54 protein-coding genes and 1 tRNA gene (2 of these 55 running past the window's edge) are annotated in these 56,321 nt (G+C 61.0%); 24 read left to right on the forward strand and 31 right to left on the reverse strand.

Annotation, left to right across the window (positions count from 1 at the left end):
* From pbpG to BMZ70_RS13265, 3 genes are all read right to left on the reverse strand, one after another.
* On the reverse strand, positions 1-832 hold the 5' portion of the coding sequence (gene pbpG, locus BMZ70_RS13255; RefSeq protein WP_092274823.1) for a D-alanyl-D-alanine endopeptidase. 230 nt of this gene lie to the left of the window's left edge; 832 of the gene's 1,062 nt are visible here — the first part of the coding sequence; the start codon lies at positions 830-832; its stop codon lies off the left edge, out of view.
* Between the two features lie 129 nt (positions 833-961).
* Positions 962-1,657: a nitroreductase gene (locus BMZ70_RS13260; protein ID WP_092274826.1), complete on the reverse strand. Its 696-nt coding sequence runs from the start codon at positions 1,655-1,657 to the stop codon at positions 962-964.
* 19 nt (positions 1,658-1,676) lie between these two features.
* A complete protein-coding gene (locus BMZ70_RS13265; RefSeq protein ID WP_092274829.1) occupies positions 1,677-2,585 on the reverse strand; it encodes a DMT family transporter in 909 nt (302 codons plus the stop codon).
* A gap of 339 nt (positions 2,586-2,924) precedes the next feature.
* Here BMZ70_RS13265 and phaP point away from each other — a divergent pair, with 339 nt between their 5' ends.
* A complete protein-coding gene (gene phaP, locus BMZ70_RS13270) occupies positions 2,925-3,485 on the forward strand; it encodes a TIGR01841 family phasin (RefSeq protein WP_092274832.1) in 561 nt (186 codons plus the stop codon).
* A 165-nt stretch (positions 3,486-3,650) separates the two neighbouring features.
* Here the strand turns inward: phaP and BMZ70_RS13275 are convergent, their stop codons facing one another.
* The 6 genes from BMZ70_RS13275 to BMZ70_RS13300 form a co-directional block, all read right to left on the reverse strand.
* On the reverse strand, positions 3,651-4,373 hold the full coding sequence (locus BMZ70_RS13275; RefSeq protein ID WP_092274835.1) for an ABC transporter ATP-binding protein: 723 nt from the start codon (positions 4,371-4,373) through the stop codon (positions 3,651-3,653).
* Positions 4,373-5,143, reverse strand: coding sequence for an ABC transporter ATP-binding protein (locus BMZ70_RS13280; protein WP_092274838.1), 771 nt, complete (start codon positions 5,141-5,143; stop codon positions 4,373-4,375). Before BMZ70_RS13280 ends, BMZ70_RS13275 begins: the two co-directional genes overlap by 1 nt.
* Positions 5,144-5,156: 13 nt before the next feature.
* Positions 5,157-6,374: an ABC transporter permease subunit gene (locus BMZ70_RS13285; protein ID WP_092277821.1), complete on the reverse strand. Its 1,218-nt coding sequence runs from the start codon at positions 6,372-6,374 to the stop codon at positions 5,157-5,159.
* Positions 6,375-6,386: 12 nt separating this feature from the next.
* Positions 6,387-7,316, reverse strand: a complete 930-nt coding sequence (locus tag BMZ70_RS13290) for a branched-chain amino acid ABC transporter permease (protein WP_092274841.1) — start codon at positions 7,314-7,316, stop codon at positions 6,387-6,389.
* Between the two features lie 220 nt (positions 7,317-7,536).
* A complete protein-coding gene (gene ispH, locus BMZ70_RS13295) occupies positions 7,537-8,502 on the reverse strand; it encodes a 4-hydroxy-3-methylbut-2-enyl diphosphate reductase (RefSeq protein ID WP_092274844.1) in 966 nt (321 codons plus the stop codon).
* Positions 8,502-8,954, reverse strand: coding sequence for an FKBP-type peptidyl-prolyl cis-trans isomerase (locus BMZ70_RS13300; RefSeq protein WP_092274847.1), 453 nt, complete (start codon positions 8,952-8,954; stop codon positions 8,502-8,504). The genes ispH and BMZ70_RS13300 overlap by 1 nt, the downstream gene beginning before the upstream one ends.
* Before the next feature lie 144 nt (positions 8,955-9,098).
* Here BMZ70_RS13300 and BMZ70_RS13305 point away from each other — a divergent pair, with 144 nt between their 5' ends.
* From BMZ70_RS13305 to rpmG, 4 genes are all read left to right on the forward strand, one after another.
* Positions 9,099-10,289, forward strand: a complete 1,191-nt coding sequence (locus BMZ70_RS13305; protein ID WP_165403476.1) for an acyltransferase family protein — start codon at positions 9,099-9,101, stop codon at positions 10,287-10,289.
* A 53-nt stretch (positions 10,290-10,342) separates the two neighbouring features.
* Positions 10,343-11,017: a RadC family protein gene (gene radC, locus BMZ70_RS13310; RefSeq protein WP_092274853.1), complete on the forward strand. Its 675-nt coding sequence runs from the start codon at positions 10,343-10,345 to the stop codon at positions 11,015-11,017.
* A 161-nt stretch (positions 11,018-11,178) separates the two neighbouring features.
* A complete protein-coding gene (gene rpmB, locus BMZ70_RS13315) occupies positions 11,179-11,415 on the forward strand; it encodes a 50S ribosomal protein L28 (protein ID WP_008451488.1) in 237 nt (78 codons plus the stop codon).
* A gap of 13 nt (positions 11,416-11,428) precedes the next feature.
* The gene (rpmG, locus tag BMZ70_RS13320; RefSeq protein ID WP_005665735.1) at positions 11,429-11,596 is read left to right on the forward strand and encodes a 50S ribosomal protein L33; all 168 of its coding nucleotides are present in this window, start codon (positions 11,429-11,431) and stop codon (positions 11,594-11,596) included.
* 49 nt (positions 11,597-11,645) lie between these two features.
* On the opposite strand, the gene BMZ70_RS13325 is transcribed toward rpmG, so the two are convergent.
* The 7 genes from BMZ70_RS13325 to BMZ70_RS13355 form a co-directional block, all read right to left on the reverse strand.
* Positions 11,646-12,797 (reverse strand): cytochrome-c peroxidase, encoded by a 1,152-nt coding sequence (locus tag BMZ70_RS13325; RefSeq protein ID WP_229205395.1) that lies wholly within the window; start codon positions 12,795-12,797, stop codon positions 11,646-11,648.
* A 31-nt stretch (positions 12,798-12,828) separates the two neighbouring features.
* On the reverse strand, positions 12,829-14,094 hold the full coding sequence (locus BMZ70_RS13330) for an alkaline phosphatase family protein (protein ID WP_092274859.1): 1,266 nt from the start codon (positions 14,092-14,094) through the stop codon (positions 12,829-12,831).
* 167 nt (positions 14,095-14,261) lie between these two features.
* The gene (locus BMZ70_RS13335; RefSeq protein ID WP_092274861.1) at positions 14,262-15,458 is read right to left on the reverse strand and encodes a DesA family fatty acid desaturase; all 1,197 of its coding nucleotides are present in this window, start codon (positions 15,456-15,458) and stop codon (positions 14,262-14,264) included.
* A gap of 98 nt (positions 15,459-15,556) precedes the next feature.
* Positions 15,557-16,900 carry a mechanosensitive ion channel family protein gene (locus tag BMZ70_RS13340; protein WP_092274864.1) on the reverse strand — a complete coding sequence of 448 codons (1,344 nt, stop codon included), beginning with the start codon at positions 16,898-16,900 and terminating at the stop codon, positions 15,557-15,559.
* Positions 16,901-16,970: 70 nt separating this feature from the next.
* A complete protein-coding gene (locus BMZ70_RS13345; protein ID WP_092274867.1) occupies positions 16,971-18,263 on the reverse strand; it encodes an RsmB/NOP family class I SAM-dependent RNA methyltransferase in 1,293 nt (430 codons plus the stop codon).
* Between the two features lie 19 nt (positions 18,264-18,282).
* Positions 18,283-18,894, reverse strand: coding sequence for a phosphoribosylglycinamide formyltransferase (gene purN / locus BMZ70_RS13350; protein ID WP_092274870.1), 612 nt, complete (start codon positions 18,892-18,894; stop codon positions 18,283-18,285).
* Between the two features lie 113 nt (positions 18,895-19,007).
* Positions 19,008-19,394 (reverse strand): barstar family protein, encoded by a 387-nt coding sequence (locus tag BMZ70_RS13355; protein WP_092277823.1) that lies wholly within the window; start codon positions 19,392-19,394, stop codon positions 19,008-19,010.
* Between the two features lie 421 nt (positions 19,395-19,815).
* On the opposite strand from BMZ70_RS13355, the gene BMZ70_RS13360 reads away from it, so the two are divergent.
* From BMZ70_RS13360 to BMZ70_RS13385, 6 genes are all read left to right on the forward strand, one after another.
* Complete coding sequence (locus BMZ70_RS13360) at positions 19,816-20,331, forward strand: glycine zipper 2TM domain-containing protein (RefSeq protein WP_092274874.1); 516 nt, start codon at positions 19,816-19,818, stop codon at positions 20,329-20,331.
* Positions 20,332-20,417: 86 nt separating this feature from the next.
* On the forward strand, positions 20,418-21,227 hold the full coding sequence (locus tag BMZ70_RS13365) for a spermine/spermidine synthase domain-containing protein (RefSeq protein ID WP_092274877.1): 810 nt from the start codon (positions 20,418-20,420) through the stop codon (positions 21,225-21,227).
* A gap of 25 nt (positions 21,228-21,252) precedes the next feature.
* Complete coding sequence (locus BMZ70_RS13370; protein ID WP_092274880.1) at positions 21,253-23,025, forward strand: type IV pilus assembly ATPase TfpB; 1,773 nt, start codon at positions 21,253-21,255, stop codon at positions 23,023-23,025.
* Between the two features lie 50 nt (positions 23,026-23,075).
* Positions 23,076-23,151, forward strand: a tRNA-Lys gene (locus BMZ70_RS13375).
* 102 nt (positions 23,152-23,253) lie between these two features.
* Positions 23,254-24,036, forward strand: a complete 783-nt coding sequence (locus tag BMZ70_RS13380; protein ID WP_092274883.1) for a substrate-binding periplasmic protein — start codon at positions 23,254-23,256, stop codon at positions 24,034-24,036.
* A gap of 41 nt (positions 24,037-24,077) precedes the next feature.
* Positions 24,078-24,806 (forward strand): substrate-binding periplasmic protein, encoded by a 729-nt coding sequence (locus BMZ70_RS13385; RefSeq protein ID WP_092277825.1) that lies wholly within the window; start codon positions 24,078-24,080, stop codon positions 24,804-24,806.
* Here the strand turns inward: BMZ70_RS13385 and BMZ70_RS13390 are convergent, their stop codons facing one another.
* Positions 24,807-25,652, reverse strand: a complete 846-nt coding sequence (locus tag BMZ70_RS13390; protein ID WP_092274886.1) for a PhzF family phenazine biosynthesis protein — start codon at positions 25,650-25,652, stop codon at positions 24,807-24,809.
* Positions 25,653-25,747: 95 nt separating this feature from the next.
* On the opposite strand from BMZ70_RS13390, the gene BMZ70_RS13395 reads away from it, so the two are divergent.
* A complete protein-coding gene (locus tag BMZ70_RS13395) occupies positions 25,748-27,859 on the forward strand; it encodes a dipeptidyl-peptidase 5 (RefSeq protein WP_092274889.1) in 2,112 nt (703 codons plus the stop codon).
* A 12-nt stretch (positions 27,860-27,871) separates the two neighbouring features.
* Positions 27,872-28,252, forward strand: a complete 381-nt coding sequence (locus tag BMZ70_RS13400) for an MAPEG family protein (RefSeq protein ID WP_092274892.1) — start codon at positions 27,872-27,874, stop codon at positions 28,250-28,252.
* Between the two features lie 5 nt (positions 28,253-28,257).
* Here BMZ70_RS13400 and BMZ70_RS13405 read toward each other — a convergent pair whose 3' ends face one another.
* The 7 genes from BMZ70_RS13405 to BMZ70_RS13435 all read right to left on the reverse strand — a co-directional run bounded on the left by BMZ70_RS13405 (position 28,258) and on the right by BMZ70_RS13435 (position 37,288).
* The gene (locus tag BMZ70_RS13405) at positions 28,258-29,565 is read right to left on the reverse strand and encodes an MFS transporter (protein WP_092274895.1); all 1,308 of its coding nucleotides are present in this window, start codon (positions 29,563-29,565) and stop codon (positions 28,258-28,260) included.
* Positions 29,566-29,725: 160 nt separating this feature from the next.
* The gene (locus tag BMZ70_RS13410; RefSeq protein WP_092274898.1) at positions 29,726-30,436 is read right to left on the reverse strand and encodes a BON domain-containing protein; all 711 of its coding nucleotides are present in this window, start codon (positions 30,434-30,436) and stop codon (positions 29,726-29,728) included.
* An 87-nt stretch (positions 30,437-30,523) separates the two neighbouring features.
* Complete coding sequence (locus BMZ70_RS13415) at positions 30,524-31,183, reverse strand: hypothetical protein (RefSeq protein WP_092277827.1); 660 nt, start codon at positions 31,181-31,183, stop codon at positions 30,524-30,526.
* Positions 31,184-31,263: 80 nt separating this feature from the next.
* Complete coding sequence (locus BMZ70_RS13420) at positions 31,264-32,976, reverse strand: dipeptidyl-peptidase 3 family protein (RefSeq protein ID WP_092274900.1); 1,713 nt, start codon at positions 32,974-32,976, stop codon at positions 31,264-31,266.
* Between the two features lie 99 nt (positions 32,977-33,075).
* Positions 33,076-34,548 carry an efflux transporter outer membrane subunit gene (locus tag BMZ70_RS13425; RefSeq protein WP_092274903.1) on the reverse strand — a complete coding sequence of 491 codons (1,473 nt, stop codon included), beginning with the start codon at positions 34,546-34,548 and terminating at the stop codon, positions 33,076-33,078.
* Positions 34,549-34,571: 23 nt separating this feature from the next.
* Positions 34,572-36,158, reverse strand: coding sequence for a DHA2 family efflux MFS transporter permease subunit (locus tag BMZ70_RS13430; protein WP_092274906.1), 1,587 nt, complete (start codon positions 36,156-36,158; stop codon positions 34,572-34,574).
* Positions 36,159-36,172: 14 nt separating this feature from the next.
* On the reverse strand, positions 36,173-37,288 hold the full coding sequence (locus BMZ70_RS13435; protein WP_092274909.1) for an HlyD family secretion protein: 1,116 nt from the start codon (positions 37,286-37,288) through the stop codon (positions 36,173-36,175).
* A gap of 129 nt (positions 37,289-37,417) precedes the next feature.
* Between BMZ70_RS13435 and BMZ70_RS13440 the strand changes: the two genes are divergently transcribed.
* The 5 genes from BMZ70_RS13440 to BMZ70_RS13460 all read left to right on the forward strand — a co-directional run bounded on the left by BMZ70_RS13440 (position 37,418) and on the right by BMZ70_RS13460 (position 42,531).
* Complete coding sequence (locus BMZ70_RS13440) at positions 37,418-38,125, forward strand: TetR/AcrR family transcriptional regulator (protein ID WP_092274911.1); 708 nt, start codon at positions 37,418-37,420, stop codon at positions 38,123-38,125.
* Between the two features lie 55 nt (positions 38,126-38,180).
* A complete protein-coding gene (locus BMZ70_RS13445; protein ID WP_092274914.1) occupies positions 38,181-38,363 on the forward strand; it encodes a hypothetical protein in 183 nt (60 codons plus the stop codon).
* Positions 38,364-38,365: 2 nt separating this feature from the next.
* On the forward strand, positions 38,366-39,304 hold the full coding sequence (locus BMZ70_RS13450) for an alpha/beta fold hydrolase (RefSeq protein WP_092274917.1): 939 nt from the start codon (positions 38,366-38,368) through the stop codon (positions 39,302-39,304).
* The gene (locus BMZ70_RS13455; protein WP_092274920.1) at positions 39,301-39,813 is read left to right on the forward strand and encodes a GNAT family N-acetyltransferase; all 513 of its coding nucleotides are present in this window, start codon (positions 39,301-39,303) and stop codon (positions 39,811-39,813) included. The genes BMZ70_RS13450 and BMZ70_RS13455 overlap by 4 nt, the downstream gene beginning before the upstream one ends.
* An 84-nt stretch (positions 39,814-39,897) precedes the next feature.
* Positions 39,898-42,531 carry a hypothetical protein gene (locus BMZ70_RS13460; RefSeq protein WP_130300781.1) on the forward strand — a complete coding sequence of 878 codons (2,634 nt, stop codon included), beginning with the start codon at positions 39,898-39,900 and terminating at the stop codon, positions 42,529-42,531.
* Between the two features lie 2 nt (positions 42,532-42,533).
* On the opposite strand, the gene BMZ70_RS13465 is transcribed toward BMZ70_RS13460, so the two are convergent.
* Positions 42,534-43,190, reverse strand: a complete 657-nt coding sequence (locus BMZ70_RS13465; protein WP_092274926.1) for a thiol:disulfide interchange protein DsbA/DsbL — start codon at positions 43,188-43,190, stop codon at positions 42,534-42,536.
* A gap of 35 nt (positions 43,191-43,225) precedes the next feature.
* On the reverse strand, positions 43,226-44,134 hold the full coding sequence (locus BMZ70_RS13470; RefSeq protein WP_092277829.1) for a LysR family transcriptional regulator: 909 nt from the start codon (positions 44,132-44,134) through the stop codon (positions 43,226-43,228).
* A 97-nt stretch (positions 44,135-44,231) separates the two neighbouring features.
* On the opposite strand from BMZ70_RS13470, the gene BMZ70_RS13475 reads away from it, so the two are divergent.
* Genes BMZ70_RS13475 through BMZ70_RS28340 form a run of 3 tightly spaced genes read left to right on the forward strand, consistent with a single transcriptional unit; the run spans position 44,232 to position 46,181 of the window.
* The gene (locus tag BMZ70_RS13475) at positions 44,232-44,654 is read left to right on the forward strand and encodes a PACE efflux transporter (RefSeq protein ID WP_092274929.1); all 423 of its coding nucleotides are present in this window, start codon (positions 44,232-44,234) and stop codon (positions 44,652-44,654) included.
* A 39-nt stretch (positions 44,655-44,693) separates the two neighbouring features.
* Positions 44,694-45,992, forward strand: a complete 1,299-nt coding sequence (locus BMZ70_RS13480; protein ID WP_092274932.1) for a M20/M25/M40 family metallo-hydrolase — start codon at positions 44,694-44,696, stop codon at positions 45,990-45,992.
* Between the two features lie 45 nt (positions 45,993-46,037).
* Entirely contained in the window at positions 46,038-46,181 is a 144-nt protein-coding gene (locus BMZ70_RS28340) for a hypothetical protein (protein WP_165403475.1), read from the forward strand.
* Positions 46,182-46,394: 213 nt separating this feature from the next.
* Here BMZ70_RS28340 and BMZ70_RS13485 read toward each other — a convergent pair whose 3' ends face one another.
* Positions 46,395-46,718: a TfoX/Sxy family protein gene (locus BMZ70_RS13485; RefSeq protein ID WP_092274935.1), complete on the reverse strand. Its 324-nt coding sequence runs from the start codon at positions 46,716-46,718 to the stop codon at positions 46,395-46,397.
* Between the two features lie 18 nt (positions 46,719-46,736).
* Positions 46,737-47,135 (reverse strand): CPBP family glutamic-type intramembrane protease, encoded by a 399-nt coding sequence (locus BMZ70_RS13490; protein WP_092274938.1) that lies wholly within the window; start codon positions 47,133-47,135, stop codon positions 46,737-46,739.
* A 250-nt stretch (positions 47,136-47,385) separates the two neighbouring features.
* On the opposite strand from BMZ70_RS13490, the gene BMZ70_RS28025 reads away from it, so the two are divergent.
* Positions 47,386-47,922: a hypothetical protein gene (locus BMZ70_RS28025; RefSeq protein WP_130300779.1), complete on the forward strand. Its 537-nt coding sequence runs from the start codon at positions 47,386-47,388 to the stop codon at positions 47,920-47,922.
* A 53-nt stretch (positions 47,923-47,975) separates the two neighbouring features.
* Here the strand turns inward: BMZ70_RS28025 and lpdA are convergent, their stop codons facing one another.
* Genes lpdA through aceE form a run of 3 tightly spaced genes read right to left on the reverse strand, consistent with a single transcriptional unit; the run spans position 47,976 to position 54,165 of the window.
* Complete coding sequence (gene lpdA / locus BMZ70_RS13500) at positions 47,976-49,760, reverse strand: dihydrolipoyl dehydrogenase (RefSeq protein ID WP_092274944.1); 1,785 nt, start codon at positions 49,758-49,760, stop codon at positions 47,976-47,978.
* A 6-nt stretch (positions 49,761-49,766) separates the two neighbouring features.
* A complete protein-coding gene (aceF, locus tag BMZ70_RS13505) occupies positions 49,767-51,443 on the reverse strand; it encodes a dihydrolipoyllysine-residue acetyltransferase (RefSeq protein ID WP_092274947.1) in 1,677 nt (558 codons plus the stop codon).
* A gap of 31 nt (positions 51,444-51,474) precedes the next feature.
* Positions 51,475-54,165, reverse strand: a complete 2,691-nt coding sequence (gene aceE, locus BMZ70_RS13510) for a pyruvate dehydrogenase (acetyl-transferring), homodimeric type (RefSeq protein ID WP_092274950.1) — start codon at positions 54,163-54,165, stop codon at positions 51,475-51,477.
* A gap of 231 nt (positions 54,166-54,396) precedes the next feature.
* Here aceE and folD point away from each other — a divergent pair, with 231 nt between their 5' ends.
* Complete coding sequence (folD, locus tag BMZ70_RS13515) at positions 54,397-55,242, forward strand: bifunctional methylenetetrahydrofolate dehydrogenase/methenyltetrahydrofolate cyclohydrolase FolD (RefSeq protein ID WP_092274953.1); 846 nt, start codon at positions 54,397-54,399, stop codon at positions 55,240-55,242.
* A gap of 102 nt (positions 55,243-55,344) precedes the next feature.
* Positions 55,345-56,321, forward strand: partial view of a M3 family metallopeptidase gene (locus BMZ70_RS13520; RefSeq protein ID WP_092274956.1) — the 5' end (the start) only. 1,099 nt of this gene lie beyond the right edge of the window; 977 of the gene's 2,076 nt are visible here — the first part of the coding sequence; its start codon is at positions 55,345-55,347; its stop codon lies beyond the right edge, outside the window.

Here is a 56,321-nt window from a genome sequence, read left to right on the forward strand (position 1 = left end):
CCAGATGGTTGGTGGTGCCAAATGCCATCGGCCGGCCATTGCTGGTTTCCACCACGGCTTTCGGATCGGTCGAGAACTGGCGCAGCACCGGCTGCTGGTAAGCCGCCATCGCCAGCTTGGCGAGATCGCGCGCGCTGGCCACATTCATTTTCGACAGGCCGCTGGAGTCAACGTAATGCGTGTCGGTCATGCCCAGCTCGCGTGCCTTGGCGTTCATCGCTTCCACGAAGGCCGGTTTGCCGCCCGGATAGTTGCGGCCCAGCGCAGAAGCGGCGCGGTTTTCCGAACTCATCAGGGCAATGTGCAGCATGTTGGCGCGCGTCATCTGCGTGCCGACCTTCAGGCGCGAGCTGCTGAATTTTTCGCGGTCGACGTCTTCCTCGGTCACGGTCAGGACTTCATCCATGTCCAGCTTGGCTTCCACCACCACCAGGCCGGTCATCATCTTGGTGATCGAGGCGATCGGCAAGGCGATGTTGGAATTCTTTTCAAACAGTACTTCCGAATTGGCCTGGTCCAGCACCAGCGCCACATTCGACTTCAGGTCCAGCGGATCGCTGGTCCGGTTCAGGCCGGCGAGGTCGCCCATCGTCGGCGTCGCCGGAGCGGCAGCCAGCACGCGCTGGTACACCACCTTGCGCTTGCCATTGACCTTGATCACACGCTTGACAATGCGCTCGCCGGCATCGGCGGCGGCCACGCGCACCGGCTGGCGTTTATTTTTCACCTGTTGCTTTTTGGGCGCAGCGCCGCTGGCATCGGTTGCCGGTGCCGCGATGGCAGCAGATGCAAACATCAGCGAGATGAGCGCGCTTAGTGCGAGTTTAATCATGCGACTTCCCCAAAAAATAGATTCCAATACTCGTTGCAGTGTAGCAAAACACTGAGCGAGCGCAAGCAAATTTAACCTTCCCGGCACCGATGGTTGTATCAGCGCAATATAGGAAAAAACAAGCTAGTCTTATTCGACAAATTTAACAAATTCACTGAGCGCCATGCGCTCAGTGACCAAAGAATTTTCGATCTTGCTCAAATCCGCCACACCAAGCGCCATGCCGCACACCACAGTCTCGCTTTCCGGCAACGCCAACTGCTCGCTGATGATGCGGTGGTACTGGGTAAAGGCGGCTTGCGGGCAGGTATCCAGCCCACGCGCGCGCGCTGCCACCATGAGGTTTTGCAGGAACATGCCGTAGTCCAGCCACGAGCCCTGCTCCATGATGCGGTCGATGGTGAAGATCAGGCCGACCGGCGCATCGAAGAATTCGTAGTTGCGGCCGTGCTGGGCAGCCATGCCGGCCTTGTTGTCGCGTCCCAGGCCCAGCAGCGCGTACAAATCCCAACCCACCTTGCGACGGCGGTCGATGTAGGGCGAAACCCACTCGCGCGGGTAGTAGGCATACTCTTCCTTGTGCTGGGCGGCCTGCTCCGGGTCGTTGTGCGCGGCCAGGATGGCGCCAGACAGCTGGTTCTTGCGCTCGCCCTGCAGCACGTAAACTTTCCACGGCTGGGTGTTGGTGCCGGACGGCGCCCGCGCCGCTACCTGCAGGATGGCGGCGATATCCTCGTGCGCCACCGGCGTCGGCAGGAAAGCGCGGATCGAGCGGCGCGAGGTGATGGCGGCATCGACTGCTTGCTGGGCTGGGCTGGAAATCATGCTTATTTGCTCACTTCGCTCACTTAGGTTTCTTCACAACAAAAATCACGCCTGTCACCGCCAGCGCCATGCCAGCCATGCCGAGGGCGTTAAACGCTTCGCCAAACATCAGCCAGGCCATGATAGCGGTGGTTGGCGGCGTCAGGTACATCAAGCTGGTGACCTGGGTGGCGTCATTTCTGCGGATCAAGGCAAACAACAGGAAAATCGCGCCGATCGACAAGCCCAGCACCGACCACAGCAATGCACCAATAAAGCGTGGCGTCCAATGCACCGCAGCAAAATCCGGGCCCAGTCCTTCGAAAATGATAGCCAGCGGCAATATAAGCACTGCGGAAGCCGTGAACTGGATCACCGTGCCGACGCGCAAATCGAACTGTGGGCAATGGTGCTTTTGATATAAGGTGCCGGCCGTGATACTCAATAGTGCAAACACGCACAACAAGATAGCAGCCAGCGACAGCCCGACCAGCTGGACCTTGGCCGCCACTACCAACCCTACCCCGGCGATGCCGAACAGCAATCCCAGCCACTGGCGCGGCCGCACCTTCTCGCCGATCAGCGGCGCGGCAAAGGCGGTCAGGATGGGCTGCATGCCGACGATCAGGGCCGACAAGCCAGCTGGCATCCCCTGCCTGATGGCGCACCAGACACCGATCAGGTAGCCGGCCTGTACCAGCAGCCCGGCCACAGCGATGTGGCCGATCTTTCCACGCGGCCACGGTGCCTTCAGCAACAGGACGGCCGGGACCAGAAACAGCAGCACACCCAGGAAGCGCAGCAGCAGGAAGGTCAGCGGCGGTGCATATGGCAGGCCGAACTTGGCGACGATGAAGCCACTGCTCCACAACAGCACAAAAAACAACGGCAACGGCGACAAAAAACTGGCGTGCCGGGGGCTGGACGCGGCGCTGGCGGAATCGGGCATCAGGCTGACTTGTGATCTAAAAGGCAATCTGCGCCTTGGCGCGGCGCTGACTGGGGATGACTGCAAGTCTACCACGGCCACGTTTTCCTCATTGGGAGACCGCGATTTACCTCATTCTTAAGGAATAGTTCCCATAATGAACGTTTTAAATTTGCCAATATTCCGTTCTTTGATGCAACGCACAAAAAATCGCTTGACTTAATTTTTGAAGGCCGTAAAATCGGGTTTGTTGCGTTGCACAATTCGTAGCTCGGTCTGAAACGTAGTTTTGCTTGTTTCTCAACCGACGGTAGAAACACCAGCAGTATTCATCAACGACTATTTTTCCTGGAGAACCACATGTTTTCGATTCCTGAGCAATTCTCGAATGCGACCAAAGCTAACTTCGAAGCCCAATTCGCTATTTTCTCGACCCTGACCAATAAAGCCTTTGAAGGCGTGGAGAAATTTGTCGACCTGAACCTGACCGCCGCCAAAGCATCGCTGGAAGAATCGTCGAGCGCCACCAAGCAATTGCTGGCCGCTAAAGATCCACAAGAATTCTTCTCGCTGGCTGCAGCTCAAGCTCAACCAAGCGCTGAAAAAACCATCGCTTATGGCCGTCACCTGGCGACCATCGCATCGAGCACCGGTGCTGAATTCAGCAAAGCCGCTGAAACCCAAATCGCCGAAACCAACCGCAAAGTTATTTCGCTGGTTGAAGAAGTGAGCAAAAACGCACCAGCCGGTTCGGAAAATGCAGTCGCCCTGTTTAAATCGGCTATCGGCAATGCCAGCGCCGGTTACGAGCAATTCACCAAAACCGCTAAGCAAGCTGTTGAATCGCTGGAAACCAATCTGAATGCCGCAGTTGGCCAATTCACCGCCGCCGCTGCTAAAGCTGCTCCAGCAAAGAAATAAATAAAATGCCGGCGCGGTAGGGCGCCAGTATTAAAAGCCCCGGTGAATACCGGGGCTTTTTTATTGTCCCTTGCAAGCTAATAAACAGTGTGTTCATGCCAATTTTTGGCATGACTGGGAAAATAAATAAGCCGCACCAGGCGGCTTTTTACAGGAGCGGCGGGGTTACTCGCCGAGGTAGGCGGCTTTGACGCGCGGATCGTCCAGCATGTCCCTGGCATTGCCGGTCATGGTGATATTGCCGGAGTCCATGACATAACCACGGTGTGCGGCTTGCAGTGCGAGTTTCGCATTCTGCTCTACCAGCAAAATGGTAATGCCCTCTTTCGAGACATTGCGAATGACCTCGAAAATCTTTTCCACCATAATCGGCGACAAACCCATCGACGGCTCATCCAGCAATAATAACTTTGGATGCGACATTAATGCGCGCGCCATTGCCAGCATTTGCTGCTCACCACCAGATAAAGTACCAGCCAATTGCTGCGCACGTTCTTTTAAACGTGGGAATACATCAAACCATTTGGCAATATCGGCTTCAATACCGGCTTTATCGTTGCGAGTATATGCACCCATCATCAGATTCTCATGAATCGTCATACGGGTAAATACACCACGGCCTTCCGGAACCATTGCCAGTTTCTTTTCCACTAAATGGAAAGATTTGGTCCCTTTTAAAGCTTCGCCCTGATAACTGATCGTTCCTTCGACTTTGCACGGCGGCAAAGTACCGGTAATGGCTTTCAGCGTAGTGGTTTTACCAGCGCCATTGGCGCCAATCAGGGCGATTAATTCGCCTTTATTCACTTCGAGATCGATACCCTTGACGGCTTTAATACCGCCATACGCGACTTTCAGTCCCGATACTTTTAGAACGTTGTCGCTCATTAGTGCGATCCTCCGAGGTAGGCGTCAATCACCGCCTGATTACTTTGTATTTCCGCCGGCAGACCTTCCGCGATCGGTTTGCCGTATTCCAGCACCATCAGGCGGTCGCACAAGCTCATCATCATCTTGACATCGTGTTCAATTAACAACACCGTCTTGCCCTGTTCTTTGATCTTGATCAATAGTTCGCGCAGTGCCAGTTTTTCGGTGGCGTTCATGCCGGCCGCCGGTTCATCGAGCGCCAGCAGTTGCGGATCGGTCGCCAGCGCGCGGGCGATTTCCAGGCGGCGCTGGTCGCCGTAGGACAGGAATTTGGCGGTGCGCTTGGCAAACTGGCCGATGCCGACGAAATCCAGCAGCTCCTGCGCGCGGCGGTGGATGTCCGCCTCCTCCTGGCGCGCGGCCTTATGGCGGAAAATCGCGCCGAGCACACCCTGCTTCGAGCGCACGTGGCGGCCCACCATGACGTTTTCCAGCGCCGTCATCTCGCCAAACAGGCGGATGTTCTGGAAGGTGCGGGCAATACCGGCCTTGGCCACCTCATGCGGGGCGGACGGCGAATACGGCTTGCCGGCCAGCTCGAAGGTGCCGGTGTCCGGCTGGTAGAGGCCGGTAATCACGTTGAAGAACGTCGTCTTACCGGCGCCATTGGGGCCGATCAGGCCATAAATCTGGCCTTGCATGATCTTGATGCCAACATCGGTCAGCGCCTGCAAGCCGCCGAAACGCTTGTTGACGCCGGCGATCTGGAGAATTACCTGTTCAGTCATTGTTGTCTCTTCCTCAAGCCGCCATCACGCCGGACGATTGATTCTTGGTGTCGGAATCGCCATCCGGGCGATCTTCATGCTTGGGCGATGGCCACAGGCCGGCCGGACGGTTCAGCATGATCAGCACCAGCGCCAGGCCGTACAGCAGCTGGCGCAGCACTTCCGCCTCGATCAGCACGTGGCCGAACAACTTCTCCTGCAGCGGCTCCACCACGTGGCGCAGCAACTCTGGCAAGGCCGCCAGCAGCGCGCCGCCAAGGATCACGCCCGGGACGTGGCCGATGCCGCCCAGTACCACCATCGCCAGCACAACAATCGATTCAGTCAGCGAGAACGATTCCGGCGACACAAATCCCTGGAACGACGCGAACATGGCGCCGGCGATGCCGCCGAACGACGCGCCCATCGAAAACGCCAGCAGCTTGACGTTGCGGGTGTTGATGCCCATTGCCTTGGCGGCGATTTCGTCTTCGCGGATCGCCACCCAGGCACGGCCCAGGCGCGAGTGCTGCAGGCGCGAGGTAATGAATACCACTGCCACGCACAGGAACAGGAACAGGAAGTAGTAGGCATTCACCGACGGCATGCCGTAGCCGCCAATAAACACCGTCGCGCGCGAGCCGGCCTCGCCAGAGAGGTTGACGCCAAATACCCGGATCGGGTCAATCATATTGATGCCCTGCGAGCCGTTGGTGAAGTTGATCGGCGCATTCAGGTTCAACATGAAAATACGGATGATTTCACCAAAGCCCAGCGTGACGATGGCCAGGTAATCGCCGCGCAGCTTCAGCGTCGGAGCTCCCAGCAGAGCGCCGAAGAAACCGGCCAGCGCCGCCGCCAGCGGCACGATGAACCACACCGACAAGTGGATGCCGTTCTGCTGAATCTCTGGCCCCAGCAGCGTAATCAGCGATTGGCCCAGCGCCGGATATTCGTTGATAACAGACTCCAGCAAGGCCGCGAACTGTGGCGAAGCCAGCAGGCCAGCCAGATAAGCGCCCACTGCATAGAAGGCGATGTAACCCAAATCCAGCAGACCGGCAAAGCCGACCACGATGTTCAGGCCCAGCGCCAGCATGATGTACAGCAGCGCCATATCGGCGATGCGCACCCACGAGTTGCCGTAGTGCTGCGCAAAGAACGGGAACGCCACCAGCAGCACGGCCAGCGCCGCCATGCTGGTATAGGCCTGGCGCGGATTACGCTTGAAGTCGAAACTTACAATTGCCATCTTCATTTCTCCTTAAGCGCGGTCTGCGACACGCTCGCCCATGATGCCGGACGGACGCACCGTCAGCACCAGGATCAGCACCACAAAGGCGAAGATGTCCTGGTACTGGCTACCAAGGAAACCACCGGTTACCTCAGCCAGATAGCCGGCGCCCAGGCTTTCAATAATGCCCAGCACGATACCGCCCAGCATGGCGCCGTAGATATTGCCGATGCCGCCCAGCACCGCCGCACAGAAGGCTTTCAAGCCCGGCAGGAAGCCCATCGAGAACTGGATCGAGGCGTAGTTCGCGCCCCACATCACGCCGGCCACCGCCGCCAGCGCCGCGCCGAGCGCGAAGGTGGCGATGATGACCTTGTTCGAATCCACGCCCATCAGGCCGGCCACGCGCGGGTTTTCCGCCGTGGCGCGCATGGCGCGGCCCATGCGGGTTTTCTCGACCAGCAGCACCAGGCCGGCCATCGAAATCAGCGCCAGCGCCAGCAGCAGAATTTGAGTAGGCGAAATCAGCGCGCCGCCGATGGCGATCGGGTCGGCCGGCAGCAGCTGCGGGAACGGCAGCGGGTTGCGGCCCCAGATCATCATGGCAAAGGTGTTGAGCAGGGTCGACACGCCAATCGCCGTGATCAGCGGCGCCAGCCGTGGCGCATTGCGCAGGCTGCGGTAAGCCACGCGCTCGATGATGACGTTGACGATCATGCAGACCGGAATCGCACCGCCGATGGCAATGGCCAACTTGATGTAGCCGGGCAAGTCCGGGAAATGCGTGTTGAGAATGTTGAGGATGGTGAGGCCGGTCATGGCGCCGATCATCAGTACGTCGCCGTGGGCGAAGTTGATCAGGTTCAGCACGCCGTACACCATTGTGTAGCCCAGCGCGACCAGTGCGTACATGCTGCCCAGCACTAGCCCGTTAATGATTTGTTGGATAAAGGTATCCATTTCTGCCTTTACTATTGTTATTGCGACCATGTAACAAAAACGGCACCCGGGTGTCCCCGTAGTGCCGCCGTTGACTACACGCTCACGATGCAAGTTTCATGCCCGCTTGGTGTCTCACCGCCCTTTTAGAGCGATCCAAATCATAGCGAACATTCCGAAAAACTAATCGTGGAATAATATCAACGGCGCTGAATTATATTCCGCGCCGTCCAAACAATAGTTAGACGCTGCCCTCGACTGGTGCGATTTTTGAGACACCGTCCAGCCCTTTCGGCAGCGGGAAGGTGACGTTTTCTTCCACGCCTTCCAGCGGACGCACGCTGCGCACGCCCAGTTCCTTCAGGCGGTCGATGACAGCTTGCACCAGTACTTCCGGGGCCGAGGCGCCGGCCGTAACGCCCACCCGCAGTTTGCCGTCCAGCCAGGCTGGATGGATCTGGCTGGCGTTGTCGACCATGTAGGCCGGCGTGCCCTTCTTTTCCGCCACTTCGCGCAAACGGTTCGAGTTGGAGCTGTTCGGGCTGCCGACCACGATCACCACTTCCACTTGCGGCGCCATGAACTTCACGGCTTCCTGGCGGTTGGTGGTGGCGTAGCAGATATCGCCCTTCTTCGGCTCGATAATGGCCGGGAACTTGCGTTTCAGCGCCTCGATGATGTCGGCAGTGTCGTCCACCGACAGCGTGGTCTGCGAAACGTAGGCCAGTTGTTCCGGCTTGTTCACCACCAGCTTTTCCACGTCTTCCACGGTTTCCACCAGATACATGCCTTCGTCGGTCTGGCCCATCGTGCCTTCGACTTCCGGGTGGCCGTCGTGCCCGATCATGACGATCTCGCAGCCCTGCTTGCGCATCTTGGCCACTTCCACGTGCACCTTGGTGACCAGCGGGCAGGTGGCGTCGAAGATGCTGAAGCCGCGCGCAGTGGCTTCCGCGCGCACCGCCTGGGATACGCCGTGGGCCGAGAACACCAGCGTGTTGCCCGGCGGGACTTCGCTCAATTCCTCGATAAAGATGGCGCCCTTGGCGCGCAGGTCGGCCACCACGTAGGCGTTGTGGACGATTTCGTGGCGCACGTAAATCGGCGCGCCAAACTGCTGCAGGGCGCGCTCGACGATTTCAATCGCGCGGTCAACGCCGGCGCAGAAGCCGCGCGGCTGGGCCAACAGGAGTTCTTTATCGCTCATCACAGCACCGAGATCAGTTGCACTTCAAATTTCAAGGGCTGGCCGGCCAGCGGGTGGTTGAAGTCGAACACGCAGGTTTCGTCGCCCAGCTCACGCAGGATGCCGGCAAAGCGGCCGCCGCCCGGCGCGGCGAAGTCGACCAGATCGCCGATCTTGTAGTCGGCGTCGGGCGCCGAATTGGCGTCCAGCGTGGCGCGGCTGACTTCGCGGATCAGCTCAGGGTTGCGCGGACCGAAGCCGACGCCCGGTTCCAGCTCGAAAGTCTTGTGCGTGCCTTCCGGCAGGCCGATCAACAATTCTTCCAACACTGGCGCCAGCTGGCCCTGCCCCATCAGCAGCGTGGCCGGGGTGGTGGCGAAGGTGGTGACGATATCGGCGCCGTCCAGCGAGGCCAGGCGGTAATTCAGGGTGAGATACGACGACGCGGTGACGACAGGTTGCTCGTTAGACATGACTTAAACTAAGTTGGACTTGGAAAGGCCATATTGTAAGCCACCCAGCGATTTGCGCTCGCCGGCATCAAAGAAAGGTTGACTGAAAACGTTTTCAAGCGGAAGATGGAAACGATCCCAAGAAAATTAACGGAGACATTGCTCATGCAGAATGCCCAGCCAGCCGGCGCACCAGCGCCTACCTTCGCGGCGGCGCGCCAACCGGGGCGCGCATCGGCCAACCGTGTCATCGCCATCGACCTGCTGCGCGGGCTGGCGGTCATCGGCATGATATTAGTGGCCTACGCCGGCGACTGGGAACATCGCTTTAACGTCCTCAACCACGCCAGCTGGCGAGGCTTTGCACTGGCCGACATGATCTTCCCCAGCTTCCTGTTCTGCGCCGGCGCCGCCATGCCGTACGCCCTGCTCCCGCGCGTCCAGGCTCAGCCGGCCCGTGCGGTGCTGGCCTACCTGGCCCGCCGCAGCGCCGCCCTGTTCCTGTTGGGCCTGTTGCTCAACCTGCTGCCCTACTTCGACTTCGCCCACGTGCGCGTGATGGGCATCTTGCAGCGCATCGGCATCTGTTACTTTGCCGCCGGCCTGCTGGTGCTGGCACTCAGCCAGCGCAGCGCGACAGCATTCCAGCTGCGCCCGCCCCGCGTGATCGGCGCCATCGCCGTGCTGTCCTTCGGCTACGGCGGGCTGCTGTTGGCATGGGATGCCCCCGACTGCGGCCGCGCCTGCTTTGATTCGCTGCATTCCCTGCCCGCCTTGATCGACCGCGCAGTGATCGGCGTCCACCACATGTGGCCCTACGGCCTGACTGACGGTGCAGTGACCTACGAGCCGGAAGGCCTGCTCTCCACCTTGGGCGCACTCATCAACATGCTGGTCGGTCTGGCTGCCGGACTCGTGCTGCGCGCCGGCACTTCGCGCACCACGCTGCTGACACTGGCCGCCATCGGCGCGGCGCTGCTGCTCGCTGGCTTCGCCCTCGATCCTGTGCTGCCGCTGGTGAAGAAAATCTGGACGCCGAGCTTTGCCCTGATGTCCTCCGGCTTTTCGCTGCTGGCCGTGATAGCGCTGTGGCCGCTGCGCGGCGGCGCGCCGGTGCTGGCTTTCGGCGCCAATGCCACACTGGCCTTCATCGGCATCAGCCTGATGGACTGCGTACTGCAACTGCCGCTGCGTCCCGCCGCTCCGGCCAGCTACCACGACTACTTTGCCCGCCTGCTGGGCGGCATCCTGAGCGACGCGCGCGCGGCTTCCGCAACTTACTCTGCCGCGCTGGTCATCCTGCTGGGCGCAGCATTGTGCCTGCTGTACAGGAAAAAGATCTTCCTGCGACTTTAATCAAGTAGCGACGCACGGACATGCCGACAATGGATGGTTTCAGGGAGGCCCGCATGACCATCCAAAATTGGCCGCAAGAAAAACGCCCGCGCGAACGCCTGATTCGCGAAGGCGCGCACGCTTTATCGGACGCCGAACTGCTGGCGATCTTCCTGCGCACCGGCGTCATGGGCAAGGATGCGGTCCAGCTGGGGCGCGACATGGTGCACCATTTTGGCTCGCTGCAAAAACTGTTTGCCGCCACCCTGCCGGAATTCACCGCCGTGAAAGGACTGGGTCCCGCCAAGTTCACCCAGCTGCAGGCGGTGATGGAGCTGGCCCGGCGCGCCATCCTGGAGGAATTGCAGGCCGGCTCCATGCTCAGCTCGCCCCGCGCGGTGAAGGAATACCTGGGCGCGGCCTTTGCCGGCAAGTCCTTCGAATCGTTCCACGTATTGTTCCTCGACGTGAAAAACCGCCTGATCGACGCCAAGGAACTGTTTCGCGGCACCCTCACCCACACCTCGGTCTACCCGCGCGAAGTGGTGAGAGAAGCGCTGGCGCGCAACGCCGCCAGCGTGATGCTGGCCCACAACCACCCGTCCGGCACGCCCGAGCCCAGCGAGTCGGATCTGGTGCTGACCAGGGCGCTGATGCAGGCGCTGGCACTGGTCGATATCCGCATCCTCGACCATTTTGTGGTGGCCGGGCACCAAATCCACTCCTTTGCCGAGCATGGGCAACTCTAGGTTTACCCCTATGCGCTCAAGGGTTTACGAGCGAATTCACAATTGTTAAATTTTTCCACACTATCGAGACACAATTGTTTTTCGTAAGTGATTGAAAAAGCTGATTTTTTTCGATATACTCTTGTTTTTCCAATTTTGGAATGTCTTTTAAGGAGTGCGTTATGGCACGTGTTTGCCAAGTAACTGGGAAGAAGCCGATGGTCGGCAACAACGTTTCCCACGCAAACAACAAAACCAAACGTCGTTTCCTGCCTAACCTGCAGAACCGTCGTATTTTTGTTGAATCTGAAAACCGCTGGGTCTCCCTGCGTCTGTCCAACGCTGGTCTGCGTGTAATCGACAAGGTCGGCATCGATGCCGTTCTGGCCGATATGCGCGCCCGTGGCGAAAAAGTCTAAATAGGGAGCTATCATGGCAAAAACTGGCCGCGACAAAATCAAGCTGGAATCGACCGCTGGTACTGGTCACTTCTACACCACGACCAAAAACAAGCGCACCATGCCTGCGAAAATGGAGATCACCAAGTTTGATCCTAAAGCTCGCAAGCACGTGATCTACAAAGAAACCAAGATCAAGTAATTCGATCTTCGCTTCTCTGAAAAAAAGCCACTCATCGAGTGGCTTTTTTTTATGGTGCTGCGGTTTGCGCGTCGGCGTCGGTCAGGGTGCGCAGGAAAGCGACGATGTCCTGCACGTCCGCCTCGTCCAGCGCCGCCTTGTCGCCGGGCTTGCGGTCCATCGGCGCGGTCAGGCGGTCGACGTTGTTGCGCCAGGCTGGCGGCAGGTCGTCGTAGCGGCCGCGTGGATACCAGCGTCCCGGCTTGAGGTCGCGCTCGGCATAGAAGCGCACCGCGTCGGCCAGGTTGTCGAACACGCCGTTGTGCATGAACACGCGGCGGGTCGCCACGTTGCGCAGGCTCGGCGTCTTGAAACCGCCGCAGTATTTCTCATCCACAGCAGCGGGCGTCTTGCGCTGCGGGCCGCACAGGCCAACGTCGAAGAACGCCGGGTCGGCATTCACGGCCAGCTTGCGGTTGCGCGGCACGCCAAGGACGGCAAACGAGTAATCGGTGAACAGCGGCGCCGCACCATTCGCTCCAGGCGAGGCGATGTGGCACGAGGCGCAATTGCCTTTGGCCGGATCGGCAAACAGCTGCAAGCCGCGTTGCTCCTGCTGGCTCAGCTGCGCCTGCCCTTTCAGCACCTGGTCGAACTTGCTGCTGTAAGGCGCGAAGCTGGGGTCGTCCAGCTGGAAGCGTTCCAGCGCCAGCGTCAGTGCGTCCACCGCCCGGCCGTCATCCGCCAGCGCAGCGGCGCCGAACAAGCGCGTGAATTCAGGTGCGTAGGCGGCCTTGCGCAGCCTGGCGGCCAGCGAGGCATCGTCGCGGTTGGCCATTTCCGCCGGATCGAACAACGGTCCGCGCGCCTGTTCGTGCAAGGTGTCGAAACGGCCGTCACGGGTGAAGCCGCCGGTCGGCACGGAGTCGACTTCGATTTCACGCTCGATCGGATCGCGCTGGTGTTCCTTGAACCAGCGCGGCGTGCGCGGCAGCACGTAGCGCAGCGACGGCACGGCGCGCAGTCCCTGCCGGTCCATGCCCGCGCCGCCCGGCTGCACCGCCAGCCCATCCGGCGGGCCGTAGGCATGCGCCGGGCTGTGACAAGTAGCGCACGACTGGCGGCCCGACGCGGACAGCGATGCGTCGAAAAACATCTGGCGGCCCAAGGCCGCCAGCGCCTGCTTCGGCGCCGGCGCAGGCGCGCGGTCGCAGCCAACCATAAAAAATGCCGCGCACAGCGCGGCAACTACATTAGTTCGTGAAAATGTCATCGCCAAAAGATGCCAGGCCAGATTGGTTCGCGTAGCCGAGGTATTCCTTGATCTTGAAGATCTGCTCAATGCTCTTCAGCAGCGAGTAATGGTTGTAGCCGGTGTTGCTGACCGTGCCAGGCTTGATGAACGGCGACAGCAGCACTGCGCCGGTACGGCCGCCGCCCGGCGCCGGGAAGCTCAGGTCGTACTGCATGGTGGCCGAGACCGGGAAGGTCAGCGTCAGCGGGTATTTGACGTTCGGGCCGGCCTGCTGGTTGCAGCAAGCTTCTGCCGAGTTGTAGCTGACCACGATGTGCTGCTTGCCGGTCGAGTCCACGGTCACGCTTTGGCCAGCGGTTGCGCCACCTTCGTCGAAGTTGATGATCAGCAGACCATCCTTTTTGTAGGCTTCCGATGCCAGAATCTTCGGCACCCACACTTTCAGGAATTCATCCGCCGTTTTCAGGCCACCAGGCAGGCCGTTGATGCAGCCCTTGCCGGCTGCGCCGGTACCGTCGCCATCGTGGCCGTCGTTGCAGACGTTAGGGGTGATGAACACGAAGTTCGGCGTGCTTTCCACCTTGGCCAGATCGCCTTCCAGTTTGTCCAGCGATACCACGTTGGTCTGGCACTCCGGCGAATCGATAATCGAGTGGAAGTACACGAACGGATTATGACGGGCGGCGTACTGGTCGCCCTTCGGCACGGCGGCGCTAGGTGCCAGCTGGTGATTGGTCTGGTCGGTGGCGCCGATGGCTGGATGGCCGCAGGTCGCGCTTTCGCGGGTTGGGTCGTTGCCCATGTCTTCCATATAGCCACGCCAGGTCAGGCCGGCGGTTTTCAGCTGGTCCGGCAGGGTTTTGACGCTGGCCGGATAGACGCAGCCATCGCCGATCGGCAAGCCTTCGGCGCTGGTGCCGGTCTGCACGAAATCGGTGTAGGTGGTGCAGTCAGCCGCGCTCGACGGCGTGACCGGCTGGCCGCTGATCATGGCGATGTAGTTGGTCAGGCTGGCGTGGCCGGTGCCGTAGTACTGGGTCAGCAGCGCGCCCATCGTTGGCAGCGTCTTTTGCAAGTAAGGATTTTGGGTGCTGTTGACGAAGGTGTCGTTGTAGTCCTTGTTTTCCAGCGTGATGACAAACACGTGCTTGACACGCTGCGCGCCGGTATCAACCTTGTCGCTGCTACCACAGGCAGCCAGCACGGTCGACAGCGCCGCAAGGCTGGCGACGGCTGCCCATTTGAAGTTCAATCCCAATTTCATTTTTGTCCCGTTACAGGTAAAGAGGAGCCGACAGTCTAGGGATCCTTTATTACCTGTACATGACAGAAACAAAATCGATATTACTCAAAGTTATTATAGTTGAAGTTTGCGCGCTTGTAGGGCGAAAAAAAATCCCGCCGCAGCGGGATTTCATTTTTATGCGCTTTTTAAGCGTAGCTACGCAGTCGCAGCGAGAACTCTTGCAGGGACTGGATGCCCGACGCTTCCGCGCGGTTGCACCAGTCTTGCAGCTTATGCAGCAGCTGGTCGCGAGTGAAGTGCGAACGCTCCCAGATCACGCCCAGTTCCACGCGCATATTGTGCATGGTTTCCAGCGCTTTGCTGTGCTGGAACAGTTCCGACAGCTGCTGCTGTTGCGGCGCTTCCAGCTTGCCCGGCTCGCGCTGCAGCAGCTTACGCGACGACTTCAGGAAGCGCGATTCCAGCTCGGCCTTGTGCTTCAGGTGCTCCAGCTCTTCTTTCCACGCCTGCTTGACCGACTTGGCGTACTTGGCCATCACGTCGTAACGATTGGCGATCACCGATTGCAGGGTGTCGAAGTCGGCTTCCAGCTTGTCCTTGGCGAACTTCGGCTCCGGCGCCAGTTTCTTCACCTTGGCCAGGCCCAGCACTTCCAGCGTGCGGATGTAGCCCCAGCCGATGTCGAACTCATACCATTTCGACGACAGCTTGGCCGAGGTCGCAAAGGTGTGGTGATTGTTGTGCAGCTCTTCGCCGCCGATCAGCAGGCCCAGCGGGATGATGTTGGTGGCCGCGTCCGAGCAATCGTAGTTGCGGTAGCCCCAGTAGTGGCCGATGCCGTTGATGATGCCGGCCGCCGTCACCGGGATCCACATCATTTGCACTGCCCACACGGTGATGCCGATCACGCCGAACAGCGCGAAGTTGATGACCAGCAGCGACGCCACGCCCATCGCGCTATGGCGGGTGTAGACGTTACGCTCCATCCAGTCATCGGGCGTGCCGTGACCGTACTTTTCCATCGTTTCCTTGTTCTTGGACTCGGCGCGATACAGTTCGGCGCCTTCCCAGAACACTTTCTTGATGCCGCGGGTGACCGGGCTATGCGGATCTTCCTCGGTGTCGCACTTGGCGTGGTGCTTGCGGTGGATCGAGGCCCACTCCTTGGTCACCTGGCCGGTGGTCAGCCACAGCCAGAAGCGGAAGAAATGGCTGACGATAGGATGCAGGTCCAGCGCGCGGTGCGCCTGGCAACGATGCAGGTAAATCGTCACACTGGCGATGGTGATGTGGGTCACGGCCATCGTATAGAAGAAAACTTCCCAGGCGCTGAAACGGGTAATGCCGTTCGACAGGAAATCCAATACTGCGTATAAACTCATTACTACTCCAACCAAGATTGTGTTTTTAACAGGCGTAACACGCCCGCCTTGTCCGTCTTTTGGACGATATTGTACGACGATTTTCTTCGGATCACTGACTATTCCTTAGGCACGATCGTACTTTCTTGTCCGGCCAAGGGCGCGGGCACCGGACCGAGGATGCGCATTTCCCGTTGCGGGAATGGCACAGAGATGTTGTTCTCCTTGAGCGCACGCCAGATCGCACGGTTGACGTCGGAGGTGACGCCGCCGCGTCCATTCTCCGGATCGTTGATCCAGAAGTTGACGGTCAGATCGAGCCCATCGGCGCCAAAGGTGGTCAGGTTGACCGATGGCGCCGGGTCTTTCAGCACCCGCTCCACCGTCTGCGCGGCGTCGGCCAGCAGCTGGATCACGACATCGACATCGGTATCGTAAGCCACCGACACCTTGGTCGACAGATTCACCCGGCTGTTGGTCAACGAGGAATTCTGCACTGCGCCCGACACCAGCATTTCATTCGGCACGATGGACTCCATGCCATCCAGCCCTTGCAGCACGGTGTAGCGGGTGTTGATCTGCGTGACCTTGCCGCTGTACTTGTCGACCGTGATCATGTCGCCGATGGTTAGCGAGCGGTCCAGCAGGATCACGAAGCCGGACACATAGTTGCTGGCGATCTTCTGCAAGCCAAGCCCCAGGCCCACGCCCAGCGCACCGCCGAACACCGACAGCACGGTGAGGTCGATCCCCACCAGCGACAGGCTCATCAGCACAGCCACCAGGATCAGCACCGCGCGCGCCGTGCGCGACACCACCACCCGCAGGTTGGTGTGCATGCCCTGCACTTTCATCAGCCATTCTTCCAGCGCGGCGCCGGCCCACAGCGCCAGCATCAGCAGCACGATCACCGAGGCGGTCGCTTGCAGGATGTCGGCGATCGATACCTTGTACTTACCGATCGGCAGCACGGTGTCTTCCATGAAGGCGAACACGTCCACCCACAGGCCGGTGATGTACAGCACGAAGGCCAGCCACACCAGCAGCTGGAATACTTTCTCGAACGCCAGCATGGTGGCGCTGATGGTGCGGCCATTGCGCGCGAACACGCGGCGCAGCAGGTAGAAGGTGAAGCGGATCACCGCCAGCGAACCGAAGATCGGCATCGCGATCTTGATCCAGTTGACGTGATAAAAGTGGTAGCGCGCCAGGATCACGCGCGACAAGGCCAGCAGGCAGATCACCGCCAGCGGCGCCATTACGCGGCCGAAACTCTCGACGCCGAAGCCCAGCACGCCCGTATGCCCATCCTGCCGGCCGAAGCGCTTCTTCAGCAGCCGCGCCAGCCCGAAGCCGATCACCACGGAAACGACGATGGCGGCCAGCTGCCACAGCAGGCTGGGGTCGTGCAGGTCGCCGGTCAGGTCTTCGATCAGGTTGAGCAGGGGCTGTTGTTGCGGCATCGTGTACGGAGTTGAGTGATTGAGGTGTGTAGCTTAACGTAAAACAGGCCGGGATCGCCGGCCTGTTGGATTACTCTTCTTCTGCTTCTTCCTTGGCCTTCTTGGCCATCGGTTTGCGCTCGAACACGGCGGCGAAGAAACCGTCGGTCTGGTGCACGTGCGGCAACAGCTTCAGGTAGTCGCCCATTTCCAGATCGATCTTTTGCTCGGCCAGCGCCTTGCTCATCGGGACCAGCTCGAAGTCCGGATGGGTTTCCAGGAATTGCTTGGCGATGAAGTCGTTCTCGTCATCGAGCACCGAGCAAGTGGCGTAGACCAGGCGGCCGCCGCCCTTGACCAGGCGCGCCGCGCCGGCCAGGATGGCGGCCTGCTTGACCTGCAGTTCGCCGATGGCGTCCGGCTTCTGGCGCCATTTCACGTCCGGATTGCGGCGCAGGGTGCCCAGGCCCGAGCACGGCGCATCGACCAGCACGCGGTCGATCTTGCCGGCCAGACGCTTGATCTTGGCGTCGCGCTCGTGCGCGATCACCACTGGATGCACATTCGACAGGCCGGAACGCGCCAGGCGCGGCTTCAGCTTGGTCAGGCGCTTCTCGGAAACATCGAACGCATACAGGCGGCCGGTGTTGCGCATGGTTGCGCCCAGCGACAGCGTCTTGCCACCGGCGCCGGCGCAGAAGTCCACCACCATCTCGCCGCGCTTGGCGGCCACCAGGGCCGACAGGATCTGGCTGCCCTCGTCCTGCACCTCGATGTGGCCGTCCTTGAACAGCGGCAGGTTTTGCAGCTGCGGCTTGGTCAGGATGCGCAGGCCTTGCGGCGCGAACGGAGTCGGCTCGGCCTTGATCGGCGCTTCGGCCAGCTTGGCGATGACTTCCTCGCGGTTGGCTTTCAGCGTGTTGACGCGCAGGTCCAGCGGCGCCGGGCGGTTCATGCCGTCGGCCAGCGCCAGCGTCTGTTCCTCGCCCATTTGCTCGACCAGCTTGTCGAACAGCCATTTCGGCATGTTCGAGCGGCTCGACTTGTGCATCAGCGCGCGGTCGATGCCCATGATGCGGGTCACCCACTCGGCTTCCTCTTCCGTCACGCCGCCCAGCGCTTCCAGGCCCACCGCGTCGGCCATGCCCAGCAGCGTCAAACGACGCATGGTGGCGCCGCCGCCGGCTTCCGAGAAGTCGGTGTAGAAGTTCTTATTGCGCAGCACGTTGTACACGGACTCGGCAATGGCGCCGCGCTCGCGGCCGCCCAAACGCGGGTGATCTTTGAAATAGCGCGACAGGGTGGTGTCGGCTGGCGCGGCAAAGCGCAAAATCTCGCGCAACACTTCTTCGGCGTTGGCGAGTATCGCTGGAGGCAATCTCATGGAATTCCTTGGTTAGTTTTTACTGACTGTGGTCCACCTGGACCGCGCCCTGCGCTAGTGACAACCTGCCCTCTACAAACCAGCGCACCGCGCGTGGGTAAATGACATGTTCCTGTTCCAGCACGCGGGCCGACAGGGTTTCGACCGTATCGTCCGGCAGCACAGGCACGGACGCCTGCAGCACCATCGGCCCGTGATCGAGTTCGGCCGTTACGAAATGCACCGTGGCGCCATGTTCCTGCACGCCGGCGGCCAGCGCCTGCGCATGCGTCGCCAGGCCCGGGAACAGCGGCAGCAGCGACGGGTGAATATTGAGCATGCGTCCGGCGTAGTGCGTGACGAACGGCTCGGTCAGGATGCGCATGAAACCGGCCAGCACCACCAGATCCGGCTCAAAGCCATCGATCACGGTTTGCAGGGCGGCGTCGAATTCGGCGCGGCTGGCGTAATCCTTATTGGCCACCACCGCAGTGGCGATCCCGTGCTCGGCGGCAAACGCCAGGCCAAGCGCATCCGCGCGGTTGCTGATGACGGCCGCAATGCGTGCCGGCCAGCCCTCGGACTGGTGCGCACGCACGATGGCTTCCATGTTGCTGCCGCGACCGGAAATAAGGATGACGATGTTTTTCATAACCCGGCATTGTACCCCGTCCACAGGCACAGGGCCACTCTTAAGGCAAGAAATGTTGCGATGCAGCAGGCGTTGAGCGGCCCGCTCCAACGCGGGCGCACGGCGGCGCGGGCTTACTCGAAGGAGTAAAACACCCGGAATGGCACTTTTCTGTCGGCCCAGTAATCGGCAGCGTCGCGGAAGACGTCCAGCAGGGTTTCCCTTGCTTCCTTGTCAAATTTTTGGGCATTCGGCAATTGTTCCAGCACGATCAGGAACCCGGTTTGCGTGCCAGCCTTGGACATGGTTTCGGTCAGCGTTTCACGCAGCCCGTCGAAATTCTTGCCCACACCTTTGGGGAACTGGAACGCTTCCGAGATCAGGCTCAGTACTTGCTGCTTGGTCACCCCGGTATTCGGGTGCGCATACAGGAAGTGCTGGCCCAGCCGGGCCGCCTCCTCCTGCAGCTCGGTCACGCGGAAAGCACGGATCGATTGCACGAGGTTGGGCGGCACGCTCATCAGCAAGCTCGTGTTCCCCTCAATTTGACCTGGTATGTACGGAGTGTCCACTTTATTACTGTCGGGAGTGCCTAACTTGTGTATTAAAGAGTAAATAATTTGAGCACCTGTCCACTAAACATGGCCAGCAGGTCGGCGCCAGCCATCAATCCCATACGCATGTTAGGGTAACGTGTTGTTCCTTCCAGATCAACACGTATGTGATGTCTAACGCAATATTTGTTAAAAACAGAAGATTTTTGAAGGTTTTAAGGGTGAAATCGGCACAATTCGCCCTCAAGCTCCGCTTGCCCCGCTGTTACAATTTGTTGCCACAGATACCTGCCGGCCACTAGCCGGGGTGCTGCTGCGGGATTACCATACGAAGCATGCACTATCAGCATTGGACTGATAGCCACCCTGAACCAAATCGAGGTAACCCATGAACTTGCAAGCCAAACTGATCGCCTCGGCCCTGTGCCTGAGCGCCCTGCCTTTCGCCCAAGCTGCTGATTTCGAAGACTACGGCCGCGTCGTGCGCGTGACGCCGCAAGTGGAACAGATCAACCGTCCGCGCCAGGAATGCCGTACCGAATACGTGCAAGTCCAGCAGCCGGCGCCGGAGCGCGGCGTGGGCGGCGCCATCCTGGGCGGCATCGTCGGCGGTCTGGCCGGTAACCAGGTCGGCGGCGGCAGCGGCCGTTCGGTTGCCACCGCAGCAGGCGCCATCGCCGGCGCGCTGGTAGGCGACCGCGTCGACAACGCCAACACCCCGAACCAGGGCGGCGTGCAGGAACAAGCCGTGAAACAGTGCCGCACCGTCGACCACTGGGAATCGCGCACCTCGGGCTACGAAGTGACCTACGACTACCGTGGCCGCAACTACACCAGCGTGATGTCCTACGATCCGGGCGAGCGCGTGCGCCTGCGCGTGGTGGTCGAACCGATGCAGCGTTGATCTGCATCAGCCCCCTTGCAATGCCGGCCTTGCGCCGGCATTGTTGTTTTCAGATAATGCCGTTTCATCCCCAGCCGCCCTTCCCAATGTTAATCAAACGTAAATCCATCGAAAAAGTCGAATCTTCGCGCCCGGCCGCCCAAGCAAAAGCGCCGGCACCGGCCAAGGTGCGCAAGCCCAAGTATGCGCCGGTGACCTTGTCGGAATTCGATGGCGTGCGTTACCTGCATTTCGGCACCGAGTGGGTACAGGGCGCGATGCGCATCCGCAAGCCGAACTGGCCAGAGCTCGAATACGCGCAGCAAATGATGGCGTGGATGCTGTGGCAGGCCGAGCCGCGCCGCATCGCCCAGCTGGGCCTCGGCACGGCGGCGCTGACCAAGTTCTGCTACGCCACCTTCCCGCAGGCGCAAGTCACCGCCATCGAGCTCAATCCATCGGTGATCACCATCTGCGAAACCATGTTCAAGCTGCCGCCCAACGACGAGCGCCTGCAAGTGCTGGAGCAAGATGCGCTGGACTTCGTCAACGACAAGGCCAACTTCAACACGCTCGATGCGCTGCAGGTCGACCTGTACGACGCCACCGCGCGCGGCCCGGTGCTGGACACGCCGGAGTTCTACCAGTCCTGCAACGCCTGCCTCAGCGACGACGGCATCATGACGGTCAACCTGTTCGGCGACCACCCGAGCTATGCGCGCAACCTCAAGGCCATCAAGTTCGCCTTTGCGCAGGTGATTTGCCTGCCGCAGGTACATGATGGTAACGTGGTCGCGATCGCCTTCAAGCGCAAGCGCGAGATCGACCTGCCGGCGCTGACGGCGCGGGCGACGCAGATCGTCGCCGAGACCAAGCTGCCGGCCAAGAGCTGGGTCAAAGGCATCACGGCGAAATAAGTTTTCCTGAAAGGTTGGCCGCACAATGACACAGCTTGACCTGCAACAGATTTACACATGGCTGCTGGCCGACGGCATGGTGCGCAAGGCCCAGGTCAAGGAGCTGTACGCGCAAAGCCAGGGCATCCTCAAGAACACCAGCGGCTATATGCATCCCTTGTGCGCGGTGGCGCACGCCAAGCTGCTGTCGGCCAAGCCGCCGCACAAGCTGCTCACGCTCGATGCGCTGTGCGAATGGCTGGCGCAGCGCGCCGAACTGCCCTTCATCCGCATCGACCCGCTGAAGATCGATTTCACCAAGGTGGCGGACGTGATGTCGGCCGCCTACGCGGCACGCTTCAACATCCTGCCGGTGGAACTGACCGCCGATACGCTGGTGGTGGCGGTGGCCGATCCCTACGCCAACGAATGGGAAGCCGAGATCGCGAAGATCTCGCGCCGTGTGGTGCGCCGCGTGATCGCCAATCCGCTCGATATCGCGCAGTACATCTCGCAATTCTTCAGCCTGGCCAAGTCGATCAAGAAGGCCAACAAGTCCAACGGCAACGACCTCACGCTGCGCAACAACTTCGAGCAGCTGGTGGAGCTGGGCAAGAACAACAAGCAGGTCGACGCCAACGACCAGCACATCATCAACATCGTCGACTGGCTGTGGCAGTACGCGTTCGAGCAGCGCGCTTCCGACATCCACCTCGAGCCCAAGCGCGACATGGCGGCGATCCGCTTCCGCATCGACGGCGTGCTGCACCAGGTCTACCAGGTACCGGCGGTGGTGATGATCGCCATGACCGCGCGCATCAAGCTGCTGGGCCGCATGGACGTGATCGAGAAGCGCCGCCCGCAGGACGGCCGCATCAAGACCCGCACCGCCGGCGGCCAGGAAGTCGAGCTGCGCCTGTCCACCCTGCCGACCGCCTTCGGCGAAAAGCTGGTGATGCGCATCTTCGATCCCGACGTGGTGGTGAAGACCCTGCCGGAACTGGGCTTCCCGCCCGAGGACGCGCAGCGCTGGGATGCCCTGACCCAGCGCCCGCACGGCATCATCCTGGTCACCGGGCCGACCGGCTCGGGCAAGACCACCACGCTGTACACCACGCTGAAAGCGCTGGCCACCTCCGAGGTCAACGTCTGCACCGTGGAAGATCCGATCGAGATGGTGGAGCCGGCCTTCAACCAGATGCAGGTCCAGCCCGGCATCGAGCTGTCGTTTGCCGACGGCGTGCGCGCGCTGATGCGGCAAGACCCGGACATCATCATGGTCGGCGAGATCCGCGACCTGGCCACCGCCGAGATGGCGATCCAGGCCGCGCTGACCGGCCACCTGGTGCTGTCCACGCTGCACACCAACGACGCGCCGTCGGCCGTGATGCGCCTGCTGGAACTGGGCGTGCCCTACTACCTGCTGGAAGCGACGCTGATCGGCATCATGGCGCAGCGCCTGGTGCGCACGCTGTGCGAAGACTGCAAGGCCGCAGGCGGCGAACTGAGCGACGAAATCTGGCACAGCCTGGCGGGCGAATGGAAGCTGCCCAAGCCGGCAACGATCTACAAGCCGGTCGGCTGTCCCGAATGCCGCCAGACCGGCTATCGCGGCCGCACCGGCCTTTACGAACTGCTGACCGTGAGCGAAGCCTTCAGTTCGCAGGTGCGCGAGGAAACCGACATCCAGGCCCTGCGCCGGCAGAGCGTGGCCGACGGCATGAAACCGCTGCGCATCGCCGGCGCGCTCAAAATCGAAGAAGGCGTGACCACCGCCGACGAAGTGCTGAAAGTAACGGCCGCATTGGGAATCAAATAAAAAGCCCTTTGCATTTTCCGGCAACCAGTCTATAATACGGCCTCTTTCGGGGGTCGTTAGCTCAGCTGGTAGAGCAGCGGACTTTTAATCCGTTGGTCGCAGGTTCGAATCCCGCACGGCCTACCACCGAATTCCTAAAAAAGCTTCCAACCGGAAGCTTTTTTTTCGCCCATCATCCGTGTAAGCTAGGTGCAAAGAGCGCGAGGCGCCGGATTCTTTGGGGATGATATGACGGCTGGGCATGGCAAATGGAAACGGCTGCTGCTGGCAGCCTGCTGGATTCCTTTGCTGGCCGCCGCCGGGCCATCATCATCGCCAACGCTGCTGCGTACCGCCGCACAGGAAGGCACCGAACCCAAATTCATGGCCGCAGGAAAGAACCACATTGTCGGCCTGTGCATCGATATCATGCGCGCCATCGAGCAACTCGATCCCGGCCTGCGCTTCGTCGGCGACCAGAAATGGAAGCCGCTGATCCGCGCCTATTCCGAGCTCGAAACTGGCATCGAGGATGTGCAGTGCGCAGTCCAGCGCACTGCCGAACGCGAAAAGCGCTTCAACTTCATCGGCCCGGCGCTGTTCAGCATCGAATACCATTTCCTCGTGCGCAGCAACGACCCCATTGAAATCCACTCGTGGGACGACGTGCGCAAGCTGGCGCCCAATGGCGTGGTGCTGGTCAACCGTGGCTTCGCCGCCGGCGACATCCTGGCGGCGATGGGCGGCATCGAAGTCGACGCCAGCTCTACCCATCAGGAGCTGAATCTGCAAAAATTGATAGCCGGACGTGGCCGCCTGTATTTCCATCGCGGCCCCGGCCTGCAAAAGCTGCTCGAGCGGACCGACACCACCAGCAAGGTGAAGATCCTGCCGCAGGTGATGTACAGCGCCAAGCTGTATTTCGCCACCAACAAGCAGCTGGATGGCAAGATTGCCGATCGCGTCGCCGGCGCGCTGTTCACACTGGAGAAAAAAGGGGACTTGGAAAGGCTGATGCGCAAATGGGACTAAACCTGCCACCTCGGTTGCAAGCGTTGCTGCTCTGCTGCGGCATGCTGGCGCTCGTCCCTGCCGCCCACGCCGCGCCCACCGTGCTGAAAGTGGTGGCGCAGGAAGGCACCGAGCCCAAGTTCATCCCGGCCGGCATCGGCCGCGTGGTCGGCCTGTGCGTCGACCTGTTCCGCGCGATTGAAAAGGTCGAGCCGAGTGTGCAATTCACCGGCGACCAGCAATGGCTGCCGCTGCTGCGCGCCCACTCCGAACTGGCCACCCACCAGCACGACGCCCTGTGCGCCGTGCAACGCACCGACGAGCGCGCGCGCCAGTACATCTTCCTCGATCCGCCCCTGTTCCAGCTGCGCTATCAGCTGATTGTGCGCGCCGACGATCCGGTGGTCATCAACAACTGGGACGATGTGCGCAAGCTCGGCCCGCAGGCCATCATCCTGACCAATCGCGGCTACGTCTCGCCGGACATGCTGGCCCGCCTCGGCGGCCTGCAGGTCGATCCCAGCGCCACCAGCCCGGCCATGAATCTGCAAAAACTGATCGCCGGGCGCGGCCGCTTTTTCCTGCACCGCGCGCCCGGCATGCAAGGCTTTATCGAGCGCGCCGGTGCGGCCCAGAAAGTCAAGATCCTGCCGACCGTGATGATCACCAGCGACGTCTTCATGGCGATGGGCACCCACGTCGATCCGGCCGTGCGCCAGCGCGTGCAGCGCGCCATCGAACAGCTGGAAAAGTCCGGCGAGATGCTGCGCTTGTTGAAAAAGTGGGAGTGATTACTCGCCGATCATGCGGGCCTTGCCCGACACCCGGATCGAACTGCCCGCCTCATCCGGAATCTGCACCTGCAGGTGGCAAGGCGCGCCCATGTCTTCGCCCTGGATGATGTCGATCGCGCCGCCGTGCGGCCAATCGAGGTCGCGCAGATAGCCCGCCAGCGCCGCCGCTGCCGCACCGGTGGCCGGATCCTCGTACACGCCGCTCGACGCAAACGGATTGCGCGCATGGAAGCGCTGCGGCGTTTCCGCATGCACCAGCGAGATGGTGGTCAGGCCGTAGCGCTGCATCAGACTGCGGCCCGCGCCCAGCTCGTAGCGCATGGCGCGCAGCTTGTCGCGGCTGGCCAGCGCCAGCACCAGGTGGTGCACGCCGCCGCTGGCGATCGCCGGCGGAATGCGGTCATCGAGATCGGACACGGAATAGCCGAACAATTTCAAGGCCTCCTGCACCAGCGCCGGCGATGCGGGCGAACTGGAGGTGGCCGGCGATTGCAGTGCGGCGGTCGCGCCATTGCCGTGGGCGCGGCCCTCGACCGTGACCTTCGCGTGGTTGGTGGTCAGCGGAAAAATACCATCGCCATTCTGCTGCGCCAGCACGGCGCCCAGCGCGATGGTGGCGTGGCCGCAAAACGCCACCTCGCCATCCGGCGAAAAATAGCGCACGCGCCAGCCGTCGCCCTGCGGCGCGGCAAACACGGTTTCCGAATAGCCCATTTCGGCAGCGATGCGCTGCATGGCCGGCTCCTCCGGCAACGAGGCGCGGATCATCACGCCGGCGGGATTGCCGCCCTCTTCACCTGTGGTGAAGGCGGCAACCTTGTGAACTTTGGTAATGGTCTGCATGATGTCTCCGAGATCGATAGGATAGATAACTTGATTGACAGCAATGACGGTAATGGCCACTATCTTTGTTTCACTGACTTTTTAGCGAACTCGCCATGACTATACCGCGACTTTCTCTTCTTGCCTTCATCATTTCGGCCCAGTTGACGGGCCAGGCTTTTGCGGCCGATCCCGTAGCAGCCAAACACGCCATCACGCACGAGGATGTATGGCTGATGAAGCGTGTCGGCGCACCACAGCCTAGCCCCGACGGCAAATGGACCGTGTTCTCCGTCACCGATCCCGCCTACGACAGCAAGGACCAATGGTCCGACCTGTGGATCAAATCGCTAAGCGATGACAGCCCTGCCCGTCGGCTGACTTTCAGCAAGGGAGGCGAAGGCGCGATCAACTGGTCGCCGGACAGCAAGCAGCTGATCTTCGTCGCCAAGCGCGACGGCGACGACGCCGGCCAGATCTATCGCATCGACGTGGCCGGCGGCGGCGAAGCCCAGCGCCTGACCACGCTCACCCTGGGCGCGCGCCAGCCGAAGTTCAGCCCGGACGGCAAGCAGATCCTGTTCGTCAGCGACATCTTCCCCGGCAACGCCAACGAGGAAGACGTGAAGAAAACCGCCAAGGAACGCAAGGACCGCAAGGTCAGCGCGCGCGCCTACGAAAGCTTCCCGCCGCGCTTCTTCGACAAATGGCTGGACGACAAACAAGTGCGCCTGTTCGTGATGGCGGCCGACGCCAATGCCAAGCCGCGCGACCTGCTGAGCGGCAGCAAGCTGGCGGCGCTGCCGGGCTTCGGCGGCGGCCAGGGCGATGAAGGCCAGTCGCTCGATGCGATCTGGGCGCCGGACAGCAAGGCCGTCGTGTTCTCGGCCTCGACCAACCGCGACCAGCTGGCGCGCGCCTCGGCCTACACGCAAATCTACAGCCTGCCGGTGGCCGGCGGCGAAGCCACCCAGCTGACCGCCGACAAGCACAGCTACAGCAACCTCAAGTTCAGCGCCGACGGCAAGACCCTGTTCACGCTGACCGAAGCTGAGGAAGAAGGCAAAGTCTACGACGTCAGCCGCCTGGCCAGCCTGGCCTGGCCGGTGACCAACCCGACGCCAAAAATCCTGACCGCGTCGCTGGACCGCTCGATCTCGCGCTACGCACTGCCGGCCGGCAGCAACCGCGTGGTGTTCAGCTTCGAACACGCGGGCCTGGAACAGCTGCACTCGGTCAGCTACGCCGGCGGCGACGTGCGCGACGAGCCATCGCTGCCAACCGGCAGCATCAACTCGCTGAACGCGGGCGGCAAGGCGCTGGTGGGCGTGTGGGAATCGTCGATCAATCCGCCGGAGGTGTACGCCTTCGGCAACGGCGCGCCGAAGCGCCTGACCTCGTTCAACACCGAGCGCGCGGCCAGCATCGACTGGCAAGCGCCTGAACACTTCTGGTTCAAGGCCAGCGACGGCCGCATGATCCACAACATGATCGTCAAGCCGGCCAACTTCGACCCGAACAAGAAGTACCCGCTGTTCGCGGTGATCCACGGTGGCGCCGCCAATATGTGGCGCGACCAGTTCGTGATCCGCTGGAACTACCACCTGCTGGCGCAACCGGGCTACGTGGTGCTGCTGACCGACTACAAAGGCTCGACCGGCTACGGCGAGGAATTCGCGCGCGCGATCCAGGGCGATCCACTCAAAGGCCCAGGCGACGAAGTCAACGAAGCGGTCGATGAAGCCGTCAAAAAATACAGCTACGTCGACGGCAGCAAACTGGCCGCAGGCGGCGCCAGCTACGGCGGCCACCTGGCCAACTGGCTGCAAGCGACCACCACGCGCTACAAGGCCATCGTCTCGCACGCGGGCGAGATGGACCTGATCATGCAATGGGGCACCAGCGACAGCGTGTGGGGCCGCGAGGTCAACAGCGGCGGCCCGGTGTGGGGCGACAAGGCCGTGTGGCGCGAGCAAAGCCCGGTCCTGCAAGGCGGCAACCACGCCAAGGGCACCGGCTTTAGCACACCGATCCTGATCTCGGTTGGCGAGCTCGACTACCGCGTGCCGGCCAACAACGCGCTGATGAACTTCGCCACCCAGCAACGCCTGAATGTGCCGAGCAAGCTGTTAGTATTCCCGGACGAGAACCACTGGATTCTCAAAGGCGAGAACAGCCGCTACTTCTACAGCGAAGTGCACGGCTGGTTGGCGAAATACCTCAAATAACAAGGAGACTGTATGACGATTGCAAACTGGTGCGTGATGATTGCCTGCCTGCTGCCCACGGCGACCGTGGGCCTGGCGAAAATCACATCGCGTGGCGCGGAAGCTTATAACAACAAGCGTCCGCGCGAGTGGGTGTCTGGACTGCAGGGCTGGAAAGCGCGCGCCAACGCGGCGCAGCTGAACGGCTTTGAAGCGCTGCCGCTGTTCATCGCGGCCGTGGTACTGGCCCAGCAGGCGCATGCGGACCAGGGACGCATCGATCAGCTGGCGATGGCCTTCATCGCGGCGCGGCTGGTGTACGTCGCCATGTACCTGGCCAACCAGCATGTGTTGCGCACGCTGGTGTGGGTGGGCGGCGTTGCCATCAGCATCGCCATCCTCACCCTCGCCTAAGCCGACTAAGCCGCCTTGGCCTGTGCAGGCGCTGCTGCGGCAGCGCTTGCCGGTTTGCGGACCAGCAGGATAATCGCCGCCGCCACCAGACAGGCCGCACCGGCCGCAAACAACGCCGGATCGTAGGTCAGCAGCAAAGTGCGCACACGGCCCGCGCCGTAAGCCGCGACTGCCGCGCCCAGCTGGTGGGCCGCAAAGATCCAGCCGAATACCATCCCCGCCTTTTCCTTGCCGAACGTGGCGCCTGCCAAACGGACCGTCGGCGGCACCGTCGCAATCCAGTCCAACCCGTAGAACATGGCGAACATCGACAAGCCATACAGCGTGAATTCCGAATACGGCAGCCACAGCAGTGACAAGCCGCGCAAGCCGTAGTACATGAACAGCAGCTTGCGGTTATCGTAGCGGTCCGACAGCCAGCCCGACGCAATCGTGCCGACCAGGTCGAACGCGCCCATCATCGCCAGCACCGAGGCCGCCGGCACCGGGCCGAGACCGGCGTCGCCGCACAGCGAAATGAAGTGAGTCTGGATCAGGCCATTCGTGCTCAGGCCGCAGATGAAGAAGGTGCCGGCCAAAATCCAGAACACGCGGCTGCGCGAGGCTTCCGCCAGAATCTTGAACGGCGTGGCAAAGGTAACGCGCATGGCCGGCGCGGCAGCGGCGACCGGCGTGCCGGCAGCGGCGCCATACGGTGCCAGGCCCACATCGCTCGGGCGATTGCGCATCAGCAGATACACCGCCACCGCCATTACCGCGCAGGCGACCAGCACCGGCATCACCGCCAAGCGCCAGCCGAAACGCTCGATCATCCACGCCGCCACTGGCAGGAAGATCAGCTGGCCGGTAGCCGAGCTGGCCGTCAGGATGCCCACCACCAAGCCGCGATGGCTGTCGAACCAGCGATTCGACACCACCGCGCTCAACACCAGCGCCGTCATGCCCGAGCCGACGCCCAGCATCACGCCCCAAAACAGCACCAGGTGCCAGAACTGCGTCATCTGCGTGGCCAGCGCCATGCCGGCTGCCACCAGCGTCAGCGCCGTCACCACCACATTGCGCAGGCCGAAGCGTTCCATCAGGATGGCGGCAAACGGTCCCATCAGACCAAACAGTGCGAAACGCACTGCCAGCGCCGACGAAATCTGCTCCACGTCCCAGCCGAACTCCTTCGACAGCGGCTGCAGCAAGGCGCCCGGCAAGCCGAGCGCGGCGGACGACGACAGCGCGGTCAGGAAGGTCAGGGTCACGATGACCCAGGAAAAATGCAGGCCGCGCCGCTGCAGCCAGTTGGATAACGGTTGTGCAAACATGAAGATCCTCACGATAGCGATGCGCGCCGGAAGGCACGCTTGCGCCCATTTTAGATTATGATCATCATGAATACAAGCAAAAAAGGTGGCGCCCGGCCGCGTTGGGGGATACGCGGCCGGGCGCCGGGGCGGAGCGAGGTTGGGGTGGCCCGCCTGCCCTTTACTTGATGCGCAGGGAACTTTGCACTTTATTCACGCCCTTCACATTACGCGCCACGTCCACCGCTTTATCGACTTCCGCCTGCGATGGCACGAAGCCGCTCAGCATCACGGTGCCGTTGGTGGTTTCCACGTGCACGTCCAGCGATTTCAGCGCCGGCTCGGCCAGCAGTTCGGTTTTCACCTTGGTGGTGATGGCGGAGTCAGCCAGCGCGTCCTTGGCCAGCGCGGTTTTCGAACGCGCTTCGCAACCGGCCTTGTCGGTGCCGGTCATGGCGCTGCAATCGATGCCGGTTTGCGCCGTATCAGCGGCCTGCTTGCCGGCCTTGGCATCCTGCACCCAGGCCGTGTGCTGCGACTTGGCGCCGCTCAGGCAGCTATCCTTGTCGGCACCGGTCTTGGTTGCGCACTGGGCCTTGGCCAGGTTGTAGTTGGCGTCGGCGATATTGATCTGGGCTTTTTCGATGGACTTTTTATCGTTCTTGTACTGCAGGGCGGCGGTCGACTCCGCATTCGCGCGGTTGACCTTGGCCTGCTCCTGGCAGACATCCTTGGCGTTGCCGGATTGTGCATCGCAGGCCGCCTTGGCGGTTTTATAGTCGGCGTCGGATTTGGTGATCGCCGCTTTGTACGCCACCGTATCGTTGTTCGGCGAGGCAGCAAAGGCAGCACTGGCGGCGGAGGCCAGTACGAAACAGAGCAGTTTGTTCATGATGTGTCCCTCTTGTGGTGGTTGGTGGACACCATTAAACGCCCGCACAGCGCCTCGCTCCGTGCGGAAACGTACACAGAAGGGAAATTAGCGATCCAACAACAGGCCCTGGCGCCACAGACGGTCGGCCTGTTCGAACAGCGGCAGGCCGGTGTCGAAGGCGGCACCGGTCGGCGCCTGCTGCAGCCACACCAGCGTGCTATGGGTACCGGACGAAGGCGATGGCGCACGCACCTGCTGCATCCAGCCAGCTACCGCCGCGTATTGAGCGGGATGGCGCTGCTGCATCCACGCCAGCGCCACCAGGTCGGCATAGCCTTCCTCGCGCCGCGTGTCACGCAGCGCGGCCGACTGCTGCTGGCGTTCTTCGAAGCCGGATGGCACGACATGCCACTCGCCTTGCACATAGCGCCAGCAATGGCCGATTTCGTGCGCCACCATTGCCTCGATCATCAGCGGGCGCTGATCTTCGGGTACGTTGTTCAGGATAACTTCGGCATTCGGATTGCCGCGCATGGAGAGCACCAGCTTGCAGCGGCCGTTGTCGTAGCCCAGCGCCAGCGGCACGTCGGTGGCGCGCGCCTGTGGTTGTACCGTGATGTCGAGCGGAAGCTTGAGTTCCTGCTTGGCGTGGGTCAGAACGGCGGCGCCCGCCTTGAGCCAGCGGATTTCCATCTCGGTCAGCTCGGCGGCGGAGGCAAGGCTGGAAGCCAGCAACAGCAAGGGGAGGAAGGTGCGCTTGATCATGGTGATCAAACTGTAGCATGCGCCGGGCAAGAAAAATTGCCCGGCGGCAGGTAAATTACTACGTAGAAAAACTGGAATGCTTACTTGCCCAACAAGGTATTGGCAGTCTTGAATTCCGGGCGGATGTCGTTAGGCACCGCCTTCATCTTGTCCAGCGCCTTCTGCACGTCCGGGCGGATAACCACGTACTTGGTCATCATCTCCTTGGCGCGCGCGTAGTCACCGGTCGCTTCGATGGTCAGGAATTCGCGGTCGAGGTCGATCACTGCCTGCTTGATTTTGCCGAAGTCCACCGCAAAGGTGCCGTCGCCGTGCGAGATGAAACCGCCCTTGTCGAGCAGGTAGTTCATCTGGATCGCCATGCCGCGCGCGTGCGAGTCGGTCAGGCCGAAGTGCAGCGTGCGGAAGGCCGAGGCGAGGAAGGTGGTGTACAGCTTGCGCTCAGCGGCAGCGCCCTGCCCCAGCGTGCCTTGCAGCTGGCCCTTGTCCATCATGCAGGCCAGCACGTACAGGCCGGTGATGTCGGCCTTGGCTTCCTCGATGGTGGAATAGGCTTCCTTCAAGTCCTGGCGCGGGGTCGATTCCTTGCCGCCGTTTTTCGTGATGTGCGGGCCGAGACCGTGGGTGATTTCGTGCGCCAGGATGTGGGTGAAGAAGGAGTCGAAATCGACGTCCTTCTGGTCGGCCGGGCGCAGCACCAGCTTGGCGATCGGCGTCAGTGTCGATTTGAATTTCGCCTGCTGCACGTTCTTCAGCATCACGCGCTTGGAGCCGCGCTGGCTGATGATGCGTTCATCGTTCGGCAAATTGTAGGCGGCGGTCTGCACGCCCATGTTGCCGTCGCCGGCGCCATAGACTTGATTGACCACCACCATCGGCGCCAGCGCGCCGACTTTCGGATTGCGATACTGCGCATCCAGCGGCAGGTTGTCTTCCAGCTCCTGCATATGCTTGGCGAAGAAGTCCAGCTTGCGGGTTTCCTTCTCGTCGCGGATATTCACGTACGCTTCAAACGCGGCCTTGTAGCCAAACAGCTCGTCGTTATAGGTCTCGTAGGGGCCGATGGTGATGTCGACCGGCGAGTCGAGGTCCATCCAGGCGAAGTCGGAAGCCAGGTAGTCGTTGCTCAGGAAGGCGTCGGCACGCAGGTCGAGGAATTTTTTCAGCGAGGCGTTGTCGGTATCGGCGGCGGCCTGCTTGAGCAGCGCGGCGGCTTTCTGCAGGTCGGCCTTGTATTCATCGGAATACTTCACGATGGCGAACTGGCCATCCTTGTTCTTGCGGATGGTGGTGAAGAACCACTGCGCCTGCTCCTTGTCGGCGGCCGGCAAGGCATTGATCCAGTTTTCCAGCTCCGCCTTGGTCGCGCCTTCCGGATAGAAGTTGCCGCCTTCGGGCTTCTTGGCCGGCACCGTCACGCCGCCCACTTCGGCCGGCAGGAAGGACTGGTGGTCATCGAGGATGGACCACGGGCCTTTGTTCAGCCAGAAGTAGTTGAGGCGCGCCTTGCCCAGCGGCGTGGTGTCCTTTTGCAGCGCGGCCCACAGGGCTTCGTTGCCGGACCAGCGCTGGCGCAGCTGCAGCACGTCGATGATCTTGGCCGCCTCGATCAATTTGGCGATGGCTTTCTTGTCGCCTGCGGAGAGATGCGCGGTGTCGGCGGTCAGCGCGATCGGCGCGAAACGCTTGCTCATCTTGTTGAGGTCATTCACGCCGGCGGGTGCGGCGTAGGCGGTGGCGCATGCAAAGGTGGATGCAACAACGAGCGCTAGCGGGAGCAGGATTTTTTTCATGTGGTCCTCTTGTAGAGTGAGGCCCACATTGTAATGCAACGCTTCGGACCAGCGGCACATCTGCCGCTGGCCTCTTCCGCGTAAAAAGGTACTGCGAGTTTACTGCGCTTTAATGGCGCCGTTCTGCGCCACTTGCGCCAGCTGCGCCGACGGCTGCCAGCCAGCGCCCAGCGAGCGCGCCACCGCCACCGCAGCCAGCATGCGCTGGGTGTTGATCTGCACCGCCGCGCGATCGGCCGACAGCGCGCTGCGCTGCGCATCGGTCACGTCGAGGTAGGTCGACACGCCGCGCTCATAGCGGGCACGCGCCACCAGGTAGCCGCGCGCCGCCGCCACTTGTGAGGCTTTCTGCGCATCGCCTTGCAACTGGCGCTGCTGCACGTCCGACAACGCGTCTTCCACTTCGCGCAGTGCGGTCAACAGCTTGGTCTGGTGATTGGCCACGGCTTCTTCGTAGCGCGCCTTGGCGATCGCCAGGTTGGCCTTGTTGCGGCCACCGTCGAAGATCGGCAGCGACAGCGCCAGCGGACCAACGCTGAACTGGCGGGCATCGCCCTTGGCCAGGTTGCTCAGGCTCTCCGAAGCGAAACCGAAATTGCCGGTCAGCGAGAACGATGGATAGAACGCGCCTTCCGCCACGCCGATCTGCGCATTGTTGGCGCGCAGGGTCGCCACGCTGCCGGCCAAATCAGGACGCTGCGACAACAGGCTGGCCGGCAGGCCGACCGGAATCGCCGGCGGCTGCGGCAGATCGGCGCCGGTATTGGCGGCGGTCAGCATGGCCGACGGCGAGGCGCCGACCAGCGTGGCCAGGCTGTGTTCCAGCAGGTTGCGCTGGCGCTGCACTTCGTGCAGGTCGGCTTGCGCGTTGGCGCGCTCGATGCGGGCACGCGACACGTCCAGCTCATTCGACAGGCCGGCGTCGAAGCGCGCGGTCACCAGCTCTTCGGATTCGCGGCGGGTATCCAGCGCGCCTTTCAGGATGGCGATTTCAGCGTCGAGGCCACGCAGTTGCCAGTAGGTGGTCGCCAGTTGCGACGACAGCACCAGCAGCACGCCGTCGCGGTCCGCTTCGGCCGCCAGCGCTTGCGCGTCCGAAGCTTCCACCAGGCGGCGCACGCGGCCCAGCAGGTCCACTTCATACGAGAAGCTCGAACCCACCGCGTAGTTGTTACCCTTGATCGACCGATGGCCCAGCGCCAGGCCTTGCGACGTTTCGGCCGAAGTGCGCGAGTTCGAGATGCCGGCGTTGACGCTCAACTGCGGCTGCTCGTTGGCGCGCGCCACGCCGGCTTGTTCCAGCGCCTGCACCAGGCGCTGTGCGGCGGCTTTCACGCTTGGGTTGTCGCGCAGCGCGGTTTCTTCCAGGCGGTTCAGGGTGGCGTCGTTAAACACGGTCCACCATTGCGCCGGCAGATGCGCTTCATTGGCGCCGGCTTGCGGCTGGTGGCGGAACGATGCATCGGCGACATTGGCCGGCGCCTTGAAATCGGTGCCGACGGTGGCGCAGCCGGTGACTGCCAAAGTGACGGAAACAGCGAGCGTCAGGCGCTTCAAAGCTGAATTCAACATGATTTACCTCTTAAATTTTTTTGTTAGTGAGCGCCGCCGCCACCGCCACCCGAAGGGGCTTTGACTTTGTCCGAGAACCACAGCACGCCGATGCAGGCAAACAGCACCATCGCAACCAGGAAGAAGCCGTCGTTGTAAGCCATCACATACGCTTCGCGGCGCACGATGCCGTCGACCGCTTTCAAGGCCATGTCCGACGCGGTGGCGCTGTCGAAGCCCTTGGCGATGAACGACGAAGTCAGGGTGCTCAGGCGTTCCTGCGTCGCCAGCGCGAAATTGCTGACCGATTCGCCGAGACGGGCCGAATGGAAGTGTTCGCGGTTGGTCAGCGAGGTGGCCAGCAGCGCGATACCGATCGAACCGCCCAGGTTACGGGTCATGTTGATCAGGCTCGATGCCGATGGCATGTCTTTCGGCTGGATGCCGTTCATCGCAAAGTTCGACAAGGTCAGCATCACGAACGGCTGGCCCAGCGAGCGCACGATCTGCGACAGCAGCAGCTGGTCGTAACCGGTGGTGGCGTCCATGTAGGCATTCATCAGGCAGGAGCCGCCGAACAGCAGCAGGCCGAACGAACACAGGATGCGGTTGTCGACCTTGGACGACAGCTTGGCCACGAACGGCATAAAGAACAGCTGCGGCAGGCCGGCCCACATGATGACTTCACCGATCTGCATCGGCGAGTAGCCCGGAATCTGCGCCAGGAACAGCGGCAGGATGAACGACGAACCGTACAAGCCCATGCCCATCGCCATCGACAGCGCGGTGGCGGCGGCGAAGTTGCGGGTGCCGTACAAGCCCAGGTTCACAAACGGCTGCTTGCGCATGGTGCTGGTCACGACCCAGCCCAGCAGGCCGACAATCGCCAGCGCGGCAAAGGTGTTGATGAACGCCGAGTCGAACCAGTCCTTGCTGTTGCCTTCTTCAAGGAAGATGGTCAGGCTGCCGAGGCCCATCGCCATGAAGCCGATGCCCAGCCAGTCGGCATTGAACAGTGCCGACAGGTTCGGCTTCTCTTCATCGAGGCCGAGCGCAATACCGCCGATCAGCAGCAGGCCGGGCACCCAGTTGATGTAGAAGATCGACGGCCAGCCATACAGCTCGCTCAGATAGCCGCCCAGCGTAGGCCCCATCGATGGCGCCAGCGTGGCGGTCAGGCCGAAGATGGCCATGCCGGTCGCGCGCTTGGACGCAGGCAGCTTGGCCATCACCAGCGTCATCGCCATTGGAATCAGCGCGCCGCCGGTGAAACCCTGCAACATGCGGAAGGCGATCATGCTGGGCAGGTTCCAGGCGAAGCCGCACAGCGTGGAGAACAGCAGGAACAGGCTGGTGGTGCCCATCATGTAGCCGCGCATGCCGAACACGCGCACGAACAGGCCGGTCATCGGAATCACGATGATCTCCGCCACCAGGTAGGCGGTGGCGATCCACGAGCCCTCTTCCTGCGTGGCCGACAGCGTGCCGAGGATGTCTTTCAGCGACGAGTTGGTGATCTGGATATCCAGCACCGCCATGAAGGCGCCCAGCATGCCGGCGGCAACCGCCATCCATGTGCGTGCCGAGACCTTCTCGCTCGGCATCGGCGGGACAAAAGTAGTACTAGCCATCAAAGGCTCCTTGATTACTTGGCGTCTTTCTGGTTGATCGCTACTTCAGCGATCGCCGACATGCCTGGCACCAGGCGGCCGCTCAGGGCTTTCACGTCTTCCGGCTTGAAGGTGACTTTGACCGGCACGCGCTGCACGATCTTGGTGAAGTTACCGGTGGCGTTATCGGCCGGCAGCAGCGCGAATTGCGCGCCCGATGCTGGCGAGAAGCTGTCCACTTTGCCGATCAGTTCCTTGCCCGGCAGCGCGTCGATGGTGACTTTGACTTCCTGGCCCACCTTCATGTCCGCCAGCTGGGTTTCCTTGAAGTTCGCGGTCAGCCACACATTCTCCTGCACGATGGCGGTCAGCTGCTGGCCCGGTTGCACGCGCTGGCCCACCTCGATGGTGCGCTTGCCGATGCGGCCCGAGACTGGCGCCAGAATCTTGTTGTAAGCCAGTTGCTGTTTGGCGTCCTTCAGTTGTACTTGCAGCACGGCGATCTGCGCGCTCAGCACGTCGCGCGCCGATTTGGCCGAAGCGATTTGCGCCTTGGCGGCGGTGGCGCTGTCCTTGCGGGCGGCGACATCGGCGGTAGCGCTGGCACGGGTGGCGACGGCGGCATCCAGCTCAGCCTTCGATACGGCTTTCATCTGGCTGTTATACAGCTGGCCGAAACGCTCGGCGTCCTGCTTGGCGCGCACCAGTTGCGCTTCCGACTGCGCCACCTGGGCGGCGGCGGCGCTGGCTTGCGCCTGCACTTGTGCGATCTGGGCGTCGGCCTGCGATACCTGCTGCTGGGCCGAGGCGATCTGCGCTTGGATCTGCTCCACTTTCACGCCCTGGTCGAACGGATCCAGCTCGGCGATCACATCGCCTTCCTTGACCAGTTGGTTATCGTCGATCAGCACCTTGGTGACGACGCCGGCGATGCGGGTCGATACCGGGGTCACGTGGCCGGCCACGTAGGCATTTTCGGTCTCGACGTAGAAATGGCTGCGGTACCACATGCGGCCGCCGGCGGCCAAAGCGGCCAGCGCGACGATGGCGGCAACCACCAGCACGCGGCGGTTAGGTTGCTGGGCCGGCGCTGCCGGGGCAGCGGCTGGAGCGGCAGGCACGGCACTGAGTTTTTGTTCTTGGGTGGACATGAAGGAGCTCCAGAAAATGAAATGAGATAGGAGCATTATCGTCAGTTTCAGGCCAAAGTCAAGAAATGAAACGATTGCATTTCATTTTTTTTTGGACTAGCATGTCGGCATTCGTTATCATTCTCCGCCATGAACAAGACCGACCTGACCGACGCCGCCGTGCTGGATGAGCAAGATTGTCCAGAAGGCACACTTCCTGAACATTGCTACGGCAAGGCTGCCGGTCGTCCGCGCGCGGCCGACAAAGAAGCGCGCCGGGTCGCCCTGCTGCACACGGCCGGCCAGCTGTTCCTGGAAAAAGGCTATAGCAAGGTCAGCCTGGAAATGATTGCGCGCGAAGCCCACGTGGCAGTGCGCACCATCTACGTCAAGTTCGGCGGCAAGGCCGGGCTGCTGAACGCCGTCATCGCCGACGGCCGCGCCCGCTTCTTCGGCGGCATGGACAACATGGAAACCGATCCGCGTCCGATGGAAGAGATCCTCAGCGATTTTTCGCTGCGCTTCCTCGAACTGATCTCGCTGCCGACCTTCTGCAGCCTGCACCGCATGGTGGTGGCCGAGGCCCGCTCGACGCCGGAACTGGCCGAGACCTTCTTCACCGCCGGCCCGCAGCGCACCCGCGAAGAGCTGAACCGCTTCTTTGCCCGTCCCGACATCCGCGCCCAGTTGCGCCCGGACTTGCGGCCGGAAGTGCTGCCGGTGTTCCTGCTCAACTGCATCATGGGCGACCAGATGACACGCCTGCTGTTCCCCATCACCCAGCCGCCAACACTGGACGAGCTGCGCGTGCGCGCTGCCGAAGGACTGGACTTGTTCTTGCGCGGCGTAAAACGCTAAACCACGCACAATTTTGTTATTTGTTCTATACTGATTTTTTGTAATCGGAGCGTATATGAGCAAAACGAATCGTCTGGACTGGAGCAAACAAATCACGCTCATGAACGAGCGCATCAAGCATTTCCAGGCCGAGCCGGGCCAGGAGCAACTGGACGCCGTTATCGCCGAGCTGAAGGCCTACGCCGAGGCAGCCCGCAACGGCGGCATTGAAATCCCATCCCGCTTCACCGTCAACTGAGCATGAGCCGGCTGCGCTGGGTCTTGCTGGCTTTGGTGCTGGCGGTCGCCGGCCTGACGGCCTACCACCACGACCGCAATCCCGAACGGCGCGCGTTAACCGCCTCGGTGCGTGAGCATAATGGCGCGCCCGGCGCGTTTGCCACGCTCGGTGACGGCGTCACCTATTACGAGGCCGCTGGCCGGCAGAATGGCCGCGTGGCGGTGCTGGTGCATGGCTTCTCGGTGCCGTCCTACATCTGGGATCCCACCTTTGCCGCACTGCGCGACGCCGGCTACCGCGTGATCCGTTACGACCTGTTTGGCCGCGGCCTGTCCGACCGGCCGGACGCCGCCTACGATGGCGCCTTCTACGACCGCCAGCTGGATGATTTGCTGAAGGCGCTCAAGGTCGAGGGCAAGATCGATTTGTTCGGCCTGTCCTTCGGCGGCTACGTCAGCGCGCATTACGCCTCGACGCATCCGCAGCGCATCCGCACCCTGAACCTGGTCGATCCATCCAACAGCGCGCCGGTCATTCCGTGGCAGCTGGCCACGCCGCTGCTCGGCCCTTACCTGTTCCAGACCCAGTACGTGCCGACGATGGCCGATAACCAGAGCAGCGACTTCCTGCATCCTGAACAATTCCCCGGCTGGGCCGAGCGCTATCGCCCGCAGATGGCGTTCTATGGCTTTGGCCGCGCGCTGTATCGTTCGCGACTGAGCCTGTCGCGTGAAAATTTCGACGCCATCTACGCTGCCATCGCGAGGAACGGCACGCCGGTGCATCTACTGTGGGGCAAGCAGGATCCGGTGATCCCGGTGACGCAGGCAGCGCACATCCGCAACGCCATTCCATCGACGACCTATACTGAAATAGACCAGTCGGGCCACCTGCCGCAGATGGAGCAGACCGCCCTGTTCAACCAGCGCATACTGGCTTATCTGGAGGACCATCCATGATCATCCGCACGCTGCAAGCCGACGATGGCGAACGCCTGCTGGCGTTTGAAACCGCCAACCGCGCGTGGTTCGAGCAGCACGTGGAGGCGCGCGATCCGGCGTTTTATTCAGCGGCCGGTGTGGACGCCCACATCGCGGATTATCTGGACAGCTACGCCGCCGGCGTGATGCATCCTTGCGTGCTGACCAGCGACGACGGCACGACCATCATCGGCCGCGCCAACCTGCGCCGCATCGACCGCGTGGCCGGCAGCGGCGAAGTAGGCTACCGCATCGCCCACGACGAAGCACGCAAGGGATTGGCCAGCCAGGCGCTGGCCTATTTGCAGGAACTGGCGCGCACGCGGTACGGCCTGCGCATCCTCAACGCCTGGATCTCGGACCAGAACGCCGGCTCAAAACGCGTGATGGACAAATGCGGCTTCACCCGCGACGCGCTGGTGCCGCCGCAGGTGGTACAGGTACACGGCGTTGCGCACGTGTCGCACCTGTTCCAGTGCCGCTTGTAAGCCCTAAAAAATTATCATATCGGCATGCTAATATGGCGATTGCCAAATTATAAATTTGGCCAATCTACCATTACTCAGGGCGCCATGAAACCAACTTCTCGTCGTAAATTCCTCAAATCCGTAACGGCTGCTTCGGTCGTCTCCACATTCGGCAACGCAGCCCTGATTCCGACTGCGCTGGCAGCGGAGTGCAAAGCATGGCAGCCAGCGTCGCCGGACGTGTCAGGCACACTAGGTATCGTCGGCGACGAAGTCACTGCGCAGTTCTACTCCGAAAGCGCCACCAAGATAGCGTACATGGCCAACGGTTACATCACCTGGGCACTGGCATTGTCCGGACAGCGCCTGCGCATCAGCAAGGAGTCGCGCCAGGCGGTCGCCGGCGCCACTGTGCTGGGCACTGGCGACAATGACATTCGCAAGCAGGTCGAGCGCTGCGTCGCCTCCAGCTTTACCGACATCATCTGCATGGGTGGCCGCATCGACCTGGCGAATGGCGCAACACCGGAAAATGTCGCGGCAGGCTGGGCAAGCATCCTCGCCAACGTGAATGCCCGCGTCTGGTTGGTGATGCAAACGCCGGACAACACGCAGGCCACTGCCATCAAGATTTACAAGCTCAACCAGTTGCTGCTCAATCTTGGGCTGAGCAATGTCACCGTGATCGACCTCGCAAGCGCTTTGTCCAAAGTAACGACCACCAAGGTCAGCGGCACCAGCACCTATCTGGCCTGGAACAGCAAAATGAGTACCGGCGGCTACAAGCCGATCAATGTCAGTGCCTACTACATCGGCAAGGCCATTGCTACAGCATGGCAAAGCCTGCCGCAAAGCTTTGCACTGTTGAGTGACGCCAGCGACGACATCGCAAATGACCCGCGCTCGTTCAACATCCTGCACAATGGCCTGCTCTACGATGAAGGCGTGAATCGCCTGCTCAATCTGACAGGCGGGAGCAACTACGTCCCCACCAACAAAATCGACAACAGCTTCCTGGTGCCGTTTACCGGTGGTGGCGGCGGCAGCGGCGCATTGGCCAAAGCCACAGTATCCGGCGGCGCGATTGTATCGCTGGAAGTCATCAACGGCGGCAGCAACTACACGCAAGCACCGGTACCTGATTTCTCCAACGGCCGCCCGGCTGGCACCAGCGGCACCGACGCTACAGTGACCGTGCTAACCGGCCCATCGGGCTTCACTCACAGCACATCGACCAGTGCCAAGACAGAGCAACGCTGCGATAACATCGGCAAGGACGTACTGCTCGAGCTGAGCTTCCCGAACTATCAGATCAAGCAAGGCCTGTTCTACACCCACACGATGGGCACCCCGCTGATCAACCACATCGGTCCCAATGATACCTACTCGGTCCGTTGCATCGTCACCCTGCCCCAGCTTGCAGACAACAAAATCACGGCCGCCGGTCCGAACATCCAGCAATACTTCCAGGCGACCGATACCACTGTGGTCTACGATAGCTGTGGCGTGACGAATACCGACCAGCCGCTACCTGAAGCATTCGAGGCCGCGTTCCTGACGCCGCCAGTCAAACCTGATGCATCTACCAGCACGAAGATTTACCTTCAAGGCAGCAACGATGAAACGTGGGCTGAGAAGACTAAGGGCTGGGTCAAGTTCGGCCGCATCAGCTGCGTCGTCCAGCCGACCAAGGTCTGCACGCCAGCATTGAAAACCAACGTCAAATTCAATCCCGGCCACTACATTACCGTGTATCCAAACTGGCTCTACAGCGATTTCATGGGCCAGGAAGGCTTCGATACCAGTCTCACCGAGACTAAGCCGAAAACTGCGGCATGGAGCGGCGTAGAAAAGCAAGTGAAATGGCGCGATATTGAAACCGAATTTGATAAGTACGACTTCACCAGCATTGATCAATGGTTGACCGGCCTGCGCGGATGGAACGCGGCACATCCGGACCGGAATCCGAAACGCCTGATCATCTATCTGCTGACCGATTCCTACATCAATCCGAACGACCAGTTCCTGCCCGACTATATGTATACCAATGAGTATGGCGTGTACGAGCACAACTCCGGAAACGGCCGCAAGCTCTGCTATCACAAGGAATCGGTGCAAAACCGCTTGATCAAGCTTGGGCAAAAGCTGGCAGAGAAATACGATCAAAGCGAGCCGCTGCTGGAAGCCTTCCGCTTGGACGAAACGTCACCGGGCGATAAACTGGCCAAGACCTTCCCGGCAGAGCTGACCAACTATATCGAAGGCCAGGTTCGCATTGCCGACGAAATCAACAAGGCATTCAAGAGCACGATGATGATCCTCGGCTTTAACTTCGTCTCTGACCTGAAGATGTCGCGCGCAGCCCGTATGCTGGTACAGGCCGGCGTCGGCATGGGTGCGGTCGATCTAATCCCGAAGGATGCGTCACTGTCCGCGCCATTCGCATCCTACGACTATATCAAGCTGGCATCGAAATACGTGCCTAGCGTGGTGCACTTCGACGGCGGCAACTATACGAGCAACTTCCTCAATGTCGGCCAGGAAGTAACCGGTCTGGCCGATTATTCCCGCGATCACTTGGGTGCCAGTCATATATGCTGGTATCGCAACGACTGGCTACCGGATCCGTACAACTACTGGAGCGCAGTGCGCTACCTGAACAGCATGCAAACCGATTGGGACAGCATCCCCAACCGGTACGGCAATCTGAGCACTGTACGCCCGCTATCGATTGAGTGATCTTACTTGCGCGCCTGCGCGACCAGGGCATCCAGTACCTGCAGCGTGGCCGCACCCAGTTGCGGACGCGGGATGCCGGGATTGCTGGCGTCCACCATCGTAGGATTGGTCAGGTAACGGCCGGCCACCACCAGCGTCGGCGTGCTGTTCACCTCATAGGCAGCGGCCACGCGGCCGGCGCCCTTCAGGCGCGTCATCACTGCGAACGAGTTGTAGGTGGCGGTGAATTTTTCCTTGTCCACGCCATTCTTCACGGCCCAGTCGATATTGTCCGCATCCGACTTCAGGCGGCGGCGCTCGACGTGCCAGGTCTGCAGGATCTTGGCGTGCAGCTGCTCTTCCAGCTTCATCGCTTCCAGCGTCAGGAACATATGCGCTTCCGGATCGTTCTCGCCGGTCAGCGGCAGGTGGATGCGGCGGAAGTTGATGTTATCGCCCTGCTTCTTCACCCATTCCAGCATGGCCGGTTCCAGCGCGTAGCACGCCGGGCAGTGATACATGAAGAACTCAATCACCTCCACCTTCTTGCCCTGCGCCTGCACCGGCTGCGGGGTTTTCAGGGTGGTGTACTCGGCGCCGTTGCGCGGCGCGGTGGGCGAGGCAAACGCGGTGGCGGCGCACAGGCCAGCCACCATCAAGGCAGTCTTTAACAAACGCATGGTGGTCCTTTTTTACGGAACAAAACAGCAGGGTATCACTTCTGCGGCGGCTGCGCCTCCAGGCCGGCGATGTCCTGCATTAGCGCGATCAGGCGCTTGGCGCCCAGCCCCAGCGGACGGTCGTTGAGCCACACCACATCCACCCACAGCTGCAGCTCGTCGCTCATGTTGGCAAAGCTGATGCGCAGCAGTTCGCCGCGCTCCAGCAACGGCGCCACCTGCCGCAGCGGCAGATAAGCCCAGCCCACGCCGGCGCGCACCAGGCTCAGTGTCGCCAGATGGCTGTCGGTGCGCCACAGCTTGCGCGAAATGAGCACGCGCTGGTCGGCCTCCATGTCGCGGCTGAAGATGGCGATCTGGCGCAGGTCGACCAGGTCTTCAAGGCGAATGCCGTCCTGGCGTTCCAACGCCAGCTTGTGGCGCGGCGAGATCACCGGCACCAGCACTTCGCTGCCCAGCTCCTGAAAGCTCTCGCGGTCATTTACGCTGGGACGCTCGTAGACCAGCGCCAGTTGGGCGTCACCGTTGTGCAGCATGCGCAGCGCGTCGTCCTGCGGCGCTGATAGCACTTCCACTTCCAACGACGGGAATTCTTCCGCCAGTTGCGCCAGCGGATCGCTCCACTGCGCCGACAACAGCTCAGGCGCAATCGCCAGCGTCAGGCGCCGTTCCAGCCCTTGATGCAGCGACAGCGCGTGTGCCTGCAAACGGCGCAACTGACCTGCCATCTGCCGCGCTTCCGCCTCCAACGCGCGCGCCGACTCGGTAGGCCGCACTTCGCGCGAACTGCGCACGAACAGTGTCAGATCCAACTCAGCTTCCAGCTGCGCGATGGCCATGCTCACCGCCGACGGCACCCGCCGCAGCGCCCGCGCGGCCGCCGAGAAGGAGCCGTGATCGAGCACCGCCAGGAAGATCGCAATGTTGTCGGACGAGAAAGCCATGTCGGCCATGCTATCAGAAAAACTGAAAGCTGCTGACTTTTGCATTCAGAAAAACGCCCATATCATGCCTTCCGTTGTTACTTACAAAGGAAATACCATGCAAGGCCTGAAGCGCAAAGTCGTCTACGTCTCCCTGTTTGAAAGCATCGCCATCGGCTTGACCAGCACCGGCTTGATGCTCATGGGCGGACATGATGCAGGCCACGCCGGCATTGCCGCCGTCGCCTCCTCGCTGATCGCCGTCGTGTGGAACTTCGCGTTCAACGCCATGTTCGAAGCGTGGGAAGCGCGCCAGGCCACGCGCGGCCGCAGCTGGAAACGCCGCGCCGCCCACGCCATCGGCTTCGAAGGCGGATTGCTGGTGGTGCTGGTGCCGCTGTTCGCGTGGTGGCTCAACATCTCGCTGTGGGAAGCGCTGGTGCTGGACATCTGGCTGCTGCTCTTCTTCATGGTCTACACCTACATTTTCAGCCTTGCCTTCGACAGCGTGTTCGGGTTGCCCGCATCGGCACAGGGGTAAGCTACAATCAGCGGCATACCATCCTTCGGAGAATGTCGCATGAAGTTGAAACCGTTCGCGTTTGCAGTGCTGGCTTTGATGTTGGGCGCGGCGCATGCCGAAGCCCTGTCGCCCACCGAGCAGAAAATCGTCGCCGAAGTGAAGGCGCATTCGGCGCAAGGCCTGCAGCTGCTGGAACGCTCGGTCAATATCAACAGCGGCACCATGAACCACGAAGGTGTGCGCGCGGTGGGCAAGCTGTTTGGCGAGCAGTTTACTTCGCTGGGCTTCACCACCCGCTGGTCGTCCATGCCGGCCGCGATGCAACGCGCCGGCCATTTGATCGCCACGCGCGAGGGCAAGCAGGGCAAGCGCCTGCTGCTGATCGGCCATCTCGATACGGTGTTTGAAAAGGACAGCCCGGTGCAGCTGTGGCAGCGCAACGGCGACCGCGTGCGCGGCCAGGGCGTCAACGACATGAAGGGCGGCGATGTGATCATCATCGAAGCGCTGCGCGCCTTGCATCGCGTCGGCGCGCTCAATAACACCAGCATCACGGTGGTGTTCAGCGGCGATGAGGAAAACGCCGGCGATCCAATTGAAATCTCGCGTGCGGACATGGTCAACGCCGCCAAACGCAGCGACATCGCCCTCGCCTTCGAAGGCACGGTGCGCAATAAGGACGGCAAGGACACCGGCACCATCGGCCGCCGCGCATCGTCGTCGTGGGAGTTGAAGGTGAATGGCAAACAAGGCCACTCCAGCGGCATCTTCACCGACAACGCGGGCTACGGCGCGATCTATGAAACGGCGCGCATTCTCGACGCCTTCCGCCAGCAATTGCGCGAGCCCGACCTGACCTACAGCCCCGGCCTGATCGCCGGCGGCACCGATGCCACCACCAATGCACTCGGCACCACCGCGCAAGTGGCAGGCAAGAGCAATGTGATTTCGCGCACCGCCATCGTGGAAGGCGACTTGCGCTACCTGAGCTACGAGCAGCGCGACCGCGCGCACGCCAAGATGAAGTCCATCGTGTCGCAGAACCTGCCGGGCACCAGCGCCAGCATCACCTTCCACGATGCCTATCCGCCGATGTCGCCGACCGACGGCAACCTGGCGGTGCTGAAGCAGTACTCGGACGCCAGCAGAGATGCGGGATTGGGCGAGATCCCTGCCCTGCCGCCGGGCCAGCGCGGCGCGGGCGACGTGCAGTTCGTCGCGCCGCTGCTGGACAGCCTGGATGGACTGGGCGCCGTCGGCAACGGCGCCCACTCGCCGGATGAGGACCTGGAAATCGCGTCGATCGAACGCGCCACCATCCGCACCGCGATCCTGCTGTATCGCCTGACGCGTTAATCCCTGTTAGATCAAACTCTGCCAGGCGCCAAAGTCCACTGCGTCATGAACGGCTACCAGCTGGAAATGCGCATCATCGGCACCAAGCTGCCCAAGCCCAAAACCAAACCGGTCAGCGGATTCGGCATGATCAAGAGCGACCGTCCTTCCGTGCCTGTAGACTTCGATCCAGCCGAGCTGCTGAAATAATGATCGGTCTAGATACCAATGTACTTGCCCGCTACTACGTCGTTGACCATACCGACGCTGAGGCAGTGCGCCAACGCCCACTAGCTCAGGGCCTCATTGACTCTGACAAGCAACTGTTTATCAGCAAGACTGTTATTCTGGAACTGGAATGGCTAATGCGAGGCTACTGAATCTCTACCCCCTGTCACCGTTCCAAGCTGAAATAGTCTCCTATCACGCCATCGCATCGATAGCACGGCGGGACCAAAGCAGCAGTTGTTCGGGATCGTCCAGCAGAAATTCGGGGGCTGTGTAGAACTTACGGACTGTGACTTCGCCCTTCTTGGTCATGTACTTGAACGGCTGCGCACTATGCGCCTCAAACTCCGTCCGCGTAGCATCACTGACACGCAGATAAAGTGTGCTGCCGATAATCCACGCAAACTGCTGGCCATGACAGCTGATGGCGTGGCCGCCAAAAAAGCGGCCAGCACTAAGGAAGCCAAGCGGCGCAAGCAACTCCTCGATATAACGAACAAACTCCGCATTCGCGGCCATGCCGCCTCCAGATGATAGTTAAGTGAAATAGGCACAGGCATTGCCTGCTGCATGCAGCATCCATGTTACTAGCATTGCCCGATAGTGCGAACGCGGCATGTATTTGAGGTAGGTGTAGCCGAGAATAACGCCACCACTCAAACCATTAAATAGCATGCCTGTCACTGCCGATGGATCGTAATGGGCAAGTCCAAACGGGACAACGATGATTAGCCAGCGCCACAGCGGCTGAAGTTCATTGATTTGGCCAATAACAGCGGGCAGCGCCTGGAATAACAGCGTCTCTATCCAGGGGAAGAACACAATGATAAAGAACGGATGGTATCTACCGAACAGCTCCACAAATTCCCGTCGCATGCGCTCCGCTTCATGTGGGCCCACCAATCGTTCGGCCACCATCCCGGTCAGTACCATCATTTACAGCAAAAAGAAAAAGCTCACTACTTCGCTGGTGATTGGATAGCGCTGGATCAGTAACTCAAGCTCCGGCTACATTGATGGCGCGGCGGGGCCAAACTAACTGCAATCGCACTCATCCTCAGCTCTAATTTTAAAAGACCCTTTCTCATCATCCCTCAGTTCAAGACTGTGATATTTCGCGCATTTTTAGACCAAGCTGAATGTTATCCTCGACGCGACAGCATGCGCTCAAGATAAAGTGAATTTCATGAGAAATAGAAAAAATTTGAAGTCGCGTTTCGGCGCAGTTTTTTGGGGCGCCCATGCCACTTTGCTATGTGCCCTACTCGTTTTTCAAGGATGCGCTTCTACAAGGCTGGACAAAGCCGACAAGACCGACGCTAGTCAGTCTGTGTCTGCTCACAAAGATGGTGATCAAAAAAATGCCTCGACGAACTCTCCCCCGGTCCACATTATTACGCAAGCCGAGTTAGACGGAATAGTAGGGTGGATATGGTCTGAGAACTTAGCCGAGCAGATGAAAGACTCCAGGTTTGACGACCAGACCCGTAATCGAGTCGTTAAAAATATCACTATCGCAGGATTAGCGCAATTTCAGTGCATGGAGAACTACTACGAGCTGCTACAAATAGAAGCCAGCGATGACGGAGGAGAAATTTGGAGAGTAGATTTGTGTGGAGAAAAGAAGATGTTCATCAGCTCCAGCGGCAAGGTCTTGAAAGTCGCGGACGTAACAGTATCTTCTCTCAATAAAAATCAGATTTTGCCTTCCTCAACCGATTGAGACATAAAAAAACCGGGAGGCTAGTCCCGGTTTTTTTTGTTTGCTGCGCTAGCTTAGCGCTTGCGCGGTGGTGGCAGGTCGGTGCAGACGCCTTCGTAGACTTCTGCTGCCATGCCGATCGATTCGCCCAGCGTTGGGTGCGGGTGGATGGTCTTGCCGATGTCGGTGCCATCGCAGCCCATTTCGATCGCCAGGGCGATTTCGCCGATCATGTCGCCGGCATGCGTGCCGACGATGGTGCCGCCGATGATGCGGTGGGTCTCAGCGTCGAACAGCAGCTTGGTGAAGCCTTCGGCGCGGCCATTGGCCACGGCGCGGCCGCTCGCTGCCCAAGGGAAGTGGCCCTTCTCGACCTTGATGCCCTTGGCTTTCGCTTCGTCTTCGGTGATGCCGGCCCATGCCACTTCCGGATCGGTGTAGGCCACCGATGGAATCACCTTCACGTCGAAGTGCGACTTCTGGCCCGCTGCAGCTTCCGCCGCCACGTGGCCTTCATGCACCGCCTTGTGCGCCAGCATAGGCTGGCCCACCAGGTCGCCGATGGCGAAGATGTTCGGCACGTTGGTGCGCATCTGGCTATCCACTGGGATGAAGCCGCGATCGGTCACTGCGACGCCTGCTTTGTCGGCAGCAATCTTCTTGCCGTTCGGGCTGCGGCCAACGGCCACCAGTACCAGGTCGTAGACTTGCGGTGCCGGTGCTGGTGCGCCGGCTTCCGCTGCTTCGAACGTGACTTTGATCCCTTCCGGCAGCGCTTCTACGCCAACGGTTTTGGTCTTGGTCATGATGTTGTCGAAGCGGGCTTCGTTGTACTTCTGCCAGACTTTGACTGCATCGCGATCCGCGCCTTGCATCAGGCCGTCCATCATTTCGACCACGTCGATACGCGCGCCGAAAGTCGAGTACACGGTCGCCATTTCCAGGCCGATGATGCCGCCGCCGATGACCAGCATGCGTTTCGGGATCTGACGCAGTTCCAGCGCACCGGTCGAATCGACGATGCGTGGATCTTCCGGCACGAACGGCAGCTTAACGACCGACGAACCGGCAGCAATGATGGCCTGCTTGAACTGCACCACTTTCTTGGTGCCGTCCTTGGCGGTGACTTCGATATGGTTAGCGCTCAGGAACTGGCCGACGCCGGTGACGATTTGCGTCTTGCGTGCCTTGGCCATGCCAGCCAGACCGCCGGTCATGTTCTTGATGACGCCTTCCTTGTACTTGCGTACCTGGTCGATGTCGATGGTCGGCTTGGCGAAGGTCACGCCGGTATTGGACATGTGCGCGGTTTCGTCGATCACGGACGCCACGTGCAGCAGTGCTTTCGATGGGATGCAACCCACGTTCAGGCACACGCCGCCCAGCGTTTCGTAACGCTCGACGATCACGGTGTTCATACCCAGGTCCGCAGCGCGGAAGGCAGCCGAGTAGCCGCCAGGACCGCCGCCCAGCACCATCATGTCGCAGTCGATGTCGACCTGACCGGTGTAGCTGCTACCGGCTGGTGCGACGATCGGTGCGGCCGGAGCGGCAGCTGGTGCTGGCGCCGCAGCTGCCGGAGCAGGTGCTGCAGCTGCTGGCGCAGGCGCCGCAGCACCAGCGCTAGCTTCCACCACCAGCATGATCGAACCTTCCTTGACCTTGTCGCCCACTTTAACGCGCAGTTCTTTCACCACGCCGGCGTGCGACGAAGGCACTTCCATGCTTGCCTTGTCCGATTCCACGGTGATCAGCGACTGATCCACTGCAACCGTGTCGCCAACCTTGACCATCACTTCGATTACTTCTACCTCTGCGAAGTCGCCGATATTCGGCACTTTTACTTCTGTGCTCATCATGGCTCCTTACAGCAGAATTTTACGCATGTCGCCGAGCACTTCGCTCAGGTACACGGAGAAGCGCGCGCCCATCGCGCCATCGATCACGCGGTGATCGTAGGACAGCGAGGTGCCCATCATCAGGCGTGGCTGGAACGCCTTGCCATCCCACACCGGCTTGGTCGATGCCTTGGACAGGCCCAGGATCGCCACTTCCGGCGCATTCACGATCGGCGTGAAGTGCGTACCGCCGATACCGCCCAGCGACGAGATGGTGAAGGTCGCGCCTTGCATGTCGGTCGGTTTCAGCTTGCCTTCGCGCGCTTGTGCCGACAGCTCGGTCATTTCCTTGGCGATCTGCGTGACCGATTTCTGGTCGGCGTTTTTGATCACCGGTACTACCAGGCCGTTCGGCGTGTCGGCAGCGAAGCCGATGTTGTAGTACTTCTTCAGGATCAGGTTCTCGCCCTTTTCGTCCAGCGACGAGTTAAAGGTCGGGAATTTCTTCAGCGCGGCGACCGATGCCTTGATCACGAATGCCAGCATGGTGAGCTTGGTGGCATCCTTGTTCTTGGCGGTAGCGGCGTTCGATTCAACGCGGAAGGCTTCCAGGTCGGTGATATCCGCGTCGTCGAACTGCGTGACGTGCGGGATCTGCACCCAGTTGCGGTGCAGGTTAGGACCGGAGATTTTCTTGATGCGCGACAGCGGCAGCAGTTCGGTTTCGCCGAATTTGCTGAAGTCCAGCGACGGCCAAGGCAGCACGCTGAAGTTGCCGCCACCACCAACCGAACCACCGGCAGCGCCCGAAGGTGCGGCTACGGTGCCGGCCATCACGCCCTTGACGAAGTTCTGCACGTCGAGCTGGGTGATGCGGCCTTTGGCACCGGAGCCTGGCACTTTGCCCAGGTCCACGCCCAGTTCGCGGGCGAACTTGCGGATCGATGGCGATGCGTGTGCCAGTTTGCCGGTCTGCACGGAGCCTTGCGAGGCTGGTGCGGCGGCAGCTGCTGCAGGCGCTGGTGCAGCAGCAGCAGCAGCAGCAGCAGCAGCGGCTGGTGCGGCTGCCGGGGCTGCGGCCGGTGCAGCGGCCGGTGCAGCGGCAGCAGGGGCTGGGCCACCAACTGCGTCTACCACGAACACGATCGAGCCCATAGCAACTTTGTCGCCGACCTTGACTTTCACTTCTTTGACCACGCCGGCGTGCGACGATGGAATCTCCATCGAAGCCTTGTCCGATTCAACGGTCAGCAGCGACTGGTCTACCTTGATGGTGTCGCCAACCTTGACCATGACTTCGATGACTTCTACTTCCTTGAAGTCGCCGATGTCCGGTACTTTGACGTCGACCGGGCCGGCGGCGACCGGCGCTGCGGCAGGAGCCGGCGCAGGTGCAGCGGCGGCAGCCGGTGCTGGCGCCGGAGCGGCAGCGGCCGCAGGGGCAGCAGCCGGAGCAGCGGCGGCGCCGTCAGCTTCCAGCAGCAGCACCAGCGAGCCCATAGCCACTTTCTCGCCGACCTTCACTTTGATTTCTTTCACCACACCGGCGGCCGACGATGGAATCTCCATCGAAGCCTTATCCGATTCAACGGTAATCAGCGACTGGTCTACTTTGATCGTGTCGCCGACTTTAATCATCACTTCGATGATCTCAACTTCCTTGAAATCACCGATATCCGGGACTTTAACTTCCACAATGCTCATAGCGTTTGCTCCGTTTCTTTTTCTCAGCGGATTATTGGGTCACCGGATTTGGTTTGTTCGGATCGAGGTTGTACTTGGCAATCGCTTGCTCAACCACTTTCACGTCAACCTTGCCCTCTTCAGCCAGCGATTTCAGCGCAGCGACCACGATGTAGTAGCGGTTCACTTCGAAGAATTCACGCAGCTTTGCGCGGCTGTCCGAACGGCCGAAACCATCGGTGCCCAGCACGCGGTAGGTGCGGTCCTTAGGAATGAAGGCGCGGATCTGTTCTGCAAACGCACGCATGTAGTCGGTGGTCGCCACGATTGGACCCGAGGTGTCCTTCAGCAGCTGCGTCACGTACGGCACGCGTTGCTCTTTGCTTGGGTTGACCAGGTTCCAACGCTCTGCGTCCTGACCGTCGCGAGCCACCAGGGTCAGCGAAGGAGCGGACCACACGTCAGCGGCGATGTTCCAGTCGTTCTTCAGCAGTTCAGCCGCGAAGATCGATTCACGCAGGATGGTGCCGGAGCCGATCAGCTGCACGCGCTGCTTGGCTTTCTTGTCGCCTTCCTGCAGCAGGTACATACCTTTCAGGATGCCCTCTTCCTGGCCTGGCTTGATGCCTGGGTGAGCGTAGTTCTCGTTCATGATGGTGATGTAGTAGAACACGTCTTCCTGTTCTTCCACCATGCGGCGCATACCGTCTTGAATGATCACTGCCAGCTCGTGACCGAAGGTCGGGTCGTACGGCATGCAGTTCGGCACAGCGGCGGCGAACAGGTGGCTATGACCGTCTTCGTGCTGCAGGCCTTCGCCGTTCAGCGTGGTACGGCCGGCGGTGCCGCCCATCAGGAAGCCGCGAGCGCGCATGTCGGCAGCAGCCCATACCAGGTCGCCGATACGCTGCATACCAAACATCGAGTAGTAGGTATAGAACGGGATCATCACGCGGTTGTTGGTCGAGTACGAGGTCGCAGCAGCGATCCACGAGCTCATACCACCGGCTTCATTGATACCCTCTTGCAGGATCTGGCCGGCTTTGTCTTCGCGGTAGTACATCACTTGGTCTTTATCGACCGGCTCGTACAACTGGCCTTGCTGGTTGAAGATACCCACCTGGCGGAACAGGCCTTCCATACCGAAGGTACGCGATTCATCGACCAGCACTGGAACGATACGCGGACCAACGCTCGAATCCTTCAGCAGCGTGGTCAGGATACGCACGTAAGCCTGGGTCGACGAAACTTCACGGCCTTCTGCGGTCGCATCCAGTACGTTCTGGAAGGCCGACAGCGGCGGTACGGTCAGTTTTTCGTCGGCTTGCTGGCGACGGGCCGGCAGGTAGCCGCCCAGCGCGGCGCGGCGCTCGTGCAGGTACTTGATCTCAGGCGCGTCGTCGGCTGGCTTGTAGAACGGGATATCGGCCAGCTTGTCGTCCGGGATAGGGATCGAGTAGCGGTCGCGCATTTCGCGCACGGCTTCGTCGGTCAGTTTCTTGGTGTTGTGCGCGGTGTTGCGTGCTTCGCCGTGCTTGCCCATGCCGAAGCCCTTGATGGTCTTCACCAGCAGGACGGTCGGTTGGCCTTTGTGTTCCTGCGCGACCTTGAACGCAGCGTAGATCTTGTGCGGATCGTGACCGCCACGGGTCAGGCGCCAGATGTCGTCGTCGGTCATGTTGGCAACCATCTCCAGCAGCTTAGGATGCTTGCCGAAGAAGTGCTTGCGCACGTAGGCGCCGTCTTTTGCTTTGTAGTTCTGGTATTCGCCGTCGACGGTTTCCATCATCACTTTGCGCAGGATGCCTTCTTTATCCTTCTGCAGCAGGGCGTCCCAACCTGGGCCCCAGATGACTTTCACCACGTTCCAGCCGGCGCCACGGAACTCGCCTTCCAGTTCTTGAATGATCTTGCCGTTGCCGCGCACCGGGCCGTCCAGGCGCTGCAGGTTGCAGTTGACCACGATGACCAGATTGTCGAGCTTTTCGCGTGCGGCCATGCCGATCGCGCCCAGCGATTCCGGCTCGTCCATCTCGCCGTCGCCGCAGAATGCCCAGACTTTACGGTCGGTGGTGTCGGCGATCGAGCGTGCGTGCAGGTACTTCAGGAAGCGCGCCTGATAGATCGCCATCAGTGGGCCCAGGCCCATCGACACGGTCGGGAATTGCCAGAAGTTCGGCATCAGTTTCGGGTGCGGGTACGACGACAGGCCTTTGCCGTCCACTTCGCGGCGGAAGTGCAGCAGCTGGTCTTCGGTCAGGCGGCCTTCCAGGAAGGCGCGGGCGTAGACGCCTGGCGACGAGTGGCCCTGGATGTACAGCAGGTCGCCGCCGTGGTTTTCGCTTGGGGCTTTCCAGAAGTGGTTGAAGCCGATGCCCAGCATGTTGGCCAGCGAGGCGAACGAGGACAGGTGGCCGCCGAGGTCGCCGTCGAAGCGGTTGGCCTTGACGACCATCGCCATCGCGTTCCAACGCATCCACGAGCGCAGTTTTTCTTCGTATTCCAGGTTGCCGGGGCAGTGTTGCTCCTTGTCGGCAGGGATGGTGTTGACGTATGCAGTATTGGCGGAGAACGGAATATCGGAACCGCTCTGGCGCGCCAGGTCAATCAGACGCTCCAACAGGTAGTGAGCACGGTCAGGGCCCTCTTGTTCCAGCACGGAGGCCAGGGAATCCAACCATTCTTTGGTTTCTTGCGAATCAGGGTCGGTGTAGGCCGTTACCTGGTCAAGTTGAGCTGACATGTATTAAGTCTCCTGAGTTGAGAGTTCGCTGATTATTTACTAATACTTCGATGACGTGTGGGGATTCTATCAGTGTATTTCGGCTTTTTCAAATTACGATAAGGCATTTTATATTGTGAAATTTCCCTATGAAAACCTTGTGCGGTGCAACATGCAACAAACGCCGAAAACGAGGCGGGATGCGCCCTGCGGCCTTATAATCCTGCTTTCCTCTACCAACCTGTGTAAATCATGTCTGCTCAACTGATCGATGGCGTTGCCCTCTCCAAAAAACTGCGTGCTGAAATTGCTGCACGTGCTGCCACCCTCACCGCCCAAGGCAAACAGCCGGGCCTGGCTGTGATTATTGTGGGCGACGATCCGGCCAGCCACGTGTACGTGCGCAACAAGGTCAAGGCTTGCGAGGACGCCGGCTTCTATTCGCTCAAGGATCAATACCCGGCCGACCTGACCGAAGCCGCGCTGCTGGCCCGCATCGCCGAGCTGAACAACGATCCGAAGATCCACGGCATCCTGGTCCAGATGCCGCTGCCTAAGCACATCGATTCGCACAAGGTGATCGAGGCGATTTCGGTCAAGAAGGACGTGGACGGCTATGCGGTGCTGAGCGCCGGCGAACTGATGAGCGGCCTGGACGGTTTCCGTCCTTGCACTCCGTATGGCTGCATGAAACTGATCGAAAGCACCGGCTACGACCTGCGCGGCAAGCATGCGGTGGTGATTGGCCGTTCCAACACCGTTGGCAAGCCGATGGCGCTGCTGCTCTTGCAAGCCAACGCCACCGTCACCATCTGCCATAGCGCGACCCCGGATATTGGCGTGTACACCCGCCAGGCTGACGTGGTCGTGGCTGCAACCGGCCGCCGCAACACCCTGACTGCTGATATGGTGAAACCAGGCGCGATCGTGATCGACGTCGGCATCAACCGTAACGAAGAGGGCAAGCTGTGCGGCGATGTAGACTTTGACGGCATCAAGGAAGTGGCATCGCACATCACGCCAGTACCAGGCGGCGTGGGCCCGATGACCATCACCATGCTGTTGATGAACACGGTGGAAGCAGCCGAGCGCACTTAACCGCACTCGCAACCGTCGCACCGGCGAAGGCCGGTGCCTAAGAACGCATGCTCAGCTTGGATCCCGGCCTTCGCCGGGACGACGCTGCAACGAGGAACGAATATGACTGATGCTACCAATCCCCTGCTCGACTTCAGCGGCCTGCCGCGTTTTGACGCCATCAAACCGGAGCACGTGACGCCGGCCATCGATGAACTGCTGGCCAGGAACCGCGCCGTGGTGGAACAGCTGCAAGCGCCATCCGACGCCGTGAGCTGGGGCAGCTTCGTGACGCCGCTGGAAAACGCCACCGAGCTGCTGGGCCGGGCCTGGGGCATCGTCAGTCATCTGAACAACGTGGTGGACACGCCGGAACTGCGCGCCGTCTACAACGAGAACCAGCCGAAGGTGACCGAGTTCTGGACCGAGCTGGGCCAGAACGAAGCGCTGTTCGCCAAATACAAGGCCCTGCGCGCCTCGGCCCAATTCGACACCCTGTCGCCGGCCCGCAAGCGCATCATCGAAAACGCCATCCGCGATTTCCGCATGGGCGGCGCCGAACTGCCGGAAGATAAGAAGGCCCGCTTCGCCGCCATCCAGGAAGAACACGCGATGACCTCCACGCGCTTCTCGGAAAACGTGCTGGACGCCACCAACGACTACAAGCTGCTGGTCACCGACGAAGCCGACCTCGCCGGCCTGCCGGACGATGTCAAAGCCGCCGCCCGCGCCGCCGCTGAAAAAGAAAACAAACAAGGCTGGGAATTCTCGCTGCACTTCCCTTCCTACTATCCGATCCTGCAATTCGCCGACAAGCGCGAACTGCGCGAAACCATTTACCGCGCCAACGCCACCAAGGCCTCCGAGCAAGGCGACGTCTTCAGCAAGAAGGACGAATGGGACAACACCCAGAACATCGTCACCCTGCTGAAACTGCGCGATGAAGAAGCCAAGCTGCTCGGTTATAACAACTTCGCCGAAGTGTCGCTGGTGCCGAAGATGGCCAAGTCGCCGGAAGAAGTCATCGCCTTCCTCGAAGACCTCGCCAAGCGCGCGCGTCCGTTCGCGGAAAAAGACCTGGCCGAGCTGCGCGCGTTCGC

Source organism: Duganella sp. CF402 (genome assembly GCF_900109645.1).
Taxonomy (GTDB): Bacteria; Pseudomonadota; Gammaproteobacteria; order Burkholderiales; family Burkholderiaceae_D; genus Rugamonas.

Bases quoted from the DNA above. Each gene is read 5' to 3' on its own strand.
- rpmG (WP_005665735.1), top strand. From the start codon at position 11,429: ATGGCAAAAACTGGCCGCGACAAAATCAAGCTGGAATCGACCGCTGGT.
- BMZ70_RS13275 (WP_092274835.1), bottom strand. From the start codon at position 4,373: ATGAGCGACAACGTTCTAAAAGTATCGGGACTGAAAGTCGCGTATGGC.
- radC (WP_092274853.1), top strand. From the start codon at position 10,343: ATGACCATCCAAAATTGGCCGCAAGAAAAACGCCCGCGCGAACGCCTG.
- BMZ70_RS13325 (WP_229205395.1), bottom strand. From the start codon at position 12,797: ATGGTTGGCTGCGACCGCGCGCCTGCGCCGGCGCCGAAGCAGGCGCTG.
- BMZ70_RS13360 (WP_092274874.1), top strand. From the start codon at position 19,816: ATGAACTTGCAAGCCAAACTGATCGCCTCGGCCCTGTGCCTGAGCGCC.
- BMZ70_RS13335 (WP_092274861.1), bottom strand. From the start codon at position 15,458: ATGAGTTTATACGCAGTATTGGATTTCCTGTCGAACGGCATTACCCGT.
- BMZ70_RS13290 (WP_092274841.1), bottom strand. From the start codon at position 7,316: ATGGATACCTTTATCCAACAAATCATTAACGGGCTAGTGCTGGGCAGC.
- BMZ70_RS13480 (WP_092274932.1), top strand. From the start codon at position 44,694: ATGAAGTTGAAACCGTTCGCGTTTGCAGTGCTGGCTTTGATGTTGGGC.
- BMZ70_RS13395 (WP_092274889.1), top strand. From the start codon at position 25,748: ATGACTATACCGCGACTTTCTCTTCTTGCCTTCATCATTTCGGCCCAG.
- phaP (WP_092274832.1), top strand. From the start codon at position 2,925: ATGTTTTCGATTCCTGAGCAATTCTCGAATGCGACCAAAGCTAACTTC.
- BMZ70_RS13435 (WP_092274909.1), bottom strand. From the start codon at position 37,288: ATGTCCACCCAAGAACAAAAACTCAGTGCCGTGCCTGCCGCTCCAGCC.
- aceE (WP_092274950.1), bottom strand. From the start codon at position 54,165: ATGTCAGCTCAACTTGACCAGGTAACGGCCTACACCGACCCTGATTCG.
- BMZ70_RS13385 (WP_092277825.1), top strand. From the start codon at position 24,078: ATGCTGGCGCTCGTCCCTGCCGCCCACGCCGCGCCCACCGTGCTGAAA.
- BMZ70_RS13415 (WP_092277827.1), bottom strand. From the start codon at position 31,183: ATGATCAAGCGCACCTTCCTCCCCTTGCTGTTGCTGGCTTCCAGCCTT.
- BMZ70_RS13390 (WP_092274886.1), bottom strand. From the start codon at position 25,652: ATGCAGACCATTACCAAAGTTCACAAGGTTGCCGCCTTCACCACAGGT.
- BMZ70_RS13380 (WP_092274883.1), top strand. From the start codon at position 23,254: ATGACGGCTGGGCATGGCAAATGGAAACGGCTGCTGCTGGCAGCCTGC.
- BMZ70_RS13305 (WP_165403476.1), top strand. From the start codon at position 9,099: ATGCAGAATGCCCAGCCAGCCGGCGCACCAGCGCCTACCTTCGCGGCG.
- BMZ70_RS13355 (WP_092277823.1), bottom strand. From the start codon at position 19,394: ATGAGCGTGCCGCCCAACCTCGTGCAATCGATCCGTGCTTTCCGCGTG.
- lpdA (WP_092274944.1), bottom strand. From the start codon at position 49,760: ATGATGAGCACAGAAGTAAAAGTGCCGAATATCGGCGACTTCGCAGAG.
- BMZ70_RS13420 (WP_092274900.1), bottom strand. From the start codon at position 32,976: ATGAAAAAAATCCTGCTCCCGCTAGCGCTCGTTGTTGCATCCACCTTT.
- BMZ70_RS13455 (WP_092274920.1), top strand. From the start codon at position 39,301: ATGATCATCCGCACGCTGCAAGCCGACGATGGCGAACGCCTGCTGGCG.
- BMZ70_RS13370 (WP_092274880.1), top strand. From the start codon at position 21,253: ATGACACAGCTTGACCTGCAACAGATTTACACATGGCTGCTGGCCGAC.
- BMZ70_RS13470 (WP_092277829.1), bottom strand. From the start codon at position 44,134: ATGGCTTTCTCGTCCGACAACATTGCGATCTTCCTGGCGGTGCTCGAT.
- BMZ70_RS13430 (WP_092274906.1), bottom strand. From the start codon at position 36,158: ATGGCTAGTACTACTTTTGTCCCGCCGATGCCGAGCGAGAAGGTCTCG.
- BMZ70_RS13490 (WP_092274938.1), bottom strand. From the start codon at position 47,135: ATGATGGTACTGACCGGGATGGTGGCCGAACGATTGGTGGGCCCACAT.
- BMZ70_RS13345 (WP_092274867.1), bottom strand. From the start codon at position 18,263: ATGAGATTGCCTCCAGCGATACTCGCCAACGCCGAAGAAGTGTTGCGC.
- BMZ70_RS28340 (WP_165403475.1), top strand. From the start codon at position 46,038: ATGAACGGCTACCAGCTGGAAATGCGCATCATCGGCACCAAGCTGCCC.
- BMZ70_RS28025 (WP_130300779.1), top strand. From the start codon at position 47,386: ATGAGAAATAGAAAAAATTTGAAGTCGCGTTTCGGCGCAGTTTTTTGG.
- BMZ70_RS13475 (WP_092274929.1), top strand. From the start codon at position 44,232: ATGCAAGGCCTGAAGCGCAAAGTCGTCTACGTCTCCCTGTTTGAAAGC.
- BMZ70_RS13440 (WP_092274911.1), top strand. From the start codon at position 37,418: ATGAACAAGACCGACCTGACCGACGCCGCCGTGCTGGATGAGCAAGAT.
- BMZ70_RS13260 (WP_092274826.1), bottom strand. From the start codon at position 1,657: ATGATTTCCAGCCCAGCCCAGCAAGCAGTCGATGCCGCCATCACCTCG.
- ispH (WP_092274844.1), bottom strand. From the start codon at position 8,502: ATGAGCGATAAAGAACTCCTGTTGGCCCAGCCGCGCGGCTTCTGCGCC.
- BMZ70_RS13410 (WP_092274898.1), bottom strand. From the start codon at position 30,436: ATGAACAAACTGCTCTGTTTCGTACTGGCCTCCGCCGCCAGTGCTGCC.
- BMZ70_RS13465 (WP_092274926.1), bottom strand. From the start codon at position 43,190: ATGCGTTTGTTAAAGACTGCCTTGATGGTGGCTGGCCTGTGCGCCGCC.
- BMZ70_RS13265 (WP_092274829.1), bottom strand. From the start codon at position 2,585: ATGCCCGATTCCGCCAGCGCCGCGTCCAGCCCCCGGCACGCCAGTTTT.
- BMZ70_RS13450 (WP_092274917.1), top strand. From the start codon at position 38,366: ATGAGCCGGCTGCGCTGGGTCTTGCTGGCTTTGGTGCTGGCGGTCGCC.
- BMZ70_RS13445 (WP_092274914.1), top strand. From the start codon at position 38,181: ATGAGCAAAACGAATCGTCTGGACTGGAGCAAACAAATCACGCTCATG.
- BMZ70_RS13365 (WP_092274877.1), top strand. From the start codon at position 20,418: ATGTTAATCAAACGTAAATCCATCGAAAAAGTCGAATCTTCGCGCCCG.
- purN (WP_092274870.1), bottom strand. From the start codon at position 18,894: ATGAAAAACATCGTCATCCTTATTTCCGGTCGCGGCAGCAACATGGAA.
- BMZ70_RS13400 (WP_092274892.1), top strand. From the start codon at position 27,872: ATGACGATTGCAAACTGGTGCGTGATGATTGCCTGCCTGCTGCCCACG.
- BMZ70_RS13280 (WP_092274838.1), bottom strand. From the start codon at position 5,143: ATGACTGAACAGGTAATTCTCCAGATCGCCGGCGTCAACAAGCGTTTC.
- BMZ70_RS13485 (WP_092274935.1), bottom strand. From the start codon at position 46,718: ATGGCCGCGAATGCGGAGTTTGTTCGTTATATCGAGGAGTTGCTTGCG.
- BMZ70_RS13425 (WP_092274903.1), bottom strand. From the start codon at position 34,548: ATGTTGAATTCAGCTTTGAAGCGCCTGACGCTCGCTGTTTCCGTCACT.
- rpmB (WP_008451488.1), top strand. From the start codon at position 11,179: ATGGCACGTGTTTGCCAAGTAACTGGGAAGAAGCCGATGGTCGGCAAC.
- BMZ70_RS13300 (WP_092274847.1), bottom strand. From the start codon at position 8,954: ATGTCTAACGAGCAACCTGTCGTCACCGCGTCGTCGTATCTCACCCTG.
- BMZ70_RS13285 (WP_092277821.1), bottom strand. From the start codon at position 6,374: ATGGCAATTGTAAGTTTCGACTTCAAGCGTAATCCGCGCCAGGCCTAT.
- aceF (WP_092274947.1), bottom strand. From the start codon at position 51,443: ATGAGCATTGTGGAAGTTAAAGTCCCGGATATCGGTGATTTCAAGGAA.
- BMZ70_RS13340 (WP_092274864.1), bottom strand. From the start codon at position 16,900: ATGCCGCAACAACAGCCCCTGCTCAACCTGATCGAAGACCTGACCGGC.
- folD (WP_092274953.1), top strand. From the start codon at position 54,397: ATGTCTGCTCAACTGATCGATGGCGTTGCCCTCTCCAAAAAACTGCGT.
- BMZ70_RS13405 (WP_092274895.1), bottom strand. From the start codon at position 29,565: ATGTTTGCACAACCGTTATCCAACTGGCTGCAGCGGCGCGGCCTGCAT.
- BMZ70_RS13460 (WP_130300781.1), top strand. From the start codon at position 39,898: ATGAAACCAACTTCTCGTCGTAAATTCCTCAAATCCGTAACGGCTGCT.
- BMZ70_RS13330 (WP_092274859.1), bottom strand. From the start codon at position 14,094: ATGAAATTGGGATTGAACTTCAAATGGGCAGCCGTCGCCAGCCTTGCG.